The following is a 57,671-nucleotide window of genomic DNA, read 5'->3' as shown; positions in this document are numbered from 1 at the left end:
AACTAGTATAGAAAAATTGGACAACAAAATTGTAAGGAAAGATGACCAAGGGGAGTTTGTTCCGATGAAAAAAGGCACAGTTGTTTCTATGAATTTTTGGGGTTTCACTCCAAGGTTTCTTGAGGTTTTAGAGGAGGATTTTAAATCTTTTATGGAGGAACGATCAGAAGAACTAAAGAGTGAGTTTTTTATTCCTACTGTGGTTAGTAATGTGATCAACGCAAAAAGAGGAGTAGCAAAGGTGTTAACCACAGTTGCTCAATGGTATGGAGTCACTTATGCAGAAGACAAATCGGTTGTGACAGCAGCGATTAAAGAATTTAAGGAAAAAAAAGTGTATCCAAAAAAATTATGGTCTTAGTAGCAGAGCTCCTAGATTCAAATATTTCTAAGATTAGAAATTACCAATTAGGTCGATATCGTTTTCGTACTTCTGCATAGGTAGGCATTTCAATACCTGATTAATTATTACTTTTACAGAGAATAAACCAACACTTATGATAGAAAAAGTAAATAAGATAGCCGTGATGACTTCCGGAGGAGATTCTCCAGGAATGAATGCTGCGGTAAGAGCTGTTGTAAGAGCCTGTGTGTTCAATGGTATTGAGTGTATGGGAGTATTACAAGGTTATCAAGGGTTGATTGATAACGAATTGGTTCCTTTAGACTCTAGAAGTGTAAGTAATACGATCAATAGAGGAGGAACTTTTTTGCAAACAGCACGTTCTTTAGAGTTTATGACACCGGAGGGAAGAGCAAAAGCATATGAAAATTTCAAGAAAAATGCACTAGATGCGTTGATTGTTATTGGAGGAGATGGTTCTTTTACAGGTGGAATGATTTTTAATAGTGAATATAAAGTTCCTGTCATTGGAATCCCTGGGACCATTGATAATGATATCTACGGGACTCAGTTTACATTAGGATATGATACGGCACTAAATACTGTTGTAGAGGCTATAGATAAAATTAGAGATACTGCATCTTCTCATAACAGATTGTTTTTTGTTGAGGTAATGGGACGTGATGCAGGGTTTATTGCTTTGAATGCTGGTATTGGAGCTGGAGCTGAGGAGATTTTGATTCCTGAAGAGAATTTAGGGATTGAAAGGTTAGTTGAGTCTTTAGAAAAGAGTAAAAAATCTGGAAAAGGATCTAGTATTGTTGTAGTTGCAGAGGGAGATAAGACTGGAAAAGGAGTTTTTGAACTCAAAAGTTATGTAGAAGAAAATATGCCTGAATACGATGTGCGTGTCTCCGTTTTGGGGCATATGCAAAGAGGAGGTGCTCCTTCTTGTTTTGATAGAGTATTGGCTGGTAGATTAGGAGTGAAAGCGGTTGACTTACTACTATCAGGGCAGTCAAATTTAATGGTAGGAATCAATAATAATGAAATTACTTCTATCAATTTAGAAAAGGCAGTGAAATTACACCATGATATCAATATGAACTTGCTAAGAGTCGCAGATATCTTGAGTGTTTAAAATAAACAATAAACAAATTAAAATTAGTTAGATTATTATGGTAAAAATTGGAATTAACGGATTTGGAAGAATTGGAAGATTTGCTTTCAGATCTGCAGTAGCTAGAGAAAATGTTCAAGTTGTGGGGATTAATGACTTGTTAGATGTTGAGTATTTAGCATATATGTTAAAGTATGATTCTGTTCACGGTGAATTTAAAGGAACTGTTGAAGTGGTTGATGGTGCTTTGGTTGTTAACGGAAATACAATCAGAATTACAGCTGAGCGTAATCCAGCAGACCTAAAGTGGGATGAAGTTGGTGCTGATTATGTGATTGAATCTACTGGATTCTTCTTAACAAAAGAAAAAGCACAAGGTCACATTGAGGCTGGAGCTAAAAAAGTAGTTTTATCTGCACCTTCTCCAGATGCACCAATGTTTGTGATGGGAGTTAACAATAACGAATTAAAAGCTGATGAGACCATCTTCTCTAACGCTTCTTGTACAACAAACTGTTTGTCTCCAATAGCAAAAGTATTGAATGACAATTGGGGTATTTCTGAAGGGTTGATGACTACTGTTCATGCTGCGACAGCAACTCAAAAGACTGTAGATGGACCTTCTATGAAAGACTGGAGAGGTGGACGTTCTGCAATCCATAACATTATTCCTTCTTCTACAGGAGCTGCAAAAGCTGTTGGAAAAGTAATTCCAGCATTAAATGGAAAATTAACAGGTATGGCTTTTCGTGTTCCTACAATGGATGTCTCAGTTGTTGATTTAACTGTAAAACTTGATAAACCTGCAACTTACGAAGAGATATGTGCTGCAATGAAGTCAGCTTCTGAAGGAGCAATGGCTGGAGTTTTAGGATACACTGAAGATGCAGTAGTTTCTCAAGATTTTATCGGAGATACTCGTACTTCTGTTTTCGATGCTAAAGCAGGGATAGCCTTGAACGATAACTTTGTTAAAGTTGTGGCTTGGTATGACAACGAGATTGGATACTCAACAAAAATTGTTGATTTAATTGAATATTCAGCTTCATTATAAGCAATAAAAATTCAAAGTAAAAAACCTCGTTTCTTCATCGTTTCGAGGTTTTTTTGTTTGTCTTCGAGTTAGTTAAGATTTTAGTTTTCAGTAAATAAGTTTTTTATATAAGCAGTCATATGGAAATAGCAATAATTGCTCATGATGGAAAAAAAGCTGATATGGTTCAGTTTTTAATGGAGCACAAAGAATTGTTGAAAGCAAAAAATATAAGTTTGATTTCAACAGGGACAACAGGCTCTAAAGTAGAAGCAGCCAACTTAAAGGTCACTAAATATTTGTCAGGACCCTTGGGTGGTGATGCTCAAATTGCAGCAAGGGTAGCTGAAGGAAGAACAGGTATGGTCATTTTTTTTAGAGACCCCTTAGAAAAGCATCCTCACGAACCAGATATATTCATGTTGATGCGTTTGTGTGATGTTTACAATGTTCCGTTAGCTACAAATCCTGCTACAGCTGGTTTGTTGATAAAATCTATATAGAAAAAACCTTCCGTGGTAACACTGAAGGTTTTTTTTAAAATTAAAATTTATGAAATCCTACTTCTTCCGAATGTAGAACCGCTCTTGAGGCCTGGATTTATCTGATAAACTTTTTACTAACCATTCCTTTTGAGGTCCGAATTTTAGCGATATATAGACCTGTCGCTAGGTGAGATAGGTTTATGCTGTTACCTGTACATGAAGCAAGTCTTTGTCCGTTGATGTTCAATATATCAATACGTTTTTATAAATGGGCAATTGCTGAGATCTCTACTGTTGCGTGCTTGGGTAGTTTTGAGACTGCTGCACACTCTCTAGCTGGAGCAGTGTCCTCATCAAAGTATGTACCATATGCTTTATTGACCATTACAAAATCATCCATGTTTGTCAATAAAATACTAGTCTTCACTACGTTTTTAAAAGTAGTACCAGCTTCTCGTAATATGGCCTCTATATTTTTCATGACCCTTACGGTTTCTGTTTGGATATCCTTGTTTTCTAAGCGTCCAGTTTCGGGATGGATAGCAATTTGACCAGAAACATATAATACACCGTCTATGGCAATTCCTTGGTTGTAAGGGCCAAGAGGAGCTGGTGCTTTTGTTGTATGAATAATTTTTTTCATCAGGATATAGCTTGTTGTTTTGCGAATTGTTTATCGTATAAGTTTTTGTACACTCCACCTTTTGTACTGAGTAATTCTTTATGTGTTCCTATTTCTACAATACGCCCTTGTTCTAATACTATAATTCTGTCTGCATTTTTTATGGTAGCCAGTCGATGGGCAATCACAATACTTGTTCTACCTTGTGTTATTTTATTAATTGCAAATTGAATCATTTTTTCTGAGTGAGAATCAATAGAAGAAGTGGCTTCATCTAAAATTAAAATTTTTGGATTAGAAACATAAGCTCTTAAGAAAGCAATCAATTGTCTTTGACCAGAGGATAGCATAACGCCTCGTTCTTTTACATTGTAATCAAAGCCACCAGGTAAACTTTCTATAAAATCATCGATCCCAATTTGTTTTGCTGCTCTTTTGATTTCTTCAAGCGTGATTTCATCTTTTTGCAAACTAATGTTGTTCTTGATGCTATCTGAGAATAAAAAGACATCTTGTAGTACGATAGCTATTTCTTTTCTTAAGAAGTTCAGGTCATATTCTTTTATAGATGTACCGTCGATGGTAATTGTTCCACTGTCAACATCATAAAAACGGTTGATTAGATTGATAATGGTAGATTTACCGGCTCCAGTAGCACCAACAATAGCAATGGTTTCTCCTTGTTTTACCTCAAAGGTAATTCCATTTAAAACTTGCTCTTCTTTTAGATAGCTAAAGACAACATCTTTAAAACAAATATCTCCCATAAGATCTTTAGGTCTAAAGGTTCCGTGGCTATCAATATGGCTTTTTGTGTCCATGATTTCAAACACTCGGTCACCGGCAACCATTCCCATTTGTAATGTTGTAAATTTATCTGCGATTTGTCTTAAGGGTCTAAACAGCATTTCTGTCATCATGATAAATCCAATAATTTCTCCAGCTGTGACTTCATGGGTTAGGGCCAATTCTTTACCCCCAAACCAAACAATTAGTCCTATGGCAATGGAGGATAAAACTTCTGCAATTGGATAAAAGATAGAAAAATACCAGACCGTTTTTATATGAGCTGTTCTGTGTTTTTTGTTGATCTCTTGAAATTTTTTATATTCAATATTTTCTCTGTTGAAAAGTTGTACAATTTTCATCCCTGTAACCCTTTCCTGGACAAACCCATTGAGATTTGCGACCTGAATTCGTACTTCTTGAAAAGCTGTCTTTATAGCTCTCTGAAAAATCTTGGTTGCGTAAATTAGAATAGGTAGAACAACAAAGGCAATTAAGGCTAATTTCCAATTGATGATTAACATAAAAATGGCAATAATGAACATCTTTAGAATATCATTTACAATCATAAAAAGACCTTGGCTAAAAAACTGGGCTATGGTTTCCACATCTGATACGACACGGGTGACCATTTTACCTACAGAGGAATTGTTGAAGTAGGCCATGTTAAACTTTAAAATATGTTTGAAAAGTTTGATTCGGATGTCCTTGATAACACTTTGACCTAAGAGATTGGCTAAATAAATAAAACACAGTTGAAGGATAACTTCAGCAATTAGAGCTATCAAAATGAGGATAGCAAAGTTTAAAAATCCCTCCTCAGTCTTTGTATAAACATAGTTGTCTATTCCATTGATCATTAGGTAGGGTCTAAGCGTAGAAATTATAGCTAAGGATATAGAAAAGACACTTGTTGAAACAAACAGAGCCTTATAATCCATCGCATAGCTCATGATTCGACTAAAGATATTGAGGTCGAGAATTTTGTTCTTTTTAGAATTAGGCATTTTTGATGTTTTCTGGGTATGTTATTTCAGTTAAAAAAAGGCCATGGGCTGGAGCGGACATACCAGCACTAGATCTTTGTCCACTCTTGATGATGTCGATCATGTCTTCAGGAGGTATTTTACCCTGTCCAATAGCGTATAAAGTGCCTACTATCGCTCTAACCATATTTCGTAAAAATCGATTTGCAGAGATGTGAAAGACCAATTGACTACCCTGAACCATAAATTCTGCTTTGCTAATATCACAATTGTAAGTTTTTACATCAGTTTTGGATTTAGAAAAGCATTTAAAATTGGTGAATTCCAATAAATATGTAGCTGCATGGTTCATGGCGTCGATATTTAAAGTTTGGTTTATTTGCCATTCCGTTTCTGTTGTAAAAGGACTTTTACCTTGTAATATTTTATACTGATAGCTTCTCTTTATGGCATCAAATCGAGTATGTGCAGTATCTTTAACTTTGAAAATGTTTTTGAATACAATATCATCTGGCAACAAGGCATTTACTTTATAGCAATACACATCCGTATCAAGTTTTGATTTGGTGTCAAAATGGATAAACATCTGAGCTGCATGTACACCAGCATCTGTTCTTCCAGCTGCAACTACCTCTATTTGAGTTCTTAATATAGTGGATAAACAATTTTGTACCACTTCTTGCACGCTGATAGCATTGGGTTGTATTTGCCATCCATGATAATTTTTTCCTAAGTATGAAAGTTCTGCAAAGTACCTCAAAGCCTTTTTTTTAGAGGATAAAGATATTGAATTATGAGGTTACAATCAACAGAATCTACTGTGATTGTTAAACCCAAATAATGGTGAGGGTCAATTTTTATGGGTTTATTGATTAATGTTTGATTTAAGAACATTAGTTTTGAAGAGCATAACTTAATGCTATTATAACTCGAAATAACCTTTGTATTAAAATGTTTTAAAATGAAACTAAAGATTGTTAATCATTTCTTTTTCTTGTTTGTTTTTTTATTGTTTTCATGTACTTCATCTTCTGATCAAGAGATAGTAAAGAAAGATGAAATTGTAGAGGAAGAAGAGACGCCAGTGGAAGAAAACAATCCTCCTGAGGAACAAGTCCCAAATGAAGAAGAAAATTCTACTGAAAAAGAGGATAACATCAAATGGGAAAACTGGTACTTATCTGTCCCCATAAATTCAGGAGCGGGCAAAGCTACTTCTATTAGATACGAAGAAATTGTCAAGGAAAATCTTTCAGCAGAGGCCTCAAAATACTTCTTTAGAAATTCAGACGGTAGTTATACCCTATGGACTCAATTTACGGGGTACACTACTTCAGGGTTTTCCGCATTGGGGGGAAAGTATTGCAGGACCGAACTGAGAGAATTTTGGAAAGGAGTACAAGACACTAAAGACAACTGGTCTATGAAATCTGGGGTTCATGTTTTAGAGTCCACCATACAAGTTGATTTTGTTGAGGGTAATGGTAGAACAATTGTTGCGCAAATACATGGAAAAGAGTCAGAAGGTATTAGTGGCAATCCGGCAACAGTAAAAATAAGATGGAATAGTGGCATGATCCAAATAGATTATTACACAAAGCCTGAACATAGTGATCCGTGGACCAGTGCTTATGATGAAAAGCTTGATTTTGGAAGGGTTGACCATGAAATCTTTACCTTTAAGATAAAGATAGAAAAGGGTAAGTTATATTGTGGTTTGGTGTGTGAAGCCAAAGGAATCAATAAAGCGTATACTGAAATATATGATTATGTAGGTAATGGATATGTTCATGAAAACTATTTCAAGACAGGTAACTATTTTGGTTGGCATGATGATTTTGAAAAGTCTGCTCAAGTTGTTTTACATAAAGTAATTACAGAACACAAGCAATAGAAAAACATATTTAAAACCCTATAAAAAATGAAAATATTGTTGCTTTCAGATACACATAGCCACCTAGATGATGCTGTTTTAAGGCATGTAAAATGGGCTGATGAGGTGTGGCATGCTGGTGACATAGGTAAGATAGAAGTAGCTGATGCCATAAAGAAAATTAAGCCGTTACGAGCAGTGTATGGTAATATTGATAGCAGTGATGTAAGATCGGAGTTTCCGTTAGACCATAGATTTAGCATAGCAGGATTAGAGGTTTTGATGACTCATATTGGGGGATATCCAGGAAGATATAACAAAAGAATTAAAGAAGTAATTATAAAAAACCCACCAAAATTATTCATCAGTGGGCATTCGCATATTCTAAAAGTTCAATATGATCATAAGTTAGCTCTTCTGCATATGAATCCAGGAGCAGCTGGGATTTATGGATTTCATACGGTCAGAACGATGTTACGTTTTGAGATTCATAATGGCGAAATAGCTCATTTAGAGATCATAGAATTGGGAAAGAAATCTTAATTTTTTGGATATATTTTTGTAAACAAATCCTGATATAATTCTAGAATAACTTTACGTTTGACTTTCATAGTTGGAGTCAAGTGACCCCCGGCCAATGTCCATTCGTTAGGAGTGAGTTCAAATTTTTTGATTTGTTCCCAGTTTCCAAATTTTTGATTGTGAAAAGTAATTTCTTTGCGAATTCTATCTTTAACAAAACGGTTTTCTGCTAGTTTGTTGTTGGTATCCACCCCCGTGATGTTTTTAATTTCACACCATTTTCTAGTGTGCTCGAAATTGAGTTGTATGAGTGCAGCGGGCATTTTTTGAGATTCCCCAATGACCATTATTTGTTCAATAAATTTAGATTGTTTTAATTCGTTTTCTATGAGTGTGGGTGCTATGTATTTTCCTCCAGAAGTTTTAAAAATTTCTTTTTTACGGTCCGTAATTTTTAGAAAACCATCTTGGTCCAATTCACCAATATCACCTGTATGGAAGAAATCGTTAACAATTACTTCATCTGTTTTTTCAGGATCTTTATAGTAGCCCATCATGATATTGGGTCCCTTAGCTAAAATTTCCCCATCTTCAGCAATTTTAACCATCACGTTTGGTAGAGGTTTACCCACTGTACCAATTTTGAAAGCGTTGTTTTTCATATCGTTTACAGAAATAACAGGAGAGGTTTCGGTTAGCCCATAGCCCTCTAGGATCGTCATGCCTGCAGCAGAAAAAACCCTCACCAATCTCTCTTGTAGGGGAGCGCTACCAGAAACCAAATTACTGATGTTTCCTCCGAGAGCTTCTTTCCATTTGCTAAAAATAAGTTTTCTAGCTATTTTTAGTTTAAATTCATACCAAAAGCCATTTGCGCCATAAGGCTCAAATCTTAAGCCTAGATTAACGGCCCAGAAAAATAAAGCTTTCTTTACGCCTTTTAGCTGTTCTCCTTTTGCAATTATTTTGTCGTAAACTTTTTCATATAATCTCGGAACTCCAGACATGATGTCTGGCTGTATTACTTTAAGATTGTCACTAACTTTTTCGACAGATTCAGCAAAATAAATCTCAATACATTCATGCATGTACAGATATAGTATAATTCTTTCAAAAACATGGCATATCGGCAGGAAACTCAGAGCTTTAGATTTTCCTCTTTCAAGAGGAACTCGGGGAGCACTTGTAATGGTGTTTGAAACTAAGTTTTCATGACTTAGCATAACTCCTTTGGGGTTTCCGGTAGTTCCTGAAGTGTAAATAATTGTGGCCAGATCAGCGGGGACGATGCTTTTTTTTATATCTTCTAACATCTCATCTTTGTTAGATTTTTTTCCAGCCTCAAAAATTTCTATCCAGTTTTTCTCACCCTCAATTTTGTCGAAAGTATAGATATCTTTTAAAAAAGTTTTGTCTTTTACCGCTTTTACTTTTTTTAAAATCTCAGTATCTGAAACAAAGCAGTAAGTGGCACCAGAATGATTTAGAATCGCTTCGTATTCTTTTTCAGAGATTGTTGGGTATAAGGGCACATTTTGTGCACCAACTTGTAATATTGCCATGTCCAGAATATTCCATTCAGTTCTATTCGTGGAGGATATTACCGCAATTTTTTCATTTTTTTGTATCCCTAGTTCCAGCAGACCTTTAGAGGTAAAGTTGTATTGGTCAATAAATTCTTGTGTCGAAATAGAAACCCATTCCCCATTTTGTTTTGTGGTAAAAGCTTTTTTTAAGGGGTGGTTTTTAAGTTGATGTAATGGGAAATCAAATATCCTAGTTATAGATTGCATTGTTAGTGTTTTTTATAGGAATTGAAGATATAAAAATAATTATGAAATCCCAATAGTTAGCGAACCTCTCTTATTGGACTGACGATCTTTACCTCACTAAAAGAGATCAACCCTCTTATGACTCCAGATATTTCTTCTTTTAATGCATGTATGAGCTGAAGTTTTAGTTCTGATTTGTGGTAGATAAGACTCACTTCTCTTGCAGGATAAGGTTTCTGAAATTCTCGTATTAGTTTTTTGTCTTCATCCTCTAAGTCTAGCGTATGCAAATAAGGTAGCAATGTCATACCCATACCTTCTTTAGTCAATTTGATCAAAGTGTTGAAGCTACCACTCTGAAGAACAAATTTCTTTTTCAAATCTTGTTTTAATGAACTACAGATGTTAAGAGCACTTTCTTTGAAACAATGACCATCTTCAAGTAACAATAAATCTTCTATGTTTAAGTTTTCAGGGATGAGATGTTCGTCATGATATAGTCTGTGATTTTTATGAACTAGTCCAATAAAGGGCTCATAATAAAGAGGAGATTCTATGATGGTTTCATCTTTAAGGGGCGTTGCAGCTATTGCAGCATCTAAATTTCCATCTTTAAGTTTTTGAATGATTTCGGAGGTGGTCAATTCGTGTATAATTAACTCTACTTCTGGGTATTTGTTGTTAAAGTTTTTAAGAAATAAAGGCAGTAAACTAGGCATGATTGTGGGTATGATTCCGATTTTAAATTTGCCACCAACGTATCCCTTTTGTTGATCTACGATATCTGCAATTCTATTACTTTCGTTTACTATTGTTTTTGCTTGTTCAACTATTTTTTTACCAACACCAGTGAGTTCAATAGGCTTTTTATTTCGATTGAAAATTTGAATATCCAAAGACTCCTCTAATTTGTGTATCTGCATACTGAGTGTTGGTTGTGTCACATAACAATGCTCAGATGCAGTGGTGAAATTTTTATATTTAGCAACAGCTAATACATACCTCAATTGTGTAATGGTCATCTTTAAATTTTTTAGCATCAATAATTCTTATAAAGATATTAAAATTATCAATTGTACTTATAGTTTTTATCTGTTTGCAGATTAAAAAAACAAAACAAGGTTTTGGAGGCATAAGATTAGTGTATTTTTATTAATTTAGAATCTCATTTACAGAAGCAAACAAGAAACGATCTTGTACCCATCAAGGAGTTATTCATAATTAATTAGAGGATAGAAATGAAGGTAGTGTTAATTTTAATAAGTATTGTATTCATAACTTTTATTGCTATTCAAATTTATGCTTTGAAAACTCAAAGTTCTATAGAAACATACTCATATGAAGTCCATCAAAAGTATAAAACATTTGAAATTCGGACTTATGAAGAAACTTTGTTTACCTCTGTTAAACTTTCAACTAGTGGATACAAAGACTCCTCTAGTAAAGGATTTTCCATTTTGGCGGGATATATTTTTGGAGGAAATGAAAGAAACGAAAAAATTTCGATGACTTCTCCTGTCGCAATGACTTTAACAGATTCTATGACAATGATGTTTATGGTGCCAAAGGAGTTTTCAAAAGAAACGCTACCCAAACCCAATCAGTCAAGTATAACGTTTAAAAAAGAACCTAAAAAAATTGTTGCTGCATTGCATTTTAGTGGTTGGGCCAATGACAAAAAAATAGAAGATGCGAAGCAAAAATTAAAATCAGCTTTGGATCAAGAAGGCATTGCTTATTCAAATCGTTTTTGTTTTTTAGGATATAACGCCCCCTATGAAGTTTTTAATCGAAGAAATGAAATTATCGTTGAGTTAAAGTAAGGTATTTCGAATAAATACCTGACCAAAAATATACTCGCAATGGCTTGTCTATTTATTTCAGCAGTAGTGTTTTATTTTAAACTCGAAGTCAATTGTCTAATTAAAAAATAATGAAGATCTATATTTTCGCGTTACTAATATTTATTTTTATGGATTCAAATATAATATTTAAGTTCACTCAAACATCAAATACAGAAGACTGGGTAGTTGTTGATGATGTTGTAATGGGAGGTAAATCTAAAGGTTTTTTTAAAATTAGTGGTGAGGGATATGGCCTTTTTGAAGGTTCAATATCCTTAGATAATAATGGTGGTTTTTCCTCAGTGAGATATCAATTTAAAAGAAAATCAATTGGAAATTTCACCAAATTCATCTTAAAAGTAAAAGGTGATGGAAAAAAATATCAATTCAGAATAAAATCTCGTATTGGAGATTCACATTCCTATATATCTACTTTTGAAACCCATGGAGAATGGCAAGAAATAATAATTCCTCTTAAGGATATGTATCCTATGTTTAGGGGAAGAAAACTTGACAAACCAAATTTTTCAAATGACTTTATTGAACAGATTGTATTTTTAATTGGCAATAAGAGTGAGGAAAACTTTGAACTTATGTTAGATGAAATAAGATTGATTTAAATGAAAAGCATAAAAAAAGGCATCTAAATGATGCCTTTTTTTATGCTTTTCAAAGTATTTTAAGCTCTGTTGATCACCTTTTTTGAAGCTGTGACAATAGCTGCAGCATTTAAGTTGTATTTTTCCATCAATTGTGCAGGGGTACCAGATTCTCCAAAAGTATCTTTTGTTCCTACAAATTCTTGTGGTACGGGTTTGTTTGTGGCTAGTGCTCTGGCTACGCTTTCACCAAGTCCCCCAATAATATTGTGTTCTTCTGCGGTAACTACACAACCAGTCTTGCTTACAGACTTTATAATTAATTCTTCGTCTAGAGGTTTGATTGTGTGTATGTTGATTACTTCTGCAGTTATTCCTTGTTTTTCTAATTCTTCTGCAGCTTGAAGTGCTTCCCATACAAGATGTCCAGTAGCAACGATGGTAACATCATTTCCTTCGGTCATTTGAATTCCTTTACCTATAACAAATTTGTTATCATGATCATTGTCTGAGAATTTAGGCATGAAAATAGGAACTACGGGTCTACCAAAACGTAAATAAACAGGACCTTCATGTTCTGCAATTGCTATGGTAGCAGCTTCTGTTTGGTTGTAGTCACAAGTATTGATTACGGTCATCCCTGGAATCATTTTCATCAACCCCAAATCTTCTAATATTTGATGAGTTGCTCCATCTTCACCTAAGGTTAGACCTGCATGTGACGCACAAATTTTTACATTTTTGTCAGAATAGGCAATAGACTGTCTTATTTGATCATATACACGACCTGTTGAGAAAGCGGCAAAAGTTCCTGTAAAAGGAATTTTTCCACCGATAGTTAAACCTGCTGCAATTCCCATCATGTTAGCTTCTGCGATACCAATCTGGAAAAATCTTTCTGGATTCTCTTTAATAAATTCATTCATTTTTAATGAACCAATTAAATCAGCACATAGTGCCACTACATTTGGATTAGTTCTTCCTAAGTGAGCCAAACCAGCACCAAAACCAGAACGAGTATCTTTTTTCTCGGAGTATGTATATTTTTTCATTTTACAGTTCTAACATTGTTTGTCGGCAAAAGTAATAATTTTATGCGGTTAGAGGAATAATATTAAAAGTTTTTAAGTTCATTGTATAATTTCTCTGCAGGTAGTCCAACAACATTAGCATAACTTCCCTCAATCTTAGTAACTCCTATCAAGCCAATCCACTCTTGTATCCCGTAACCTCCGGCTTTGTCGTACGGCTTATAGTTTTCTATGTAATAGTTTATTTCTTCTGAGGTTAGTTGTTTAAAATACACTATCGTTTTGTCTGTGAATATTTTCTTTTTTTTAGTGGTAGCCAAACAAACTGATGTGATTACTTGATGGCTACTGCCAGATAATTCTGATAACATTTGATAAGCTTCAACATGATCTTTTGGCTTCTCCAAGGCTTTGTTTTTTGACCACACTATGGTGTCTGCTGTAATTAATAACTCTTGGGCTGTTAATTGTATGGCTTTGCATTTGAGATCAGCTAAGAACTCTGTAATTTCTTCTTCTTTGTATTTTTCAGGATAAACTTCCGGTGTGTCAATGGTTCTACTTTCAAAGGAGATGTTTAATTCTTTCAAAAATTGCTTTCTTCTGGGTGATTTTGACCCTAAGATCACATGATGTTTTCGTAAAATATTTTCTAGCATAGTTTATGATATTTTTATTAAGGCAATACTTAGAATTCCAAACACAACAATCAGCTTCAGTATCTTGCTAATTTTTGAAAAATGCTGCCTTTCAAAACATTTATGTAAACGGTTAAAAATGTAGCATAAAGGCAGTATTAAAGTGATGAAAATATAACATTTTAAGAGGGTGTTTACAGATAAATACATAATCACTATTAACACTGTTGTTGTTAGCAAAAGAATTCCCTGTATGATGTGTACAGTAGTTCTTGTCCCCATTGTTATTGGTGTAGTTTTTAAGTTTGCTTTCTTGTCTCCCTTGATGTCTTCAATGTCTTTGATCATTTCTCTGGCCCAATTGATTAAAAATGCTAAAAGTGAATAAATTAGGAGTGTTAGATTTTGGTCAGAGGAACTAGGAATGATTAGTAAAAAGAATAATAATGAAATGCTTGTGAATGAAGCAATCACTAAATTGCCAAGCATTGGAGTACCTTTTAGTGTACTGCTGTAAATATGAAGTAAGGCAATGACAAAAATACCATAGGCAGTAAAAGTGTAATTTTGAAGTAAGTAACTACCATAGATAGTCAATATCAATCCTATTGAATTCAATAAATAGTAAGTTTGGTGTGCTTTTTTGAAACTAATTATCTTTGGTATAAGAACCTTTTGTGGTTTGTTTGTTTTGTCTGGTATGATATCAAAAATATCATTGATGATGTTCCCGCTGGCAGCAAAACAAAAAGTACACACAATATAAATCAACACAGGAAACGTAAACTGATCTTTGGAGAATATACTCAAAACCATGAAGATTTGACTCAAAAAGATCAATACAAGGTTTTTCCATCTCATCAATTTAAGTAAGGAAAACATCTAGTAAGATTTTTTAATACGATCTAATGAAATTTTATGATCTCGATCTTTAATGGTTTGTCGTTTGTCATATAGTTTTTTTCCTCTACATAGCGCTATTTCTAATTTAGCTAATCCTTTATCATTAATAAACATTCTTAAAGGTACGATGGTCAGACCACCTGTTTGTACCTCCTTATTTAGTTTTTTTAACTCTTTTTTATTGAGCAATAATTTTCGAGCACTTTTAGGTTTGTGATTGTATGCGTTTCCATATAAATATTCTTCGATAAACATATTGATGGAGAATAATTCTCCTTGTTCGTTAAACTCACAAAAACTATCTGTTATTCTTGCTTTACTGAGTCGAATTGATTTTATTTCGGTTCCAGTTAACACCATTCCAGCTACATACTTGTCTAGAATTTCATACTCAAATCGAGCTCTTTTATTTTGAATGTTTATTTTCTTCTGCATGAGTATTTAATTATAATTCGTTGATCCTATAGCGAATGTTAATTCCAAAACTAAGGAGGTCGAGTGAAGTTTTGGTAATAATGTTTAATTGTGGACTCCAATCTAGACCCAAAGTGATGGGAGTTTCTTTAAAAAGATATTCAATACCGGTTTCTCCATTTAATCCTAATACAAAAGGACTACCTATGAATGTATTGACACCCACACCAAAATAATATTGAAAGTTAGATTGAATAGCATCTAGAGATTTTACTTTGAAGTCATAAATTAAGTTGGCTCCAATTCCATTTCCAAAAGTAATGTAACCATGTAACCGGGTTAGGTCTTCAAAGTTTACAATACCATCAATAGCAACACTATTGTTTCCAAAATCTCCAAACCTTATTCCTATCTCTTGGGCGAATGAATTACGCCAGGGAAAGAAAAGAAATAAGAAAATTAATTTTTTCATGATATTTTTTTACAAAAATACAAGATTACTTTTAGATTGTCATACAACAGCTAAAGTCTTTGCATAGGGTTCTGTTTCTCCAACAGTATTTAACCTGACTTATGCTAGTATAGCATTACTTGTCAGGGTATAAGTGAACGAAATAAAAAATAAACTAACAAAATCTTTAGTGTACAGTTGGGTTTCTTTTGTAGTTTTGTCCCTTCAATTTTTTAATATGATTTCTGTAGATAATTTAGCAGTTGAGTTTAGTGGGCATACCCTTTTTAGTGAAGTGTCTTTTGTGATTAATGAAAATGACAAAATTGCGTTGATGGGTAAAAATGGGGCAGGTAAGTCAACAATGATGAAGATTATTGCTGGGATGCAAACCCCAACAAGAGGTGGAGTTCGTTGTCCTAAAGATACCGTGATTGCTTATTTGCCACAGCACTTGTTAATGGAAGATGATTGTACAGTAGTTGAAGAGGCTTCTAAAGCCTTTGATGAGGTGTTTTCAATGAAGTCGGAAATGGATAGTTTGAACAAGCAGCTAGAGACCAGAACCGACTATGAATCTGATGAATACATGAGCATTATTGAACGTGTGTCAGACTTAGGTGAAAAATATTATGCTCTGGATGAGGTAAATTATGAGGCAGAAGTTGAGGTTGCTTTAAAAGGTTTAGGGTTTAAACAACAAGATTTCAATAGGCCGACTTCAGAGTTTAGCGGAGGGTGGAGGATGCGAATAGAATTGGCTAAGATTCTCTTAAAGAAACCAGACTTAATTTTGCTTGATGAACCTACCAACCATGTTGATATTGAATCTGTAATTTGGTTGGAAAATTTCTTATTAAACAAAGCAAAAGCGGTTATTGTGATCTCTCATGATAAAGCTTTTGTAGACAATATAACGAATAGAACTTTAGAAGTCTCTATGGGTAAAGTATATGATTATAAAGCAAATTATTCTCATTATTTAGAGTTAAGAAAAGAGCGTAGAGCCAATCAACAGAAAGCTTACGATGAACAGCAAAAAATGATAGCAGACAACAAGCTGTACATTGAACGTTTTAAAGGGACATATTCGAAAGCATCTTCTGTAGCCTCGAGAAAAAGAATGTTAGAGAAATTAGAAATAATAGAGGTTGACGAAGTAGATACCTCGTCTCTTAGATTGCGTTTTCCCCCATCTCCTCGTTCAGGGGATTATCCAGTTAAAGTAGAAAACATGACAAAATCTTATGGAGATCACATTGTGTTTAAAGAAGCTGATATGGCTATTGCTAGAGGTGAAAAAGTAAGTTTTGTAGGACAGAATGGACAAGGAAAATCTACTATGATTAAAGCGATTATGGGACAGATTGATTTTGAGGGATCTTGTGGGTTAGGACACAATGCAAAAGTAGGATACTTTGCTCAAAATGAGGCATCTTTGTTAGATAATGAATTAACTATTTTTGAGACCGTAGATAATGTAGCAGTAGGTGATATTCGTACACAAATTAAAAATATATTAGGAGCCTTCATGTTTAAAGGAGATGATATAGAGAAAAAAGTAGGGGTTTTGTCAGGAGGAGAAAAAACAAGATTGGCAATGGTAAAATTATTGCTAGAACCTGTGAATGTTCTAATTCTTGATGAACCAACAAATCACTTAGATTTACGTTCCAAAGATGTAATTAAAGAAGCGTTACAAAATTTTGATGGTACGATGATACTCGTTTCTCACGATAGAGATTTTTTGAAAGGACTTTCTGAAAAAGTATTTGAATTTAAAGATAGAAGAGTTATTGAGCATTTTGAAACTATTGATGCCTTTTTGGAGCGTAACCAAGTAGAAAATCTAAAAGAAATCAATTCTTAGGATAAACTTTCATCAAAGACAAAAAATAACCATTCTATGAATGGTTTTAAATTTTGTCATGTTGTTTCGTTTTCATTCCTTATTTTAGCTACTATGAAAAAAACAAAATCATTTTTTAAATTCAACGAAAAAAAAACTTCTATTTTTTTGGTTTTTGTTTTTGGGACTTTTGTTTTTTGGTTTCTTAATAAATTATCTAATGAGTACAGTCAGATCGTTTATTACCCCGTTCACTACACTGCTTTGTCAAATGAGTTTTTTTTTCAAGAGGATCCTCCTGAAGAGATTGGTTTTAGGATTGCTGCTGATGGTTTTTATTTTCTAGGTGTAGCATTTTTTAAACCTGATATTGCTGTTTCTGTTCAACGCTTGAAAAGGAAAAGTAAATATGAGTACTATTTGGTTAATGATGAATTAAAAAAGCAAGTAAGAAACTCGATAAAGAAGAATATTGAAGTTGTTGATGTCATTTCAGATACCTTATTTGTAAAGTTAGGAAAAAGGGGGAATAAGAAAATTCCTGTAATTCACGACGTAAAGATTGATTATCATCTAGGTTATAATTCTTTTTCAGGAATCAAATTGATGCCAGATTCTATAGAAATAACAGGCCCTGAAATGCAAATTTCAAAAATAGACCGAATAAAATTAAAACTTTTCCAAGATTCAAATGTGCAACAGTCTGTTAATGAAAATATAGCGATTGTTAAGCCGAATCTTCCAAAAATTGTTTACTCCAATGAAAAAGTTAATTTAAAAATTGAGGTAGAAAAGATAACAGAAAAGACACTAACACTTCCCCTTCATGTTATAAATAGTCCAGAAGGAGAGGAAGTTGTCGTTTATCCTAAAAATGTTCAAGTGACTTGTTTGGTTAGGCTTTCCCAATTTAATGAAATAAAACCTTCTGATTTTTATGTGGTTTGTGATTACAGCAAAAGAACCCAAAAGCATATCAAAACTCAAATTAAGGAAATGCCTTCGATGGTTTCTAAAGTTAAGTTAAACGTAGGTAAAGTTGAATATTTAATTCTAAAATAATGGTTGTGGGGTTAACAGGTGGGATAGGAGCAGGAAAAACAACTGTTTTGGATCTGTTTAGAAACATCGGAGTGCCTGTTTATCAAGCTGATGTTGAAGCTAAAAAAATAATGATGAGCTCGGAGGCAGTTAAGAAGGATATCATTCGTCTTCTAGGAGAGGATGCTTATGAAAATAATCTCCCAAATAGAGCGTATATAGCTGAAAAAGTGTTTGCTGATAAGGCGCTTCTTCAGAAATTAAATGAGATTGTTCATCCCATTGTTCATTTGCATTTGAAAGCGTTTATCCTCAAGCAAGATTCTCCGTATGTAGTTTACGAAAATGCTATATTATTTGAAAACAAAAGAGAGGAGTTCTGTGATAAAGTAATTGTAGTTGTCGCAGATTTGGAAGATAGAATTACAAGAGTTGTCAATAGAGATCAAGTGAATAGGGAAGATGTGATGAGGAGAATAAATAATCAGTGGAGTCAAGAAAAAAAAGTGAAAAGAGCAGATTATGTAATTAAAAACAATAATCGGAAGGATTTGAAGACTGAGGTCTTGACATTGCATCAAAATTTATTGGAGAGTTGTGATGTTTAGATTTCTCATAAAAATTAACCTCAGCCTCTTATATTTGTTTACAAGAAAAATTAGATAATGAAATATATTTTTTTTACACTTTTTGTATTTTTTTCCAGCGGTTTGTTTTCTCAAACTGGAGGCGAAACTTTATTTGCATTTTTAAACACACCTACTTCAGCAAAGCAAATAGCATTAGGAGGTGTGACACTAACTTCTAGAGATGATGTGTCACAAACCCTTTGGAATCCTTCTTCAGTAAATCCTAAAATGGATAATGATGTTTCTTTGAATTATGTAAATTATATTTCAGGAATCAATGTAGGTTCTTTTTCATATGCAAAAGCTATTGATCCAAAATATGGAGTTGCATTTTTAGGAATTCAATATTTCAATTATGGAGATTTTGAAAGAACAGAGGCAACTGGACCCACTGTTTTGGGAAGTTTTACTGCTCGAGATGTTTCCTTTAATTTCGGCTATGGTTATCATTTTGAGTCGGTTTCTATAGGAGCCTCAATAAAATATGTTTCTTCTATTATTGATACCTATACATCGACGGCATTATTATACGATATTGGGATTACTTACATCGATCCTTTGAAACCGTTTTTGATGTCTTTAGTCCTAAGAAATTCTGGAAGCCAACTGACAAGTTATATCAATCATGAAGAGTTGATTCGAAATAATGTTATTTTATCGGTTGAGTATAGATTAGAGCATGTGCCCATCAAAATATATGGGGCCATTGATGAATTGAATAATTGGGAAATTAGCACTTCAAACCCATCTAGGTCAGTGACAGATTTGGACAACACGGTAAAAGAAGAGTCTATCAATGACTTTCAGAATGCTTTAAGACATCTATCTCTTGGAGCAGAGTTATGGCCCAAGAGACTTATAAGTGTTAGATTAGGGTACAATCATCGTAAATCTCAAGAATATCAACTTAATGAAATTAGAACAAAAGCAGGTCTATCTTATGGTTTCGGGTTCAATACAAAGCATTTGAGATTTGATTACGCTTTTGCTAAGTTTCAAGAAGGAGCAAAATACAGCACATTTGGATTAACAGTACACTTATAATTTATGAAATTAAAAATCACCATTGCAATTGATGGCTTCTCGTCAACAGGAAAAAGTACCGTCGCAAAACAACTAGCAAAGCATTTAGGTTATATATATGTTGACACAGGTGCAATGTACAGGGCAGTAGCCTTGTTTGCTTTACAGCAGAATTTTTTGGTAAATGGCGAAATAAATAATCATGATTTAATTGAACATTTAGACGATGTTATCATTGATTTTAAGTACAATCCACAATTAGGCTTTTCGGAGGTATATTTAAATAGAGTTAACGTTGAGCATAAGATTAGAGGAATGGAAGTTTCTTCTTATGTAAGTAAGGTTGCCTCTATCTCAGAGGTGAGAAAAAAATTAGTTGCCTTACAACAAGAATTAGGGAAATCCAAAGGAGTCGTCATGGATGGTAGAGATATAGGGACTGTCGTTTTTCCTAATGCTGAATTAAAGTTGTTTATGACTGCAGATGCAGAAATAAGAGCCAAGAGAAGGTTTGATGAACTGAAATCTAAAGAGACCATTCAAGTTACTTATGAAGAAGTTTATAGGAATGTTGTAGAGCGAGACAGATTAGATAGAACAAGAGCCGATTCCCCACTTGTGAAGGCAAATGATGCTATAGAGATAGACAATTCAAATTTGTCTAGAGAGGATCAGTTTGAAAAGATTTTAAACTTGGTTAAAAAAATAGTTTAAGGGATGTTTAAATATTTATGAGTTTGTAAAGAAATTTTCCACTTAGGGTTCTTCATCACATATTCAACGATCATGGGAGTAATCATTTCTTTTTTGCTCCATTCAGGTTGTAAATATAAACCGCAATGGTCAGAAACTTTTGCGGCTTCTTGTTCCGCAAATTCAAAATCATTTTTATTATGAATAATCATTTTTAGTTCATGAGCTTCATGATAAATTTGATCTAAGGGCAATTTTGTTTTTTTTGGTGATAGGCAAATCCAGTTCCATTGTCCACTCAGTTCGTAGGCGCCTGATGTTTCAATATGGGTCTGTAGTCCTTCTTTTTGCAGTGAAGCGGTAAGATATTGCATGTTCCACATCAAAGGTTCACCTCCCGTGATGACAATAGTTTTTGCGTATTGTTTGGCGTTGTTTACGATCTCGTCAGATAGTGTAGGGGGGTGTAGTTTAGCATCCCAACTTTCTTTGACATCACACCAATGACATCCCACATCACAACCTCCTACTCTAATAAAATAAGCAGATGTTCCTGTGTGAGCTCCTTCTCCTTGTATGGTGTAGAATTCTTCCATCAAAGGAAGCATGATCCCTTTATTTACAAGTTCTTTAGTTTTGATGTCCATTGGTTTTGTTTTGGTGCGCAAAGATACAAGAAAATAAAGAATATAAATTTATTAGTTTATTAAAGGTTATATATTCATTAAAATTATCTATTTATGTAACTTAGTATCTTTAAAAGTAATAAACACATGAAAAAAATATTAGTAATTTTTACCATATCTATTATGATGGTTTCGTGTCAATCAAAGGACACAACCATTGCAATAGATAAAGTTGGTCCCATCACAAATAAGACCTCTATAAAAGATTTAAAAAACATATTTAAAAATGACTCTATAGTTTCTAGATTAACAGAAGGCGATTTTGGCAATATAAATGAATATGTTTCAGCCAATGATACTTATTTGGTTTATGAGAAAGGTGGAGCATTGTTGTTGTCTATTTCTCCTATAAATCCATTAGATAGCATTTCAAAAATAAAAAGCATCACAGTTTTTAGTGGTGCCTACAAGACAAAAGGTTCTGTTGGCATTACCTCTACGTTTAATGATTTAAATGTAAACCATAATATTGATAAGATAGAAGCTACTTTTTCATCTGTTACTGTTTTTGTAAAAGATATTAATGCAACGTTTACGATAAACAAAGAAGAAGTAGGGATTAAACCTTTTACTTTGGGTGATGTTGACAAAGTCCAAATTCCTGAGGGTTCTAAATTTACCTCATTTACGGTATGGCTCAACGACAAATAGAGTTCTATCAAATCATACATAAAAAAGGGCATCTTAAAATTAAGATGCCCTTTTTTATGTATGATCTATTTTATATTTGTTAAGATCTGTTTTCTCCAGCCAACAAAGTGTTTTTTAGAAGCATCGCTATGGTCATTGGTCCAACACCTCCAGGAACAGGAGTAATGAAGGAGGCCTTTTCTGCAACAGATTCAAAATGCACGTCTCCAGCCAAACGGAAACCATTCTTTTTGGATGGGTCATCCAGGCGAGTGATTCCAACATCAATGATCGTAACCCCTTGGCTAACCATATCACCAGTCAAAAATTCAGCAACCCCAAGGGCAACAACAATAATATCTGCTTTTAAGGTCAATTCTTTTAAGTTGTTTGTTCTCGAGTGTGCAACGACTACGGTAGCATCACCTGCGGCTCTTTTTTGAGACATCAAAATACTCATAGGTCTTCCGACAATATGAGAACGGCCAATGACAACAACATTTTTGCCGGAAGTAGGAACTTTATAGCGTTCTAATAATTCCATAACTCCGTAAGGTGTTGCAGGCAAAAAAGTAGGAAGTTCTAAAGCCATCCTACCAACATTAGTTGGGTGAAAACCATCTACGTCTTTAGTAGGGTCTACAGCTAATAAAACTTTGTGCTCGTTTATGTGTTTAGGTAAAGGCAATTGAACAATATAGCCATCAATAGCATCATTTTGATTGAGTTCGTTTATCTTAGCTAGAAGTTCAGTTTCGCTTGTTTCTTTAGGTAGTTCTATCAAAGTAGAATCAAACCCAACCAATTGGCAAGCTTTTACTTTGGCACCAACATAAGTTTTGCTTGCCCCGTCATTTCCGACAATTACAGCTGCAAGATGAGGTGTTTTTTTTCCTTGAGCTTTTATTTCTTTTACTCTTTCTGCGATTTCAGCTTTGATGTCTGAAGCAGTTTTTTTACCATCTAATATTGTCATCTGATTTTGTATTGATTTTTTTTTTTAAGTGGTGTAAGTGTAATTTTGTTGTAATTGGTTTTGATGTATTACATTCTAGGCATTCCACCTTTCATTCCCTGCATCATTTGCATCATCTTTTTTCCACCACCACCTTGCATCATCTTCATCATCTTACTCATTTGAAAGAATTGTTTGAGTAGTTGGTTGACTTCTGTAATATTAGTTCCTGATCCTTTTGCAATTCTTTTTTTTCTAGAGGCATTAATTGTTTTGGGTTCGGCTCGTTCTGAAGGTGTCATGGATTTTATGATTGCCTCAATACCCTTAAAAGCATCATCGTCAATATCAACATCTTTCATGGCTTTACCAGCACCAGGTATCATTCCAACCAGATCTTTCATGTTTCCCATTTTTTTTATTTGTTGTATCTGACTCAAGAAGTCGTCAAAGCCAAACTGGTCTTTCGCAATTTTCTTTTGTAGTTTTCTTGCCTCTTCTTCATTGTATTGTTCCTGAGCACGTTCTACTAAAGAAACGACATCACCCATACCTAAAATACGGTCTGCCATACGTTCTGGATAGAAAATATCAATAGCTTCCATCTTCTCTCCGGTACCAATAAATTTAATAGGCTTGTTGACTACAGATTTAATAGTCAAAGCAGCTCCACCTCTAGTGTCACCATCTAATTTTGTTAAAATAACTCCGTCAAAATTTAACAAGTCGTTAAAAGCTTTGGCAGTGTTTACAGCATCCTGCCCTGTCATAGCATCCACCACAAACAATGTCTCTTGTGGGGTTACGGCATTATGTATATTTGAGATCTCAGTCATCAAGGCCTCATCGATAGCCAAACGACCAGCGGTATCTATGATTACTGTGTTTTTACCGTTTGCCTTTGCATGAGCAATAGCATTTTGTGCAATGGCTACAGGGTTTTTATTGTCAATTTCTGCATATACTTCTACGCCAATTTGTTCTCCTACAACTTGTAACTGATTGATGGCTGCAGGTCGATAGACATCTGCACCCACTAGAAGGACTTCTTTTTTCTTTTTGTTTTTTAAAAAGTTTGCCAGTTTTCCGGAAAAAGTTGTTTTACCAGAACCTTGTAGACCGGCCATTAGAATTACCGCTGGAGCTCCTTTTAAATTTATGTCAACTGTTTCACCTCCCATCAACTCCGCCAATTCATCCTTTACGAGTTTAATCATTAACTGACTAGGATTCAGTGTTGTAAGTACGTTTTGGCCAATAGCTTTTTCTTTGACTCTTACAGTGAAATCTTTAGCAATCTTAAAGTTTACATCCGCATCTAGTAATGCTCTACGAACTTCTTTCAGTGTTTCTGCTACGTTTATTTCAGTTATTTTTCCATGTCCTTTTAGAACATGTAGGGCTTTGTCTAATTTATCGGATAAATTATTGAACATATACTTACTATTTGCTTTAATGAAATTGAGTCGCAAATATACAAGATTATCAGAACATTAAAAGGGTTTATCCAAAACAAAAAAAAACCTCCAAGCTCAGCTTGGAGGAAGTAATAATCTATAAAAAATATGAAAATTAATAAATGATAAAAAATCAAATACAATTTACACTAACCTTACCTCTAAGGTAGTCATTTTTTATTTAACAAATAGTTTATATTTCTTTATTTTTGAATATTATTAAATTTTAGAGATAAAGAATTGACACAATATCTTTTTCTGTATCTTTTTTTTAACTTATCCGTAAAGAAATGACCAAGATGACCATCACAAACATTACAGGTAATTTCTGTTCTGTTCATTTCATATCTATTGTCTTCATGAAAATGTACATTATTGCTAATGTGGTCTTTAAAAGAGGGCCAACCCGTACCAGAATCAAATTTACTTTCGGAGGTAAATAGTGGTGTATTACAGCCAGCACAATGGTAAATTCCTTCTTCGTAAAATTTGTTGTACTCTCCAGAAAAGGCATATTCTGTCCCTTTTTTTCTGAGTATTTCGTATTGTAATGGAGTCAATGCTATTTTCCATTCAGCATCTGTTTTTGTGATTTTTGTCTGCCCATTCATGTCGTTGATAAAAAGAGACAAAAAGGAGAAAAGAATAAGTAGAAATTTGATATTCATAATTGTTGTAAATTTCATAATGGTGTTGTGTGAAAAAACAGGAAAAGTATTGTTTTCGCTATGATGAGCTCTCTTGAGCGTAAAAGTTATGTTTTAAAATTTTAGTTGTAATAAAATAATATAACATCAGTAAATCCTTAGTTATTTATTGTTGAGTTTATACCAGATTTGATAGGGATTGATTTGTTAATAATCTTCAACCAAACATATAAGCAATAACAATCAGAACAAGTGTATAGTCTAATAAAAGAAAAGATTTTTAAAAAGTATTTTTTCTTTCTTCTATACTTCAAATTACTGTTGCAGATAGGACAGTTTTTCTTCTCCATTGTTTAAATCATTAGATTCATCAAATTTAATTTTTTTTTTGCGTGTCTCCAAATAAGACTTTTCTATTTCCCTGTGTTGCTTTTTTTAGAGATATAAAATATGCCTGTTCTAAAGCGTTCGTTTTGTTACAGAATCATCTAACAGAAAAGTAAAAAAAGTACAAATTTTAAGGAACTGATTTTAGGGAGATATATTATTGGTTTATTTGGTTATATATGTATAAATATTTATTATTTTTGTTGCTCATTCTAAACCTAAAACACCTAGAATATGAAACGTGATCAAGTCGTTTTTGATTTAATTCAAGATGAAAAAGAAAGACAATTAAAAGGAATAGAGCTAATTGCTTCTGAAAACTTTGTAAGTGAGCAAGTTATGCAAGCTCAAGGTTCTGTTTTAACCAATAAATATGCTGAAGGATATCCTGGAAAGAGATATTATGGAGGATGCGAGGTTGTGGATGTTGTTGAGCAACTAGCCATTGATAGAGCGAAAGAACTTTATGGAGCAGCTTATGTAAATGTACAACCACATTCAGGATCTCAAGCAAATGCTGCTGTGTTTTTTGCAGTATTAAAGCCAGGGGATACTATTTTAGGTTTTGATTTATCTCATGGTGGGCATTTGACTCACGGTTCTCCTGTAAATTTTTCAGGAAAAATTTACAGAGGAGTTCATTACGGTGTGGATAAAGAAACTGAAGTTTTAAATTATGAAAACATCTTAGAAATAGCAAAAGCGGAAAAGCCAAATATGATTGTGGCAGGTGCTTCTTCTTATTCTAGAGATATAGATTTTGCCAAATTCAGAGAAATTGCAAATGAGGTAGGCGCATACTTATTGGCTGATATTTCTCATCCTTCTGGAATGATTGCAAAAGGTATTTTGAATGATCCCATGCCACATTGTGATTTTGTAACGACAACTACTCATAAAACTTTAAGAGGTCCAAGAGGAGGAATGATTATGATGGGTCAAGATTTTGAGAATAGAGACGGACTTACTCTAAAGAACGGTTCGTTGAAGAAAATGTCTACCATTCTCAATAGTGCTGTATTTCCAGGAATGCAAGGTGGTCCTTTAGAGCATGTGATTGCTGCTAAGGCTATAGCTTTTGGAGAAGCTTTGACAGACGAGTATTTACAATACCAAGTTCAAGTAAAAAAGAATGCAGCTAGATTGGCAAAAGAATTAGTAAGCAAAGATTACAAAATTATTTCTGGTGGAACAGATAATCATTGTATGCTTATAGATTTAAGAAATAAAAACTTGTCTGGAAAAGATGCAGAGCAAGCATTGGTAAAAGCGGATATTACGGTAAATAAGAACATGGTTCCTTATGATACTCGTTCTCCATTCGTAACTTCTGGAATACGTTTAGGTGCTTCTGCGATTACTACCCGTGGTTTAAAAGAAGAGGATATGGCAACCATTGCTAATTTTATTGATGAAGTTATAAATAACTTTGAGAATCAAGAGCTATTGGAAGCTGTTGCTGCGAAAGTTAACGGATTTATGCAAGACAGACCTTTGTTCCAGTGGTAATCTTGTGAAAGTAATAAGATTAAAAAAAGTCGCTAATAGCGGCTTTTTTTATTTTGGTGAGAGCTTCTCAATCCTTTTTTGGTGGTATAGTTTTTCAGGCTCTTTGCTGTAGTCACACTCCTGAAAAATCCCACAAGAAGTATTTGTTCTCACCAAAGATTTAGTGTTTTGTAATTTGGATAAGGCTTCTATGTCTTTGCTTAAGTATTTCACGATATTTATATATTAAATTAGTAAACAAATCTAACTGGGATAAAGATAAATAAAACGAATCATCTCTAAACTGCCTTATAGCAGTTTGGATCATTTAATTAGAATGATAATAAACTTGTTTTTTTATTTGTAAATCAGGTTATTTAATACATTTGTTAAAGATACAATTATACATGCTGGCAGATTTACAACTACATTACGGACATATTTTTGAAAAAAAATTAATAGAGGAAATCAACAGGGTTGCGACTTTAAAAAAAGTATCCTCAGGAACTACTCTAATGGATATAGGTCAATATATCAAATCTATGCCCTTGTTGATTGAGGGTGCCATTAAAATTCTGAGAGAGGACGATGACGGTGATGAGTTACTATTATATTTTTTAGAAAAAGGAGATACTTGTGCAATGACCATGACTTGCTGTGTAGGAAATCACAAAAGTGAAATCAGAGCAGTAACAGAACTAGATACCATTCTGGTTATGATCCCCATCGAAAAAATGGAAGAATGGACAGGTAAATACAAAAGTTGGAGACAATTTGTGTTTGATAGTTATCATAATAGGTTGATGGAACTATTGGAAACGGTAGATAATATTGCCTTCAAAAAAATGGATGAAAGATTGTTAAAGTATTTGCAAGATAAAGTTGCAGTTACGGGAAGCTCTCAAATTAAAAACACACATCAAGAAATAGCTTATGAGTTACACACTTCAAGAGTTGTTATAAGCAGGTTGTTGAAAAAGTTGGAGCAGAAAGGAATTATAGAATTACGAAGAAACTCCTTAAATGTTTTATAAAAAAACACTCTGAAGAAATTTAGAGTGCTTTTTGAATACATATATTACATCAAATCAATGTGTCGATCTTGGTACCCTAATAAATAGAGAACCCCATCTAGACCAAGACTTGAAATAGAACTTTCAGCACTTTCTTTTACTTTTGGTTTTGCATGAAAAGCAATACCTAAACCGGCTAGATTTAGCATGGCCAAATCATTAGCACCATCACCAACTGCTATGGTTTGATTGATATGGATACCTTCTTTTTTGGCGATTGCTTTTAAGTATTCTGCCTTTTTATTTCCATCTACGATGTCTCCCAAGTAGCCACCTGTTAAGGCTCCATTCTTTATTTCTAATTGGTTGGCATGAACATAATCAATTCCTAATTCTTTTTGTAGATATTCGGCAAAGTAAGTGAAGCCTCCCGATAAAATAGCAGTTTTAAAACCATAGTATTTCAGCGCTTTAAACAAACGGTGGGCACCTTTCGTAATTGGTAGATTCACTGCAACTTCTCGAAGAACTTCTTCACTTAGTCCTTCTAACATGGCCATACGTTTTTTAAAGCTAGTATTGAAATCTATTTCACCACGCATTGCCGATTCTGTGATTGCAGAAACTTGTTCACCTACTCCCGCCAACTCTGCAAGTTTATCTATAACTTCAGCTTGAATCAGAGTGGAGTCCATATCAAAACAAACCAAGCGTCTATTTCTTCGGTAGATATTGTCTTCTTGAAAGGACAAGTCTACGTTTAAATCTTTTGAAATCTTCATAAACTTAGAAGTCATCTCTTCTTTATTTCTCAATTCCCCTCTAACAGAAAGTTGAATACAGGATCTTGGTTGCTCTTTGTTTTCAAGTTTGTCTACTAGAGAAGTTCGCCCAGTTAAACGTTTGATTGCATCAATATTTAGATTTTCTTCAGCCATTACTTGCGTTACGGAAGAAACTTGTGATGCTGCTAGGGTTTCACCGAGAATCGTTACAATGTATCGAGATTTACCTTGTGAGGTTACCCATTTTTCATAGTCCTCTACTGAGATGGGAATAAATTTAACTTTGATATCTAATTCATAGGCTTTGAACAATAAATCTTTTAAAACAGATCCAGAGTCTTTGCCAGTTGGAACTTCGAATAACATACCTAAAGATAAGGTGTCGTGAATGTCAGCCTGTCCAATATCTAAAATATTAGCATTGTATTGCGCTAAGACAGAAGTTAAACCTGAGGTTACTCCGGGTTTATCGTGGCCTGAAACCTTTAGTAATATGATTTCTTTTTGTGACTTTTCCATTTGGAAGTTTATAAGTATGCGTTAGAAAGTGTAAAAATGCCCAATATTGATGATATAAACAAAGTAATCGATTAGATTTTTTTAGTGTAACTTTTGTTACTGTAAATAGTTGGGGATCTTGTTAGTTTTGACAACAATTAATTCTACTAATATGAAACAATATTTTCCAATCCTAAGTTGGTTGCCTAATTATAAGAAAACCTTTCTTTATGGAGATGTTATGGCTGGTATTACGGTAGGAATCTTACTTATACCGCAGGGTATGGCCTATGCTATGATTGCAGGGTTGCCTCCAGTTTTTGGATTGTATGCGGCATTAATGCCACAAGTTATATATACGATTTTGGGAACTTCAAGACAATTATCTGTTGGTCCAGTAGCTATGGATTCTTTATTGGTAGCTGCAAGTTTAGGAGCTTTGGGAATTACGGGTATTGACAATTACATTGCAATGGCTATTTTTCTTTCTTTGTTTATGGGAGTGTTTCAATTACTTCTTGGCCTTTTTCGTTTGGGTTTTTTAGTTAATTTTTTGTCGAAACCTGTAATTAGTGGATTCACTTCTGCTGCAGCTATTGTTATTGGGTTAAGTCAGTTGAAACACTTTTTAGGAATTTCAATCCAAGGAAGTTCGAAGTTACATGAACTACTAAAACAGGTCTACTTAGAAAGTTCAGAAATTCACATATATACGTTACTAATCAGTTTTTTGGGTATCGTATTAATTGTTCTACTAAAAAAATATTCACCAAAAATACCTTCGGCTTTAGTAGTTGTTTTACTTGGTACATTAGTGGTTTATTATTTCAATTTAGAGAATTTAGGTGTGAAGATTGTTGGAGATATTCCACAAGGTTTACCAAGTTTTGAAGTTCCTGATTTTCAAAGTATACCATTATCAAAGTTAACTCCTTTGGCATTGACATTAGCTCTAGTTGCTTATATGGAGGCGATTTCTGTTTCTAAATCATTGGAAGAAAGTCAAGAGAACTATCAAGTAGATGCAAATCAAGAATTAGTCGCCCTAGGGATGTCAAATATTGTAGGCTCTTTTTTTAGGTCTTATCCAACAACAGGGGGGTTTTCTAGAACAGCTGTGAATAATCAGGCTGGTGCTTTCACGGGAGTTTCTAGTGTTGTAAGTGCTTTTGTTATAGGTTTGACACTGTTGTTTCTGACCCCTTTATTTTACTATTTACCAAACGCGGTGTTGGCTTCAATGATTATGGTTGCCGTGTATAATTTAATAGATTTTAAATTACCTATTGTCTTATGGGAGCAAAACCGAGATGAGTTTTTCTTGTTGATAACAACTTTTTTGATTACTCTATTTGTGGGAATTACTCAAGGGATTTTAATTGGAATGATGTCTTCCTTAGTACTGATGATCTACAGAACTTCTCAACCTCATATTGCTGTTTTGGCAAGAATAGAGGGGAGTGATTATTTCAAAAATATTGAAAGATTTCACGAGCAAGTAAAAGAAAGAGATGATTTGTTAATCATACGTTTTGATGCTCAATTATTTTTTGGAAATAAAGATTTTTTTAAGAAAAAGTTAGACTCGTTGGTAGCGAAGAAAAAAGAAACCCTGAGGTTAGTTGTTTTAAATGCCGAATCAATAAGTTATATAGATAGTAGTGCAAATGCCATGCTATTGCAATACATACAAACATTAAAACAACATAACATACAGTTTTTTATATCTGGTGCCATAGGCCCTACAAGAGATGTTCTTTTTAATAATGGAATCATAGACGAATTAGGGAAAGACAATCTATTTGTAAGAACTTATGAAGCTGTGGATTGTTATGACGGAGTGGTTTGTAAGGATGATTTACAGAATAAAATTTGCCAGCAGACTGTTCGTTAGACTGTAACTATTGTTACTGTGTTCGTAGGTAAACAATATTATTTTTGAATAAAATTAAAATTTATAAAAATGAAAATACAACAAATTTATACAGGGTGTTTGGCACAAGGAGCGTACTACATCGAAAGCCATGGGGAAGTAGCGATTATTGATCCACTTAGAGAAGTGCAACCTTACATTGATATGGCAACAAAGAGCGGAGCTCAAATTAAGTATATATTTGAAACTCATTTTCATGCTGATTTTGTTAGTGGGCATGTTACCTTGTCAAAAAAAACAGGAGCTCCAATCGTTTATGGACCTAATGCAAGTACTACTTTTGATGCTATTATAGCAGAAGATCATCAGGAGTTTATGATAGGGGAAATAACAATTGTTGCCCTGCATACTCCTGGGCATACGATGGAATCTACAACTTATTTACTGAAAGATGAAGATGGGAAACACCATGCTTTGTTTACAGGGGACACATTGTTTCTAGGAGATGTTGGTAGACCTGATTTGGCTCAAAAATCGGCAAGTATGACTCAAGAGGATTTAGCAGGTACGTTATATCATAGTTTGCGTAACAAGATAATGCCTTTGTCTGATGAATTAATCATTTATCCTGGTCATGGTGCAGGATCTGCATGTGGTAAAAATTTAAGCAAGGAGACTACCGGAACTTTGGGTGATCAAAAAGAAAATAATTATGCTTTAAGAGCAGATATGACAAAAGAGGAATTTGTAAAGGAGGTCACGAGTGGTTTGATGCCTCCTCCAAAATATTTTCCATTAAATGTAAAAATGAATAAAGAAGGGTATGACGATATTTCTGATGTTATTACCCAAGGAACTCATGAGTTAAATCCTCAAGAGTTAGAGTTGTTGGCCAATGAGACAGGTGCTTTAGTATTAGACGTTAGGTCTCAGGAAGAATTTGCGAAAGGCCACATTCCTCAATCCATATTTATTGGAATAGATGGTGGATTTGCGCCTTGGGTTGGAGCATTAATAGGAGATGTAAAACAACCTATAGTATTGATTATTCCTGAGGGTCGAGAAGAAGAAACCATTACACGTTTGTCCAGAGTTGGTTTTGATAATACTTTAGGTTATTTAAAAGGAGGTTTCGAGTCATGGGTTAATGCAGGGAGAGAGTATGATACTGTAAATCAGATAGAACCGACTGACTTAAAGAGAATAATTTTGGATGAAACAGAAATTTTTGATGTAAGAAAGCCAACAGAGTTTATTTCTGAAAGATTACCTCAAGCAAAGAATGCTTCTTTAGAAGAAATTAATGAGCATTTAAATGCCTTTCCATCAGAAGGTAATTTTTACCTACATTGTGCGGGGGGATACAGGAGTATGATTGCTGCTTCTATTCTGAAAAGTAGAGGTATTCACAATTTTATTGATGTTGTAGGAGGGTTTGCTAAAATAAAATCAACAGGTTTTAATGTAACGGATTATGTTTGTCCATCAACACTATAAAAATGAATAAAATGTTATACATATCAATCTTCATAGTTTTAATCGCATTTTTAATTCTTCAGCAACTAAATGCTAGAAAAATAAAGGATAATAGGATAGAACTTACAGAATTCAAAAAAGGTATCCTTCAAAAAGATGTACAATTAATTGATGTAAGAACGGCATCAGAATTTAAAAGTGGACACATCAACGGGGCAAAAAATATTGATGTATTATCTGCTCAATTTAAAGAGAGAATTAAAAACTTAGAGACTTCGAAGCCAACCTACTTATATTGCAGATCAGGAAAAAGAAGTCAAAAAGCTTTAAAAATAATGCTTAATCAAGGATTCGTTGATGTATATGATCTGGTAGGAGGCTATACCATTTGGAGGTCTGATAAGTAGTTTAAGTAGTGATTTTAGTTTTAAACCACCCCAATCTATATTGGGGTGGTTTTTTGTGAATGATAATTAATTGGTTTGGTAGAGGTATAAATTTTTAATGAATGGCAATAGGTTATTCATTTGTATTATTATATTATTTTTGTAAAAAGAAATGAAACATGAGTAAAGCTATTTATATTGCAGCATCACATTCGAATAGTGGAAAATCAATTGCAACCCTTGGGTTGATGAGGTTACTTTTAGGAAAAACAACCAAGGTTGGGTATTTAAAACCTATAATTACAGTAAATGAAAACAAGAAAGATTTTCATATTGAAACCATACTTTCCCATTTTGATTTAGATATAGATTATCAAGATGCTTTTGTATTAAAAAGCAAAGAGGTCATCGCCAAAAGGAATCAAGGTAAAATAGGAGAAGTTATAGACACCATCATTAAGCAGTACAAAAAAATGGAGTCAATTTATGATTTTGTATTGGTAGAGGGTACTGATTTTGAGGGAGATACTACTTCAATGGAAGCTGAGCTTAATGTTCAAATTGCGAAAAACTTAGGGATTCCCGTAATAATAATTAGTAAGGCCTCTAAAGGTTCGGTTGACAATACTATAGAAAACACCAAATTGATTTATGACACATTTATTGATGGTGATGTTGAAGTTTTATCAATTCTGGTAAACAAAGTTCTTGAAGAAAATTTAACACAGATAAAAACTCGTCTTTCCGCCTTAGTATCAAAAACGGTCCTGACGAGCACGATTCCTTTTTCAAATAAATTGTCAAGTCCTACAGTAGCTGAAATTACAAGAGAGTTAAATGCAGAGTTGATGTTTGGCGCCTCTGGATTGAACAATCCAATTCACGCTTATGGGGTAGGAGCGATGCAGTTAAGAAATCATCTCGAGCATTATGTAGATCATTATCTGGTCGTCACTCCAGGAGACAGAGCTGATATTATTTTAGGGGCATTACAAGCAAATATTTCTAAAAATTATCCAAAGGTAGCAGGAATAGTTTTAACAGGAGGGCTAAAACCAGAGGGGACCATTCTGAAATTAATAGATGGTTTGTCCGATGTTGTTCCTATTGTGTCTGTGAATACGGGAACCTTTGAAACAGCAACCAATTTGGCGAATGTAAAAGCAAAGATATACCCAGAGAATACAGATAAAATATTGGAGACCTTAAGAATTTTTGATAAATATGTACCTACTGAAGAACTAACAAATAAGCTTATTAATTTTGAAGTAAAAGGCATGACCCCTAAGATGTTTCAGTACAATATGATAGACAGAGCACAGAAACAGAAAAAAAGAGTGGTGTTGCCCGAAGGGAGTGATATTAGAGTTCTCGAAGCTGCTGCAATGTTGGCCACTTTAGATATTGTGAGTCTAACTCTACTGGGTGATATCGAAGAGATAAAGGCAAAAGCTAAAAAAACGGGTCTTGTGATTAATTTTGACAACATAAAAATTATTGATCCTGTCAAGTCTGTTTATTTTGATGAATTTGTGAATACTTTTTATGCGCTCAGAAAACACAAAGGAGTCAATCTAGACACTGCAAGAGATATCATGACAGATGTGTCCTACTTTGGAACCATGATGGTTCATAAAGGTATTGTAGATGGAATGGTTTCGGGTGCGGTCAATACCACGCAGCATACGATTAGGCCTGCCTTGCAGTTTGTCAAAACAAAACCAGGTGTTTCTGTAGTATCCTCTATTTTCTTTATGTGTATGGATAGTAGAGTTGCTATTTTTGGTGATTGTGCCATCAACCCAGATCCTACTGCGGAGCAGTTGGCAGAAATCGCCATTTCATCTGCAGACTCTGCATCTAATTTCGGAATAGAACCTAGAATTGCGATGCTTTCTTATTCATCAGGCTCTTCAGGGAAAGGAGCTCAAGTAGATAAAGTTAGAATGGCTACAGAAATAGTAAAGAAGATACGTCCAGATTTGAAAATTGAAGGGCCCATTCAGTATGATGCAGCTGTAGATGCAGGAGTAGCAAAAAGTAAACTCCCAAATTCTCAAGTAGCCGGAAAAGCTTCTGTATTAGTGTTTCCTGACTTAAACACAGGAAATAATACTTATAAAGCTATCCAAAGAGAAACTGGGGCTTTGGCTATTGGCCCAATGTTGCAGGGATTAAATAAACCCGTAAATGATTTGAGTAGAGGCTGCACTGTCGATGACATTTTTAATACTGTAATTATAACTGCGATCCAAGCGCAAGAATTATCATAACTATGAAGATATTAATTATCAATTCAGGAAGTTCATCTTTAAAATATAAAGTCATTGAAATGCCTTCAGAACGTTTAGTTTGTAGAGGTATAATTGAGCGTATAGGTCAAGAAAATTCTGTGTTTGAATATATACCGACCGAGGGAGAAAAGGTTCAGACAACATTACCAATTCTAGACCATAAGCAAGGTTTGTCTAAATTGGTTTCCTGTTTGTTAGATCAAGAAATTGGAATCTTAAAAGAAGCAAGTGATCTCAAAATGATTGGTCATAGAATAGTTCATGGAGGTAGTACATTTTCTAAAACTCGAATCATAACTCCTGAAGTGAAAATTAAAATAAAAGAATTGTTTTCATTAGCCCCTTTACACAATCCCGCTAATTTATTAGGTGTTGAGGTTTGTGAAGAATTATTCCCTGAGGCACAACAAATAGCTGTTTTTGATACTGCATTTCATCAAACAATACCCTCAATGGCCTATAAGTATGCATTGCCAAAAGAGCTAACTAATGAAAATAAGATTCGTCTCTATGGCTTCCATGGGACCAGTCATAAATATGTTTCAGAAAAAGCCATTGCTTTTTTGGGGGCCACACAAAGTAAAGTGATTGTTCTTCACATAGGAAATGGCGCCTCAGTTTCTGCCGTCCAAAACGGAAAATGTATAGACCATTCTATGGGTTTCTCACCTACAGCAGGGCTGCCTATGGGAACACGTACAGGGGACATAGATCCTTCAGTTATATTGCATTTGATAGATAATTTAGGGTATACGACTAGTGAAGTTAGTCACATGTTAAACAAGCAAAGTGGTATGCTAGGAATGACAGGGTTTTCAGACTTTAGAGATTTAGTCAGTCAATCAGAGCAAGGAAATGAAGAATGTAAAGAGGCTTTGTCTTTATATGCTTATCGAATAAAGAAATATATAGGAGCCTATACAGCTGTGATGAATGGATTAGATGCAATTGTTTTTACCGCTGGAGCCGGGGAGAACTGTAAAGAGATAAGAGCTTTGGCTTGTGAGGGTCTTGACTATATTGGAGTTGATTTAGATGAGAAGCTAAATGATGTTAAACCAAAAGAATTAACCGAACTCCAAACTAAAACTTCAAAAGTTAAAATATTAATCATACCAACAAATGAAGAGTTAGAAATTGCAAAGCAGGCATTTGAATTGATTTAGAAAACATTAAAAATAAAACCCTCTAACCAAAAAGTTAGAGGGTTTAAATATAAGCAAGATGTTGTTTTAAATTATTTTACTTTTTCGACGATGGCCTTAAAAGCTTCTGGGTTGTTCATTGCTAAGTCGGCTAAAACCTTACGGTTCAATTCGATGTTGTTAGCTTTTACTTTTCCCATAAACTGAGAATAAGACAATCCATGAATGCGAGCACCCGCATTGATACGTGTGATCCACAATCCGCGGAAAGTTCTTTTCTTGTTTTTTCTGTCACGGTAAGAGTAAGACATCGCTTTCTCAACCGCATTTTTTGCTACTGTGTAAACGTTTTTACGTCTTCCAAAATAACCTTTTGCTTGCTTCAAGATTTTTTTTCTTCTATTTCTTGAAGCTACTGAATTTACTGATCTAGGCATAATTTCAATGTTTTTTTGTAGTGAGGCGGTAACATTAATGTTACGCTTTTAAGTGGCCCACTCCATGGTTAATAATTTAATATTCCCGATTAGACTTAAATTACTTTAAGTTTAATTGATTTTTGATGTTTGCTTCATCACTCTTGTGAACCAACCCATCGTGGGTTAATTTCAATTTACGCTTTTTAGACTTCTTTGTTAAGATGTGACTTTTAAATGCGTGCTTTCTTTTTAATTTTCCAGTTCCAGTTACTTTGAATCTCTTCTTAGCACTTGATTTAGTTTTTAATTTAGGCATCTCTCTTTAAGTTTATTATTCTTGCTTATTTTGTGTTGGTTGTTAAAACAAAGACCATCAGGGTTTAAATTTTGATGATTTTTTAGCTTAACAACACTTATTTATTTTTTGACTTTGGGAGCAATAAACATAATCATACGTTTACCTTCTAACTTTGGCATCTGTTCTACCTTTCCGTATTCTTCTAGTTCTTGAGCTAATTTTAATAACAAAATTTGGCCTTGATCCTTGAAAATAATAGAACGTCCTTTGAAGAATACGTAAGCTTTAAGTTTTGCACCATCTTGTAAAAATTTGATAGCGTGTTTCTTTTTAAACTCGTAATCATGTTCATCTGTTTGAGGTCCAAAACGGATTTCCTTTACAGTAACTTTAGAAGCTTTCGCCTTCATTACTTTTTCGCGTTTCTTTTGCTCGTACAGAAACTTTTTGTAATCTATAACTTTACAAACAGGAGGAACCGCTTTTGGAGAGATTTCAACTAAATCTAACTCTTGTTCTCTGGCTATCTGTTTTGCTTTGGATATAGGATATACACCGATTTCGATGTTTTCACCTACCAAGCGTACTTCATCCACATAACGAATATGTTCGTTTATTCTGTGTGGATTTTCTTTGATAATTCTCGCAGGTCCCTTAGACCTTCTTCTTTTAATTGCTATGACTCTATCTGTTTGTTCTCATATTGCTATGAGATGTTAATCTCTATTTGAATGGTACTATGGTATTTTCTATTTCGTTAGCTACATGTTTTATGAAGTTGTCTACTGAGTATGTCCCTAAGTCTCCTTCTCCATGTTTTCTAACAGATACGCTTTCTTCGCCTTCTTCTTTTTCTCCTACAATGATCATGTAGGGAATCTTACTCACTTCAGCATCTCTAATTTTTCGACCTGTCTTTTCGTTTCTGTCGTCAATGAGCGTGCGAATTTCGGAATTTTCTAGCAATTCTGAAACTTTTTCAGCATATTTCTGATATTTCTCACTGATCGGTAGGATGATAACTTGCTCCGGCATTAACCAAAGTGGAAAATTACCTCCAGTGTGCTCTAATAATACTGCTATAAAGCGTTCCATGGAACCAAAAGGTGCACGGTGAATCATTATAGGTCTGTGTTGAGCATTATCAGAACCTTTATAGGTCAAATCAAATCTTTCAGGTAAGTTATAGTCCACCTGAATCGTTCCAAGTTGCCAACTTCTTCCAAGTGCATCTTTGACCATAAAATCAAGTTTTGGTCCATAAAAAGCTGCTTCACCTGTTTCAACAACATAGTTTAGTCCTTTTTCTCTCGCGGCATTGATTATTGCATTTTCTGCTTTGTTCCAGTTTTCATCAGAACCTATATATTTTGTTGGATTTTCAGGGTCTCTGAGAGATACTTGTGCGGTAAAGTCTTCAAAACCTAGAGAACCAAAAACATACAATACCAAATCAATTACTTCTTTAAATTCTTGATCTAGTTGATCAGGTGTACAGAAAATATGTGCGTCATCTTGAGTAAAACATCTAACACGAGTCATTCCATGAAGCTCTCCGCTTTGTTCATATCTGTAAACAGTACCAAATTCAGCATAACGTTTAGGGAGTTCTTTATATGACCATGGTTTGTAATTATAAACTTCACAATGATGTGGACAGTTCATGGGTTTCAATAAAAATTCTTCGTCCATTTTTGGAGTTTTGATAGGTTGAAAACTATCTTCTCCATATTTTTCGTAATGACCTGAAGTTACATACAACTCTTTTTGACCGATATGTGGCGTCATAACCATTTCATATCCCGCTTTTTTTTGTGCTTTTTTTAAGAAATCCTCTAGCCTACTTCTTAATGCTGCTCCCTTCGGAAGCCATAACGGCAGTCCTTGTCCTACTTTTTGAGAAAAAGTAAACAGTTCTAGTTCTTTACCCAATTTTCGATGGTCTCGTTGTTTGGCTAGCTCTAATAATTCTAAATATTCAGTTAGCAGTTTTGCTTTGGGAAAAGTTATTCCGTAAATGCGCGTCAATTGTGGTTTTTTTTCATCACCTCTCCAATATGCACCTGCAGCACTCATAACCTTTACGGCTTTTAAAATTCCAGTATTTGGAACGTGTCCTCCACGACATAAGTCTGTAAAGTCGTCATGATCACAGAAAGTAATTTCACCATCAGTTAGGTTTTCAATCAACTCAACTTTGAAAGGGTTGTTTTCTTTTTTATATTTTTCTAGAGCATCTGCTTTAGAAACTTCACGCAATATAAATTCATGTTTTCCTCTGGCTAATTCTAAGAATTTTTGCTCGATTTTTGTAAAATCGTTTTCTGAAATTTTGTGGTTTCCAAAGTCAATGTCGTAATAAAAACCATTTTCTATCGCAGGACCAATCGTTAATTTTATTCCAGGATATAATTTTTGTATTGCTTGAGCCAAAACGTGCGCAGAAGAGTGCCAAAAAGCTTTTTTTCCTTCTGGTTGATCAAATGTAAATAAGGTTAGGTTACCGTCAGTTGTTAAGGGGGTTTTGGTTTCAACGGTATCACCATTAAAGCTTGCTGAAATTACATTTCTAGCCAAACCATGGCTAATGCTCATGGCTACATCCATTGGGGTACTGTTTTTATCGTACGCTCTTATACTTCCATCGGGTAAAGTAATGTTGATCATCATATGTTTTTTTGCATCGCAAAGATAGGGGTTTAATTGAAAGATAAAAACATTCAATTTTAAAGTTTTAGCCCCCTTTTTTTGAAGGTTTATCTTTGTTAAATTCTTTAATAAACAAATTAGTTAAAAATGTGTGATATTCTTTGACTTCTAAATTTTTAAATCTTTGAAGAAAAAGTTACTTTTGCGCATGCAACAAAAAGTACTTATACTAGATTTCGGGTCTCAAGTAACGCAGCTGATAGCTCGTCGAGTGAGAGAATTAAACATTTATTGTGAAATTCACCCATACAACAGTGAAAAATTTAATTTTGCTGATTACAAAGCAGTCATTTTATCGGGTTCACCACACTCCGTAAGGGGAGAGGAAGCCCCTACTATAGACTTGTCAGAGGTAAAAGGCAAGAAACCATTACTTGGTATTTGCTACGGAGCACAATACTTAGCTCACTTTTTTGGAGGAGAGGTAGGTGCGTCAAACACTAGAGAGTATGGAAGGGCTAATTTATCTTTTGTAGATCAGAAGTCTCCTTTGTTTCAAGGTATAGATATAGGGAGTCAAGTTTGGATGAGTCATTCAGATACGATTTTAAATTTACCAAAAAACTACAAATGCATTGCGAGTACTCATGATGTTGAAAATGCAGCATACTGTATAGAAAATGAAGATACTTTTGCCATACAATTCCACCCAGAAGTTTATCATTCAAAGGATGGAACACAAATATTGAAAAACTTTTTAGTTGATGTAGCAGAGGTGTCACAAGATTGGACACCAGATAATTTTGTTGATGCAACAGTAGCTGAAATCAAAGAGAAAGTCGGTAATGACAAAGTCGTATTGGGGCTTTCTGGGGGTGTAGATTCTACTGTAGCTGCTGTTTTATTAAATAAGGCAATAGGTAAAAATCTATATTGCGTTTTTGTAAACAACGGTTTACTTCGTAAAAATGAATTTGAAGGTGTATTAAAGCAATACGAAGGTATGGGCTTAAATGTGAAAGGAGTAGATGCCACAGATCGGTTCATGACCGCTTTAGCCGGTTTGTCTGATCCTGAAGCGAAACGTAAGGCCATAGGGAAAGCATTTATAGAAGTTTTTGATGTAGAAGCTACAGCTATTGAAGATGTAAAATGGTTGGCACAAGGGACGATTTATCCGGATGTAATTGAATCCGTTTCGGCAGACGGGGGACCCTCTGCAACCATAAAATCTCATCACAATGTTGGGGGATTACCAGACTTTATGAAACTAAAAATTGTAGAGCCTTTGCGTATGATTTTTAAAGATGAAGTTCGTAGAGCAGGGAAATCTATGGGGATAGACCCAGAGTTGTTGGGACGCCATCCTTTTCCTGGGCCTGGTTTAGCCATTAGAATCTTAGGTGATATAACTGCTGAAAAAGTAGCTATGTTACAGGAGGTTGATGCTATTTTCATCAATGGCTTGAAGGAACATGGGTTGTATAATTCTGTTTGGCAAGCTGGAGCTATTCTACTTCCTGTACAATCAGTTGGGGTAATGGGAGACGAAAGAACTTACGAAAAAGCAGTCGCATTACGTGCTGTTGAGTCAACCGATGGAATGACTGCTGATTGGGTAGATTTACCTTATGAATTTTTACAGGAGATCTCGAATAAAATCATCAATCATGTCAAAGGTGTCAACAGAGTTGTTTATGATATTAGCTCTAAACCACCAGCAACGATTGAATGGGAGTAGTCGTTTGAGCCTCGTTGTAAAATATTTGATTTTTCTAGATATTAATTTTAACTTCACAAAATATGAAAGCTACAAAAAAACAAAGTTTCCGATTGTTTGTCTTTTTATTGTTTTTCTTTTCTTTTTCTTCTTTTTCTCAAGAGGTTAGCTCAGAGTCAATAGCAAGTGAAAAAGCAAAAGAAATGAAAGTTTTGATGACCATTGCTAGATCAAATAATATTGATTACGATGATTTGTTAGGGGCGAATCTAAATACTTCAAAATGGCTGCAAGAAAATACGATTGATAGTTCGTTTGTAAGTGATTTGAATCAAGATGTACCTTTGGAGAAAAAAATGACGGTTTCTATCAATAGTAAAAAAGAATCCAAAACTCATTTAGTCAAAAAGAATGAGACTTTATATGCTTTATCAAAATTTTATAAGGTTGATATAAAATCAATAATAGAGGCAAACCCCGCACTATCAAAAAAAGTATTGCGCGAAGGTTATCTTTTAAAAATACCTAACAAAAGAAAGTCTAACGCTTTGTTATTGACTTACAATCATAAAGTCAAGGCCAAGGAAACTTGGTATGGTTTGTCTAAAAAATACAAAGTAACAATTGATCGCTTGAGAGCGCTAAATCCAAAAATCGCGAAACGTGGATTAAGAACGGGCGATGTTTTGGTTCTTAAAAATTAAAATAAATAAAAAATCAGATGACCTTTCTTTAGATTTGATTGAAGGTAATATTTTAAGTGATATATGTTGAATAATTTTCTTTTGTTTGGTTTGAGGTTTTGTATGATTTGTTTGTTTTTGAATGTTTCATTTTCAAACGCACAACACATAAAAGAATACAAAACAGAAGATGGAGAATCACTTCGTGATGTTGCTAAAAAGTTAGATGTCAATTACAGAGCTTTGTTAAAAGCAAATCCAAAACTTTCCAGATGGCCAAAAGAAAACACTGTCGTCAAAATTCCAGATTATCTTTACGAGTTAAAGTATAGAAGAAAAAGGAGTAAAGACCCTTTGAAGGATCGTAAATCTGATTTGGTTAAGCCTACACAAGATTCTCTACAAATCCATATCGTAAAACCTAAAGAGACCATTTATGGTTTGTCTAGGCAATACGGTATATCCATGATTGATCTGATCAATAAAAATAAGGTTTTATCTGTCGAAGGTTTGATCATCGGTCAGGAATTAAATATTCCTTACCAGAAGAAACTAGGACAAGAAACTCCAAGTGACAGTCATATCGTTCAAACGATGGAAACTTGGTATAGTCTCTCTAAGCTATACGGTGTAACGATTGAAAACTTAAAAGCTACCAACTTAGAAGTAAGCTTGGGAGGCTTGAAAATAGGATCCACGATAGAAATTCCAAAGAATAAGAAAATTTCGTTAAAATCACCAGAAGAAAATACACATGTGATTGCAAAAGGTGAAACATTGTACAGTGTTTCTAGGTTTTATGGTATTAATGTAGATGAATTATTAGCAGTAAATGATACTGTTGTTGTAGATAGTTTAATGATTGGGACGGTCTTAAGTCTACCAAAAAAAGTTATCGAAAGTGTTACTGTAAGTACTGTAATGCCTGTCTATAAAAGCGCTCCAGTATTTTATGATTTTAAGAGTGATGTTGATTCATTAGATGTCATCTTAAAAGAATATAAAGTTTCTAAGGACTCTATCCGATCCTTAAATCCATCTATAGATAGTCTGATGACAAATGGAGGGAAAATTTTGATGGGTTTTAAAAAGTCACATCAGTTGTTTGGGAATCGTCAGTGGTTCAAGGATTCTATTATTATAGATAAGCCTATCAGTGCCATGATCATGCTTCCTTTCGATTTAAAAAAGAATGACACTCTTAGTAAGGAAATATTATTTGCCAATAATTCTAGTCTACCCTCAATTGTTTCAGACTTTTACATGGGAGCAGAAATTGCAATTGATTCCTTAAAGAAACAAGGAGTTCAGCTGAATATCAATGTTTTTGATACTGAAAAATCAATAGATTCTATCAATAAAAACATCACGAAATTAAAGACATCTAAACCTGATGTTATCATTGGACCATTGTATAGTTCGAATGCTATTTATGTGGCTACACAATTTCCAAAGATTCCTGTATACTATCCTATTTATTCCAAAAAGCAATCGAGTTTTTTGAATGATAATATAATCAAAACAGCTTCAGATCAAGCACTATTTAAAAGAGAGATTTTAGCTTTTGTCAAAGAAAATAGGAAAGGAGAACATTTGTTGATTGTTGGTTTAGAAAAAAACAATTTACGATTAGAAAATCTAAAAAGACAATTGTGTAAAAAAGATACTTTGGGCAATCCTTTTGTAAATGATGTTTCTTTAATCACTTTATCAAATGGTTACATTGCTAAAGAAGCTTTCTTAGAAAAAATTAAGTTGGATAAGCCCAATTGGATTCTAATCGCCGATAACAATAATGTTGCTGTTTCTGATGTGTTTAATAACGTTTTAAACTTACCGAAGGAAAATCAAAACACAACTCCCATAAGGATTTTATCGTTTGAAAAGTCAAGCTACATTCAGAAGTTGCCATATGAGGTGCTTTGTAGGTATCATTACACTTATGCGACAGACAAGGTAGAATATAGACAACTTATGAATAAAGATTTTGAACAGTCTTATTTAAGAAAGAATTATCAATATCCAAGTCATCATGCTGAACGTGGTTTTGATGTAACTTATGATGCGATATTACGTGTTTTAAAAAGTAAAAATGGAGGTAAAGATGTGTTTGCTCCTTCACACAGGGTTAAAACAGCTTTTATTTATAAAAAAGCAGAGAAGCCAGTTCAAGTGAATCAAGCTGTTTTTGTAAATACTGTTGAAGATAGAAAAGGTGAAGGGTTTAAAATAATCAGGTTAAGATAGTTTAGAGGCTATTTCTTCAATTGTTTTATCAAATGGAGTATATCTAAACTCAGTATCCCTTGTGATTTTACTTCCATCGTAGACTCTTTTTTTCTGTGCGGATTTCGCACTATATTTATCTATCTTCATTTGAAATTTGCCAAAAGTCAGAACAGACAAGACATTGTTGATTCTCCACATGATTTCAGTAACAGTTTTTCCTATCTTAAACTTTGGAGGTTTTACACCAGTTTTGTTAGCAATAAGTGTGAAGATGTCTTTAAAACTGAGGTTTTCACTGACGATTACAAATCGCTCGTTTTTAATACTTCCATTCATTAGTAGGATCATCGCCTCGGTCACATCTAATACATCTACAACACCAGTACTCCCTTTGGTGTAAAATTGGAGTCCTTTTTTAATCTGGTTAAATAATTTCCCAGTGTTTATGTTCCAAGCTCCAAATCCAAAAATCACCCCTGGATTCACAATTACAACATCCAAGCCTTCTTGAGAACCTCTCCAGACTTCAGTTTCACCACCAAATTTAGATAAGCTATAGTCGCTATGATCTTCCTCGGGATTCCACTCACAATTTTCATCCATTAAAGGTTTTCCTGGGTTTTGTGATAGCGTTGCAATTGAACTCACATAGCATAACTTTTTGAGGTTTCTGCTGATACAAAGGTTTACAATGTTTGCGGTTCCTTCGATATTTGTTTTTCGCATTTGTTCTTGATCTTTTTGAGAAAAAGAGACCATTGCAGCAGCATGATATACATGTGTGATTTCATCGAAAGCTATTTCTAAAGCTGGTAGATCTGTGACATCAGCCTTTTTCCAAATAATTTTATCAAATAGCGATGCGGCGTTATGCAATTCAAATATTTCTTGAGTCGTTTTTTTTTTGTTTTCGTTCCTGTACAAGGCGACCAAACGATCGTTTGTTTTACTTAGTTTATAAAGTAAGTGCGCTCCCACCAAACCTGTTCCTCCTGTTACTAAAATCATACTTCAAAATTAATCAAATTTAGGAGAAATTAATTGTTAATTTTACTTTTCAAAGTTTTATCAAATGAAAAAAAATGAACTGAGAAAAAAATACAAGTCCCTAAGGCAAGACTTAAGCCTTGAAGAGGTTGAATTAAAAAGTATGTCTGTAGCAAATCAACTTTTAAATTTACCTATTTGGAATCAAACCTATTATCATCTTTTTCTGTCTATTCAGGTAAAAAAGGAGATAGATACAGAACAAATTTTACATGTACTATTTGCTAAAAACAAAGAGGTTGTTGTTTCGAAGTCTGATTTTGAAACCAATACTATGAATCATTTTCTTTTGACAGAAAATACCAGGTTGAAAGTGAATGATTATGGAATACCAGAGCCTAAAAATGGTTTACCTGTTCCTGAAGCCATGATTGAAGTCGTATTTGTACCGTTGTTAGCTTTTGATCAAAAAGGGAATAGGGTTGGTTATGGCAAAGGTTTTTATGATAAGTTCTTGCAGAAATGTGATTCAAACGTGATTAAAATAGGTTTGTCTTTTTTTGAACCTGTAGTTCCGGAAATCACCGATATTCATCATGATGATGTGCCCTTAAACTATTGTGTTACCCCAAATAAAATATACTGTTTTGATGGATAGAATTATAAGAAAGACTGTTGCTTTTGTCAAAGAAAAATTAAAATTTAATGAGGGAGGTCATGATTGGTTTCACACAGAACGAGTCTATAATAACGCTTTATTTATCGCACATACTGAAAGTTGTGATTTGCTAGTCGTTTCTTTGTCTGCTTTGTTGCACGATATAGCAGATGCTAAATTCCATGGGGGAGATGAACAATTGGGACCAAAAGTTGCACGAGATTTTTTAATTTCTGAAAATGTCAACAAAAAGATCATTGACCATGTTGTAAACATTATTGAAAATATATCTTTCAAAGGTGGTCACGAAATACAAAGGTTTAGATCTAAAGAGTTGGATATAGTTCAAGATGCAGACCGATTAGAAGCTATTGGAGCTATTGGAATAGCCAGAACATTTAATTATGGTGGATTTAAAAATAGACCAATTTATGATCCAGAGATTTTGCCTAATCTGAAGATGAGTAAAGAGGAGTATAAGCATACTAAAGCTCCTACAATTAATCATTTTTATGAAAAATTGTTATTGCTTAAAGACAGAATGAATACGACTAGAGGAAGTGAGATGGCAGATAAAAGACATCGTTTTATGGAGCTCTTTTTAAGTCAGTTTTATGATGAATGCAACGGTGTTTTGTGACCCATAGGAAGAAAGTGTTTCATCTAAGAGAAATAATGAAAGGGAGTTGGTCTTTTAATATTCCTCCTTTTGCAGTAGCTGAATGTCTCTAGTGAGTTGTTCTATTTCTTTTTGATCGGTTCCATCATAAAAGCCTCTAATTCTTTTTTTTGTATCAATTAAAATAAATTGTTCTGTATGGATAAAATCTTGGACACCACCATCACCCTCGTCTAGCACAGCAAAATAACTTTTTCTAGCAAGGTCGTAAATCATTTTTTTACTACCTGTGGTAATGTGCCACTTGTTGCTAATCGCTCCGTGTGCTTTGGCATATTTATTTAGTACTGGGACACTGTCCATTACAGGTGTTACCGAGTGAGATAAAAATTTAATATGACTATTATTTATGAATTTTTGTTGCAGAGTATACATATGATCCGTCATTATGGGGCATATTGTTCCACAACGAGTAAAAAAGAAGTCAGCCACATAAATTTTATCTTTAAAATCTAAAGGCGTTATTTTTTTTCCATTTTGATCTGTTAAGGAAAATTCACCAATAGTATGGTTTTTTGAAATGTTTAAAAGACTGTAATCTACCAGTTTTGGATTTACATCTATGGGATTGTAAATTGGCAAAGATTTTGATTTGATATTGAGTGAGTATAGAGCAATAATGATTGAGATTGATATTACACTCATCGCAATAATGGTGTATTTGGATTTTGTAAAAAAGTGATTGCTCATGTTTAAATTTTTATCAAAGTTACAAACCCTTAAGAAACTTTGCACAAAAAATATGAACACATAATTAAAATTGTACATTTGTTTGTCTAAAAAAAGAATTACAAATTATCTATGGAGAATTTAATTATCGCGGGGCAGTTTCTATTAAGCTTGTCGCTTTTAATCGTATTACATGAATTAGGACATTTTATTCCTGCAAAAATTTTCAAAACAAGAGTAGAGAAGTTCTATTTGTTTTTTGATTATAAATTTTCAATCATAAAGAAAAAAATTGGAGGAACTGTTTATGGAATTGGTTGGATTCCACTCGGTGGATATGTTAAAATTGCTGGAATGATTGATGAAAGTATGGATACTGAGCAAATGAAGCAGCCTGCTCAGCCCTGGGAGTTTCGTTCTAAACCCGCATGGCAACGCTTGATTATAATGTTAGGAGGTGTCATCGTAAACTTTGTTTTAGGTCTTCTTATTTACATCATGATTTTTTCTGTTTGGGGCCAAGAAGTCATTCAACCAACAGACGTTAAGAATGGTTTTTCCATAAGTAATACCATGAAAAAATATGGATTTAGAGATGGTGATACTTTCTTGAAAGTTGATGGAAATCCTGTCGAGAATGTTTTAGACGTCAATAAGCAGTTGTTTCTGAGAGATATTAAAACTATTCAAGTTTTGCATGCTGATGGAAGTAAAGAGGTTTTAAGTATTCCATCAGACATAGGGAAAGAAATGTGGCAGTTGAATGATCTTCAACCTTTTGCACTTCGTCATTACGCGATTATAGATTCAGTGATACCAGGTAACCCTGCTTCTTTGTCTGGCTTTATGAAGTCTGATAAAATTGTTTCCGTCAATGGAGAAAAATCTATTTATTGGAGTGATTTCACTTCTAAAATCCAAGAATCAAAAGGTGAAGCTATTGAAGTTGTAGTTAATAGAGGAGAAGTATTGATTACCTTGACAGTAACACCAGGAGAAGACAAAAAAATAGGAGTAACCCCAATGTTTAGTCCGGATGATAACTTTATCATTACGCACAAGAAATACAATATTTTTCAAAGTGTTGACAAGGGCGCTGCAGCTGCTTATTGGACATTAAAAGATTACATGTCACAATTTAAGTATGTGTTTACTAAAAAAGGAGCTAGTAGTATGGGAGGATTTATTTCAATAGCAAAGATTTTTAAACCTGTTTGGCATTGGGAAATATTTTGGGCTAATACTGCATTTTTATCTATTATGCTTGGGTTCATGAATTTACTACCCATACCTGCTTTAGACGGAGGTCACGTTGTTTTTACTATTTATGAGATGATTTCTGGAAAAAAACCGGGAGATAAGTTTTTAGAATATTCCCAAATAGCCGGTTTTATCTTGCTATTATCTCTTCTAGCTTTTGCTAATGGAAATGATATTTACAAACTTGTGTTTGGTTAGTAAATAGAATAAGACATAGATTTAAAATAAGGAAGCGTTCTTGTGTTACAAGAATGCTTTTTTGTTTTTTGTTTAGAAAAGGTGTATTTTAAGAGTCTAAAACAAACAGCTTATGATAGAATTGGCAGGGATTATTATTTTAGGGATTTTAGCACAGTTATTAGCTTGGAAGTTTAAATTACCAGCCATTTTACCATTGATTTTGGTAGGTATAGTTGTGGGACCCATTTCAACTTTAATTACAGCTGACGGCTCTAAGTGGATAGAGCCAGTTTGGAATGGATCCAAAGGTTTATTTGCAGGGGAAAGCTTGTTTTACTTTGTTTCCCTAGCCATAAGTATTATTCTTTTTGAAGGAGGTCTAACCCTAAAGAAAAAAGAGATATATAATGTTGGGCCTTCGATAGTTAAATTAATAACTATTGGAGCTGTTGTTACTTTTTTTGGAGCGGGTATCGCTGTTCATTATCTGTTAGGGTTAAGTTGGTCAATTTCATTTTTGTTTTCTTCTTTAATTATTGTAACTGGTCCAACTGTTATTACTCCGATCCTAAGAAATATACGATTGAAAAGGGATGTTTCAGCATTGTTGAAGTGGGAGGGTATTTTGATAGATCCCATTGGTGCGCTAGTTGCTGTTTTGGTTTTTGAATTTATTAGTATTGAAAATACAAGTGATTTTACCCAAGCAGCTATGGTTGAGTTTGGTAAAATAGTATTGTTTGGTTTTACATTTGGTTTTACGTTTGCTCATGCCTTTAATCTTATTTTAAAGCAGAAAATGGTTCCTAAATATTTGTTGAATGTTTTTACGCTAGCTTATGTTTTAGGGGTATTTGTTTTGTCTGATTCTTTTGCTCACGAGTCCGGTTTGTTGTCTGTTGTCGTGATGGGAATGGTACTAGGTAATATTGATATGCCTTATTTAAAGGAAATCTTAGATTTTAAAGAATCCTTAAGTGTGCTCTTGATTTCCATTCTTTTTATTTTGTTATCGGCAAATATGAATGTAATTGATATTGATTTGATTAACAATTGGCAAACTTTAATTCTTTTTGTAATCATCATTTTAGTTGTTCGCCCTTTAGGTGTTTTTTTGAGTACTAGAAATTCTGGTTTAAAGTTTACAGAAAAAATATTCGTGAGTTGGGTAGGACCAAGAGGTATAGTAGCTGCAGGGATTGCTTCTCTTTTTGGATTAAAATTAGTAGCAATAGGTGAAGAAGGAGCAGAATACATCACACCATTAGTTTTTTTCATCGTTTTGGGTACTGTGTTGTTAAATGCAACTACAGCTAGATTTGTAGCAAGAGTATTAGGGGTTTATTTGCATGCTTCCAAAGGAATTGTTATTGTTGGCGCTTCTGAAGTCTCTAGGGTCATTGCTAAATATTTAGAGGGTAAAAATAGGCATGTAGTCTTGATAGACAACAATGCGGATAAAGTTGATTTGGCCAGGAGGGGAGGTTTGAACGCAGAGGTCATTGATGTGTTTTCAGATCAGGTATTGGACGACATAACGTTTGATGAGATAGGTTATTTGTTGGCATTAACGGGAAGTAAAAAGGTAAATAAACATGCGATTCAAGTCTTTAGTAGCAGAGTAGATAACGCTTCTGCTTTTAGATTTGTTTCTGAAACAGAATTAAGCGAAAATAAAAGAGAAAAGGAAACCAATTTTCTGTCTTTAGAGGACGATTTTATCAAATTTAGTGAATTGGTCCGTGAATTTCCCTATGTAAATGAAGTAGAAATTAAATCACAGCAAGAATTCATTGATATGTCAAATCAGTTGATAGCAAAACCAGATACGATTCCTCTATTTGTCTCTGATCAAAAAGGTGAGTTTTTCGTTGTTAATACCCTTTGCGAGCCGATAATTTTTGGTAAAGATTCTATATTGGTTTATTTGGGTAAACCCTTGTAGGTTAATTATAAAGTTAAAAAATAATAGCCTTTTCAAATTATTTTTTTTAATTTTTTTACTTATATTTGCATCCTCAAAAATTAATAACGTAGGTCGTGAACCTACACAATTTTAAATTATGTCAGTAAAAATTAGATTACAAAGACACGGAAAAAAAGGAAAACCTTTTTATTATGTAGTAGCAGCAGATGCTCGCTCAAAAAGAGATGGTAAATACTTAGAGAAATTAGGTACTTATAACCCTAACGTAAATCCTGTTATCATTGAGTTAGATGTTGATGCATCAGTAAAATGGTTAAACAACGGAGCTCAGCCAACAGATACTGCGAAAACAATTTTATCTACCAAAGGTGTTTTGTTGAAGAAACATTTACAAGGAGGTGTAATAAAGGGAGCCTTAACTGAAGAGCAAGCAGAAGCTAAGTTTACTGCATGGATTCAGGCAAAAGAAGCAGCTATTCAAGCAAAGAAAGATGGTTTGTCTCAGTCTCAGGCCGATGAAAGAGCAAAAGCACTAGAAGCTGAAAAAGCAGTAAGTGATGCTCGTATTGCAGCTGTTAAAGAGGCAGAAGCAGCATTGATTGCAGAAGCAGAAGCAGCTGAAGCTGCCAAGCAAGCAGAAGCAGAAGCAGCTACTGAATCAGAAGAGACTACTGAGGTAGAAGAAGCTACAGAGTAATTTTTGAATACGATTAGATGCGTAAAGAAGATTGTTTTTATTTAGGCAAAATCGTAAGAAAACACAGTTTTAGAGGTGAGGTTGTTATAAAGTTAGACACTGATGAACCTCAGTTATATAAAGATATGGAATCAGTTTTTGTCGAACAAGGCAAAGATTTGATTCCATTTTTTATTGAAGAAAGATTGCTCCAAAAAGGAAATCAATTGCGAGTACGTTTTGAAACGATTGATTCTGAACAAGATGCAGATGCTATTATGAATTCAGGAATATATTTGCCTCTATCCTTTTTACCTAAATTGACGGGTAACAAGTTTTATTTTCATGAAATTATTAATTTTAAGGCCGTTGATACAGTTTATGGAGAGGTTGGTGTGGTTAAAGGAATTAATGACACCACAGCACAGCCGTTATTTGTAATTATGAAAGACGGTCAAGAAATTTTAATTCCTATGATTGATGAATTTATCAAAGAGATTGATCGTAAAGGAAAGCGTGTTGTTTTGTGCACACCCCCAGGTCTAATTGAGATGTATTTGTCTTAAACTCTATCTGTTGAGTAGATATTTGTGTTTTTAAGCTTCTTTAGGTTTTACAATGTTTCAATTTAAACAATTTTCTGTTTTGCAAGAGCGTTCAGCAATGAAAGTTGGAACAGATGCTGTTCTGTTAGGATCATGGGCTCCTGTTGGTAAAGCAAAGAACATTTTAGACATTGGAACTGGTACTGGTTTGATTGCTTTGATGTTGGCTCAAAGAAATGCCACAGCTAAAGTTCATGCTGTTGAAATAGAAGAAAATGCTTGTTTAGAAGCTTCAATAAACTTTAAGAAAGCTCCTTGGTCAGACAGATTAAAAGTATATAATGACTCTTTACAGCATTTTGAAACAATCATAAAATATGATCTCATAGTCTCCAATCCTCCCTATTATCAAGATACTTTCAAGGGACTCAATTCAAATAGAACGTTGGCTAGGCATGTTGACAACTTATCCTTTCAAGATTTACTCTTTTATACCTCCTCAATGTTGCATGATGAAGGAACTTGTGCTTTTATAATTCCGTTCAGTGAAGAGGATTATTTTATTAAATTAGCAAAAAAAAATGGTCTCAATATATGTAAATTGACAAGAGTGAGGGGTAGGGTAGATTTACCTTTCAAGCGAAGTTTGCTTTGTTTTAAGAAAAAGTTTTGTGATTGTGAAGAGACAGAGCTTGTTATAGAAGTGAAAAGACATGTATATACCTCAGATTATATTGAATTGACTAAATCTTTTTATTTAAAAATGTAAACTAATGAAGAAATATTTTGTTTTGGCAAGTTTCAGTGGTGCATTGGCAGTGCTTTTGGGTGCTTTTGGTGCTCATTCTTTAAAAAATATACTTTCTGACTCACAGATGTATCGTTTCGAAACAGCAGTAAGGTACCAAATCATTCATAGTTTGTTGGCCTTGATAGTTCTGCTAATTCCATTTTTGACAGTGAGACAAATGAAAATAATTATAAAGACTCTATTTGTTGGGGTTTTTTGTTTCTGTGGTTCAATCTACATACTTGTCACAGGGTTTGTCAGTGCTGGTTATATTTGGTTTGTTACTCCATTAGGAGGTCTTTTAATAATCATCTCGTGGATGTTGATAGGGTACTATGCTTTGAAACAAAAATCAGTATAATTATCTTATTTATATTTCTTTCTTTCAAGCTCTCTCATCTTTCGTAGCGTTTCATCTTTATTTTCTTTTTGAATAGCTTCTATTTTTAAGTCAACTTGTTTTTGATACTTGCTGTTTTTCTTTTCTATTTCGTATTTGATCATACTATTTTTTATCTCTAGAATACTATCAATATCATTTTGAAGTGATTGCTTATAGGCTTCTATATGAGCAAAAGACTTTATCCTTAAAGTGTCCTTTAATCTATTTTGAATGTCTTTTGTTTGTTTTTCAAACAACTTATCGTTACCATTTTTAATAGAATCTGTTATTCTTATTAAAATTATCTCTTTAGTATCTTTAAGTGATTTTATTTCTTGGTTAATTAAATTTTGTTGACTTTTTTTTAGTGAGTCTATTTTTCTTGTAAATATAACTTCCTTCTTGTTTTTTAATTGATTTAGTTTATTATCGACTAAAGTTTTAACAAGTTTCATTATTTCTTCATTTAAATTAATATTAGACGTGTAATATTTTAAACTTTTATTAAATGTAGTGGAGTCAGTTTCTTGGTTTATATATACGAGGCTAAGGTAATTTATGTTTCTTTCGTTGTTTTTATTTTTAATATTTTTTGCATTTTTTGCAATGTAAATTTCTGCAAGCACCGAGGCCATCTTTTGTTTTGACAGTAGGTTGTCTGGTTTCTTAGGGATGGTGTTGCTGTTACATGAGATCAAAGCACAAATGCAGAAGAAATAAAAAATAGTGTTTTTCATTATCTATTAAATGTAATTCTTTTTCCTTTGATTTCGTCATTAAATTCTCCATTCTCATAGACAAGGTTTCCGTTGACAAATGTGTGTGTGATAGAGCTACTAAATTGTTTACCCTCAAACGGAGACCACCCACATTTATATAGAATATTTTCTCGAGTAACCGTCCATTTCTTTTCTGGATCTATCAAGACCAGGTCAGCGTAATATCCTTCTTTGACAAATCCTCTTTTTTCAATATCAAAAAGGATAGCTGGGTTGTGGCACATTTTTTCAACAACTTTTTCAAGTGTAATTTTACCTTGATCAACAAAATTTATCATCGCAGGTATGGCATGTTGCACAAGTGGTCCACCACTTGGAGCCTTAGTGTAGTTGTTTTGTTTTTCTTCTAAAGTGTGTGGGGCATGGTCTGTAGCAATCACATCAATCCTATCGTCTAATAACGCCTTCCAAAGAGCACTTTGGTCCTTTTTAGTTTTTACTGCTGGGTTCCATTTGATATATGTGCCTTTTTCAGCATAATCATCACTATTGAAAGTCAAATGGTGGATGCAAACTTCAGCGGTTATCTTTTTGTCTTTTAAAGCAATATCATTTCTAAACAATTCTGTTTCAATTGCAGTTGACAAATGAAATATATGCAATCTAGCTCCAGTCTTTTTTGCCAACTCAATCGCTTTAGAAGATGACAAATAGCAAGCTTCCTCACTTCGTATGATAGGGTGTTGGGCCATTGGAATGTTTTCACCGTATTTGTTAAGAGCTTTCTGGAAGTTATCTCTAATTGTTTGTTCATCTTCGCAGTGAACTGAAATTAGCATATTAGTAGAGGAAAATATATTTTCTAGAACTTCAGGATTGTCTACTAGCATGTTTCCTGTAGATGACCCCAAAAATAACTTGATACCCGCAACTTTTTTTGGGTCGGTTTTTAAAAGTTCTTCTAAGTTGTCATTCGTTCCACCAAACATAAAAGAATAATTTGCATAGGAGGTTTTTTTGGCAATTTCAAACTTGTCCTCTAGTAATTCTTGAGTAGTAGCTTGTGGAACGGTGTTGGGCATTTCAATGAAAGACGTTATTCCACCTGCAATTGCAGCTCTACTTTCAGTGGCAATATTCGCTTTGTGGGTTAGGCCAGGTTCTCTGAAATGCACTTGGTCATCTATGGCTCCTGGGATCATATATTTTCCTTTGGCATTGATCACTGTAGCGCTTTTAGGTACTTTTATATCCTTTGCAATGGTTTTTATAATTTCATTCTCAATAAGTAGGTCACGCTTAAAAACTTTACCTTCATTTATAATTTTAGCTCCCTTTATTACTGTGCATCCCATGATTTATCGTTTTTTTTAATCCTTTAATTTTCATTTTTATAACTCCAAAAATAGCTTCACTTATTATTGAACTGTCTAATTTTGATTCCCCTTTCGTTCTATCTGTAAAAACAATAGCTACTTCTTTGATTTTAAATAGGCGTAACCAAGCTTTGAATTTCATTTCAATTTGAAAAGCATATCCTGTAAATCTTATTTCGCTGTAATCTATGGTTTCTAATACTTTTCTACGGTAACAAATAAACCCTGCGGTAGTATCAAATACGGGGATTCCTGTGATCAATTTTACGTACTTAGAGGCTAAGTAAGACAAAATTAACCTTTTAAAGTCCCAGTTGATCACATTGATTTTATTGTTGATGTATCTTGATCCAATTGCCAAATCATAGCCCTCTTTTTCGCAGGCATGGATTAGTCTCGGTATGTCTTTTGGGTTATGCGAAAAATCAGCATCCATTTCTAAGATGTACTCATACTCTTTTTGGATGGCCCATTTAAACCCAAAAATATATGCTTTACCCAGTCCTCTACTGTTGGTTCTAACTTGTAAGTATAAGTTTTTTTTGATTTCTTGTAGTTTTTTTACGACTTCTATTGTACCGTCTGTAGAACTGTCATCAACCACTAGGATATGATAGTCAGAGTTTACCTCCAACACTGCCTCAATGATGTTGTTAATATTCTCAACTTCATTAAGAGTTGGGATGATAATAAGTACCGGATACATACGATTGGTTTGTTTTACAAATTTACGTTTTTTTATTGCTAATTTTACAGCAATATTAATTAGATATTTACAGCAAAACTAATGAATCCAGATCTTCTAGATAATTCTTATTACAACAACGTTAATTTGTTGTTGTTGATCCCTTTGCTCTTGCTTTTTTTTATTTTTTCTATCAATCCAGATAAGACTAAAAAAATGTTCAAATGTTTTTTTTCGAATGCTTACTTTTATACCTATCAAAATGATACATTCAGTAAGTTGTCTATCTATCAAGTTTTGGTCTTTATGTTCTCTTCTTTTGTTTTTACTTTCTTTTTAGTGATCGTAAAATATGATAAACACGTCACCTTTCATTATTTTTCAGAATGTTTCAATACAATTATTTATTTTAATATTATTTATTTTTCACTCAAATACATTTTTTCCGAATGCTTATATAGATTCTCTGGCAAAAAAGTATTTTTCAAGCAAATTTTGCTGGTAGAGAGCTGCTACTTGGTTACCATTCTTTTGTTTCTTTTTTTTGTGTTGGCCCATGCTTTTTTATATTTGAATCATTATGATTTTGTGAGGCACTATATTTTGTTGTTGTTTTTTGTATTGTACTCAATTAGAGTTGTTTATCTTTTGGTAAACAATAAAAACTTGCTGTTTGGTAAAGTTTTGCATATAATTTTGTATCTTTGCACGCTAGAAATAATTCCATTTATTTATTTATTCAAAAGCTATATAGAGTAAGAAAAAGATGAAAGTCAAAACAATATTAGTATCCCAGCCAGAACCAAAAGCTGACCAGCTATCTCCATTCTCGATACTATCTACCAAACAAAAAGTGAAGGTAGATTTTAGATCATTTATTCATGTTGAAGGTTTGACGGTAAGAGAGGTTCGTAATCAGAAAATTGATTTAGGTAAATATTCGGCTATCATTTTGACCAGTAGAAATGCAGTAGATCATTTTTTTAGAATCGCTGAAGAGATGCGTTTTAAAGTCCCAAACGAATTGAAGTATTTCTGTCAGTCTGAAGCTGTTGCTTATTATTTACAAAAGTATGTTGTTTATAGAAAACGAAAGATTTACGTAGGAAAAAGAACTTTTCCAGATCTTTGTGAAATCATTAAGAAACACAAAACCGAAAGGTTTTTATTACCGTCATCAGATAAATTAAAGGATCTTATCCCTGAATCTTTAGACGCCATGGGATTGGATTGGAAAAGAGCAGACCTCTACAGAACCGTAACGAGTGATTTGTCCGACTTAGAAAAGGTTACTTATGATGTGTTGGTGTTTTTCAGTCCTTCTGGAATCCAGTCTTTGTTTAAAAACTTTCCGGAGTTTAAGCAAAACAATACTAGGATAGCAGTATATGGAAATTCTACAGTTAAAGCTGCAACAGAAGCAGGCTTGCAAGTAGATGTTTCTGCACCTTCGCCAGAGAGCCCCTCTATGACAATGGCTTTAGAGAAGTATATTAAAGAAGTAAACAAAAAGTAATTTTTATTTTTTGCAAAATATATAAAGAGCCTATTTTGATATAGGCTCTTTTTTTTATCATAAATAATATTGTAATGTTTCAAATAGGAAAAACAATTGTTTCAGAGGAAGTGTTAGAAAAAGATTTTGTTTGCAACATATCGGCTTGTAAAGGAGAGTGTTGTGTTTCCGGAGATGCTGGAGCTCCTGTGTTAGAAGAAGAGACAAAAAATCTTAACGAAGTTTACCCAAAGATCAAGCATCTATT

At 33.8% G+C, this 57,671-nt stretch carries 59 protein-coding genes (1 of these 59 running past the window's edge); 34 read left to right on the top strand and 25 right to left on the bottom strand.

Annotated elements, in window-relative coordinates; translation table 11 throughout:
• The 4 genes from ABF281_RS01545 to ABF281_RS01530 form a co-directional block, all read left to right on the top strand.
• Positions 1-361, top strand: partial view of a sugar phosphate nucleotidyltransferase gene (locus ABF281_RS01545; protein ID WP_347179939.1) — the 3' portion only. It extends 548 nt beyond the left edge of the window; 361 of the gene's 909 nt are visible here — the last part of the coding sequence; the start codon falls outside the window, past its left edge; it ends in the stop codon at positions 359-361.
• Between the two features lie 136 nt (positions 362-497).
• The gene (gene pfkA / locus ABF281_RS01540; protein ID WP_347179938.1) at positions 498-1,484 is read left to right on the top strand and encodes a 6-phosphofructokinase; all 987 of its coding nucleotides are present in this window, start codon (positions 498-500) and stop codon (positions 1,482-1,484) included.
• A 37-nt stretch (positions 1,485-1,521) separates the two neighbouring features.
• On the top strand, positions 1,522-2,517 hold the full coding sequence (gene gap / locus ABF281_RS01535) for a type I glyceraldehyde-3-phosphate dehydrogenase (RefSeq protein WP_347179937.1): 996 nt from the start codon (positions 1,522-1,524) through the stop codon (positions 2,515-2,517).
• A gap of 119 nt (positions 2,518-2,636) precedes the next feature.
• Entirely contained in the window at positions 2,637-2,999 is a 363-nt protein-coding gene (locus tag ABF281_RS01530) for a methylglyoxal synthase (RefSeq protein WP_347179936.1), read from the top strand.
• Between the two features lie 244 nt (positions 3,000-3,243).
• On the opposite strand, the gene ABF281_RS01525 is transcribed toward ABF281_RS01530, so the two are convergent.
• Genes ABF281_RS01525 through truA form a run of 3 tightly spaced genes read right to left on the bottom strand, consistent with a single transcriptional unit; the run spans position 3,244 to position 6,135 of the window.
• Positions 3,244-3,624: a Rid family detoxifying hydrolase gene (locus ABF281_RS01525; protein ID WP_347179935.1), complete on the bottom strand. Its 381-nt coding sequence runs from the start codon at positions 3,622-3,624 to the stop codon at positions 3,244-3,246.
• A complete protein-coding gene (locus ABF281_RS01520) occupies positions 3,624-5,396 on the bottom strand; it encodes an ABC transporter ATP-binding protein (RefSeq protein WP_347179934.1) in 1,773 nt (590 codons plus the stop codon). Before ABF281_RS01520 ends, ABF281_RS01525 begins: the two co-directional genes overlap by 1 nt.
• Positions 5,389-6,135 carry a tRNA pseudouridine(38-40) synthase TruA gene (gene truA / locus ABF281_RS01515; protein ID WP_347179933.1) on the bottom strand — a complete coding sequence of 249 codons (747 nt, stop codon included), beginning with the start codon at positions 6,133-6,135 and terminating at the stop codon, positions 5,389-5,391. Before truA ends, ABF281_RS01520 begins: the two co-directional genes overlap by 8 nt.
• A 201-nt stretch (positions 6,136-6,336) precedes the next feature.
• Here truA and ABF281_RS01510 point away from each other — a divergent pair, with 201 nt between their 5' ends.
• Both ABF281_RS01510 and ABF281_RS01505 read left to right on the top strand, forming a co-directional pair.
• Positions 6,337-7,269 (top strand): polysaccharide lyase family 7 protein, encoded by a 933-nt coding sequence (locus ABF281_RS01510; RefSeq protein WP_347179932.1) that lies wholly within the window; start codon positions 6,337-6,339, stop codon positions 7,267-7,269.
• 27 nt (positions 7,270-7,296) lie between these two features.
• Positions 7,297-7,791 (top strand): metallophosphoesterase family protein, encoded by a 495-nt coding sequence (locus ABF281_RS01505; protein WP_347179931.1) that lies wholly within the window; start codon positions 7,297-7,299, stop codon positions 7,789-7,791.
• On the opposite strand, the gene ABF281_RS01500 is transcribed toward ABF281_RS01505, so the two are convergent.
• Both ABF281_RS01500 and ABF281_RS01495 read right to left on the bottom strand, forming a co-directional pair.
• Entirely contained in the window at positions 7,788-9,563 is a 1,776-nt protein-coding gene (locus ABF281_RS01500) for a long-chain fatty acid--CoA ligase (RefSeq protein ID WP_347179930.1), read from the bottom strand. The genes ABF281_RS01505 and ABF281_RS01500 overlap by 4 nt on opposite strands.
• Before the next feature lie 56 nt (positions 9,564-9,619).
• The gene (locus tag ABF281_RS01495) at positions 9,620-10,564 is read right to left on the bottom strand and encodes a LysR substrate-binding domain-containing protein (RefSeq protein WP_347179929.1); all 945 of its coding nucleotides are present in this window, start codon (positions 10,562-10,564) and stop codon (positions 9,620-9,622) included.
• A 216-nt stretch (positions 10,565-10,780) separates the two neighbouring features.
• Here ABF281_RS01495 and ABF281_RS01490 point away from each other — a divergent pair, with 216 nt between their 5' ends.
• Together ABF281_RS01490 and ABF281_RS01485 are read left to right on the top strand one after the other, a co-directional pair.
• Positions 10,781-11,365, top strand: a complete 585-nt coding sequence (locus tag ABF281_RS01490; RefSeq protein WP_347179928.1) for a heme-binding protein — start codon at positions 10,781-10,783, stop codon at positions 11,363-11,365.
• 149 nt (positions 11,366-11,514) lie between these two features.
• Entirely contained in the window at positions 11,515-12,006 is a 492-nt protein-coding gene (locus tag ABF281_RS01485) for a CIA30 family protein (RefSeq protein ID WP_347179927.1), read from the top strand.
• Between the two features lie 59 nt (positions 12,007-12,065).
• On the opposite strand, the gene ABF281_RS01480 is transcribed toward ABF281_RS01485, so the two are convergent.
• The 5 genes from ABF281_RS01480 to ABF281_RS01460 form a co-directional block, all read right to left on the bottom strand.
• Positions 12,066-13,037 carry a transketolase C-terminal domain-containing protein gene (locus ABF281_RS01480; protein WP_347179926.1) on the bottom strand — a complete coding sequence of 324 codons (972 nt, stop codon included), beginning with the start codon at positions 13,035-13,037 and terminating at the stop codon, positions 12,066-12,068.
• A gap of 62 nt (positions 13,038-13,099) precedes the next feature.
• Positions 13,100-13,675, bottom strand: a complete 576-nt coding sequence (locus tag ABF281_RS01475; RefSeq protein ID WP_347179925.1) for a Maf family nucleotide pyrophosphatase — start codon at positions 13,673-13,675, stop codon at positions 13,100-13,102.
• 3 nt (positions 13,676-13,678) lie between these two features.
• Positions 13,679-14,536, bottom strand: a complete 858-nt coding sequence (locus ABF281_RS01470; protein WP_347179924.1) for a geranylgeranylglycerol-phosphate geranylgeranyltransferase — start codon at positions 14,534-14,536, stop codon at positions 13,679-13,681.
• Entirely contained in the window at positions 14,537-14,992 is a 456-nt protein-coding gene (gene smpB, locus ABF281_RS01465) for an SsrA-binding protein SmpB (protein WP_347179923.1), read from the bottom strand.
• 10 nt (positions 14,993-15,002) lie between these two features.
• Complete coding sequence (locus tag ABF281_RS01460; RefSeq protein WP_347179922.1) at positions 15,003-15,443, bottom strand: hypothetical protein; 441 nt, start codon at positions 15,441-15,443, stop codon at positions 15,003-15,005.
• Between the two features lie 217 nt (positions 15,444-15,660).
• Between ABF281_RS01460 and ABF281_RS01455 the strand changes: the two genes are divergently transcribed.
• The 5 genes from ABF281_RS01455 (at position 15,661) to cmk (ending at position 20,678) form a co-directional block, all read left to right on the top strand.
• Positions 15,661-17,292: an ABC-F family ATP-binding cassette domain-containing protein gene (locus tag ABF281_RS01455; RefSeq protein WP_347179921.1), complete on the top strand. Its 1,632-nt coding sequence runs from the start codon at positions 15,661-15,663 to the stop codon at positions 17,290-17,292.
• Between the two features lie 93 nt (positions 17,293-17,385).
• Positions 17,386-18,333, top strand: a complete 948-nt coding sequence (locus ABF281_RS01450; RefSeq protein ID WP_347179920.1) for a CdaR family protein — start codon at positions 17,386-17,388, stop codon at positions 18,331-18,333.
• Positions 18,333-18,920: a dephospho-CoA kinase gene (gene coaE, locus ABF281_RS01445; RefSeq protein WP_347179919.1), complete on the top strand. Its 588-nt coding sequence runs from the start codon at positions 18,333-18,335 to the stop codon at positions 18,918-18,920. Before ABF281_RS01450 ends, coaE begins: the two co-directional genes overlap by 1 nt.
• Positions 18,921-18,977: 57 nt before the next feature.
• The gene (gene porQ / locus ABF281_RS01440) at positions 18,978-19,985 is read left to right on the top strand and encodes a type IX secretion system protein PorQ (protein ID WP_347179918.1); all 1,008 of its coding nucleotides are present in this window, start codon (positions 18,978-18,980) and stop codon (positions 19,983-19,985) included.
• A 3-nt stretch (positions 19,986-19,988) separates the two neighbouring features.
• Positions 19,989-20,678, top strand: coding sequence for a (d)CMP kinase (gene cmk, locus ABF281_RS01435; protein ID WP_347179917.1), 690 nt, complete (start codon positions 19,989-19,991; stop codon positions 20,676-20,678).
• On the opposite strand, the gene ABF281_RS01430 is transcribed toward cmk, so the two are convergent.
• Positions 20,675-21,304: a 7-carboxy-7-deazaguanine synthase QueE gene (locus ABF281_RS01430; RefSeq protein WP_347179916.1), complete on the bottom strand. Its 630-nt coding sequence runs from the start codon at positions 21,302-21,304 to the stop codon at positions 20,675-20,677. The genes cmk and ABF281_RS01430 overlap by 4 nt on opposite strands.
• 126 nt (positions 21,305-21,430) lie before the next feature.
• Here ABF281_RS01430 and ABF281_RS01425 point away from each other — a divergent pair, with 126 nt between their 5' ends.
• A complete protein-coding gene (locus ABF281_RS01425; RefSeq protein ID WP_347179915.1) occupies positions 21,431-21,994 on the top strand; it encodes a hypothetical protein in 564 nt (187 codons plus the stop codon).
• A gap of 79 nt (positions 21,995-22,073) precedes the next feature.
• Here the strand turns inward: ABF281_RS01425 and ABF281_RS01420 are convergent, their stop codons facing one another.
• The 3 genes from ABF281_RS01420 to msrB all read right to left on the bottom strand — a co-directional run bounded on the left by ABF281_RS01420 (position 22,074) and on the right by msrB (position 25,071).
• Entirely contained in the window at positions 22,074-22,949 is an 876-nt protein-coding gene (locus ABF281_RS01420) for a tetrahydrofolate dehydrogenase/cyclohydrolase catalytic domain-containing protein (RefSeq protein ID WP_347179914.1), read from the bottom strand.
• A gap of 68 nt (positions 22,950-23,017) precedes the next feature.
• A complete protein-coding gene (gene ffh / locus ABF281_RS01415) occupies positions 23,018-24,364 on the bottom strand; it encodes a signal recognition particle protein (protein ID WP_347179913.1) in 1,347 nt (448 codons plus the stop codon).
• A 224-nt stretch (positions 24,365-24,588) separates the two neighbouring features.
• A complete protein-coding gene (gene msrB / locus ABF281_RS01410; RefSeq protein WP_347179912.1) occupies positions 24,589-25,071 on the bottom strand; it encodes a peptide-methionine (R)-S-oxide reductase MsrB in 483 nt (160 codons plus the stop codon).
• A 582-nt stretch (positions 25,072-25,653) separates the two neighbouring features.
• Here msrB and glyA point away from each other — a divergent pair.
• Entirely contained in the window at positions 25,654-26,928 is a 1,275-nt protein-coding gene (glyA, locus tag ABF281_RS01405; protein WP_347179911.1) for a serine hydroxymethyltransferase, read from the top strand.
• Between the two features lie 48 nt (positions 26,929-26,976).
• Here the strand turns inward: glyA and ABF281_RS01400 are convergent, their stop codons facing one another.
• The gene (locus ABF281_RS01400) at positions 26,977-27,141 is read right to left on the bottom strand and encodes a hypothetical protein (protein ID WP_347179910.1); all 165 of its coding nucleotides are present in this window, start codon (positions 27,139-27,141) and stop codon (positions 26,977-26,979) included.
• A 173-nt stretch (positions 27,142-27,314) separates the two neighbouring features.
• Between ABF281_RS01400 and ABF281_RS01395 the strand changes: the two genes are divergently transcribed.
• Positions 27,315-27,941, top strand: a complete 627-nt coding sequence (locus tag ABF281_RS01395; protein ID WP_347179909.1) for a Crp/Fnr family transcriptional regulator — start codon at positions 27,315-27,317, stop codon at positions 27,939-27,941.
• Positions 27,942-27,985: 44 nt separating this feature from the next.
• Here the strand turns inward: ABF281_RS01395 and serB are convergent, their stop codons facing one another.
• Positions 27,986-29,224 carry a phosphoserine phosphatase SerB gene (serB, locus tag ABF281_RS01390; protein ID WP_347179908.1) on the bottom strand — a complete coding sequence of 413 codons (1,239 nt, stop codon included), beginning with the start codon at positions 29,222-29,224 and terminating at the stop codon, positions 27,986-27,988.
• A 151-nt stretch (positions 29,225-29,375) separates the two neighbouring features.
• Here serB and sulP point away from each other — a divergent pair, with 151 nt between their 5' ends.
• The 5 genes from sulP (at position 29,376) to ABF281_RS01365 (ending at position 36,398) form a co-directional block, all read left to right on the top strand.
• The gene (sulP, locus tag ABF281_RS01385) at positions 29,376-31,097 is read left to right on the top strand and encodes a sulfate permease (protein WP_347179907.1); all 1,722 of its coding nucleotides are present in this window, start codon (positions 29,376-29,378) and stop codon (positions 31,095-31,097) included.
• 69 nt (positions 31,098-31,166) lie between these two features.
• A complete protein-coding gene (locus ABF281_RS01380) occupies positions 31,167-32,573 on the top strand; it encodes an MBL fold metallo-hydrolase (protein WP_347179906.1) in 1,407 nt (468 codons plus the stop codon).
• Between the two features lie 11 nt (positions 32,574-32,584).
• Positions 32,585-32,959 carry a rhodanese-like domain-containing protein gene (locus tag ABF281_RS01375; protein ID WP_347179905.1) on the top strand — a complete coding sequence of 125 codons (375 nt, stop codon included), beginning with the start codon at positions 32,585-32,587 and terminating at the stop codon, positions 32,957-32,959.
• A 158-nt stretch (positions 32,960-33,117) separates the two neighbouring features.
• On the top strand, positions 33,118-35,211 hold the full coding sequence (gene pta, locus ABF281_RS01370; protein WP_347179904.1) for a phosphate acetyltransferase: 2,094 nt from the start codon (positions 33,118-33,120) through the stop codon (positions 35,209-35,211).
• A gap of 2 nt (positions 35,212-35,213) precedes the next feature.
• Positions 35,214-36,398 (top strand): acetate kinase, encoded by a 1,185-nt coding sequence (locus tag ABF281_RS01365; RefSeq protein WP_347179903.1) that lies wholly within the window; start codon positions 35,214-35,216, stop codon positions 36,396-36,398.
• Between the two features lie 71 nt (positions 36,399-36,469).
• Here the strand turns inward: ABF281_RS01365 and rplT are convergent, their stop codons facing one another.
• The 4 genes from rplT to thrS all read right to left on the bottom strand — a co-directional run bounded on the left by rplT (position 36,470) and on the right by thrS (position 39,761).
• Entirely contained in the window at positions 36,470-36,814 is a 345-nt protein-coding gene (gene rplT, locus ABF281_RS01360; protein WP_347179902.1) for a 50S ribosomal protein L20, read from the bottom strand.
• A 100-nt stretch (positions 36,815-36,914) separates the two neighbouring features.
• Entirely contained in the window at positions 36,915-37,112 is a 198-nt protein-coding gene (gene rpmI, locus ABF281_RS01355; RefSeq protein ID WP_010134986.1) for a 50S ribosomal protein L35, read from the bottom strand.
• A gap of 101 nt (positions 37,113-37,213) precedes the next feature.
• Entirely contained in the window at positions 37,214-37,732 is a 519-nt protein-coding gene (gene infC, locus ABF281_RS01350) for a translation initiation factor IF-3 (RefSeq protein WP_347179952.1), read from the bottom strand.
• A gap of 85 nt (positions 37,733-37,817) precedes the next feature.
• Positions 37,818-39,761 (bottom strand): threonine--tRNA ligase, encoded by a 1,944-nt coding sequence (gene thrS, locus ABF281_RS01345; RefSeq protein WP_347179951.1) that lies wholly within the window; start codon positions 39,759-39,761, stop codon positions 37,818-37,820.
• A gap of 190 nt (positions 39,762-39,951) precedes the next feature.
• On the opposite strand from thrS, the gene guaA reads away from it, so the two are divergent.
• The 3 genes from guaA to ABF281_RS01330 all read left to right on the top strand — a co-directional run bounded on the left by guaA (position 39,952) and on the right by ABF281_RS01330 (position 44,393).
• Positions 39,952-41,484, top strand: a complete 1,533-nt coding sequence (gene guaA, locus ABF281_RS01340; protein WP_347179901.1) for a glutamine-hydrolyzing GMP synthase — start codon at positions 39,952-39,954, stop codon at positions 41,482-41,484.
• Positions 41,485-41,546: 62 nt separating this feature from the next.
• Positions 41,547-42,167 (top strand): LysM domain-containing protein, encoded by a 621-nt coding sequence (locus ABF281_RS01335; protein WP_347179900.1) that lies wholly within the window; start codon positions 41,547-41,549, stop codon positions 42,165-42,167.
• Between the two features lie 117 nt (positions 42,168-42,284).
• Positions 42,285-44,393 (top strand): LysM peptidoglycan-binding domain-containing protein, encoded by a 2,109-nt coding sequence (locus tag ABF281_RS01330; RefSeq protein ID WP_347179899.1) that lies wholly within the window; start codon positions 42,285-42,287, stop codon positions 44,391-44,393.
• On the opposite strand, the gene ABF281_RS01325 is transcribed toward ABF281_RS01330, so the two are convergent.
• Positions 44,385-45,383: an NAD-dependent epimerase/dehydratase family protein gene (locus tag ABF281_RS01325; RefSeq protein WP_347179898.1), complete on the bottom strand. Its 999-nt coding sequence runs from the start codon at positions 45,381-45,383 to the stop codon at positions 44,385-44,387. The genes ABF281_RS01330 and ABF281_RS01325 overlap by 9 nt on opposite strands.
• A gap of 64 nt (positions 45,384-45,447) precedes the next feature.
• Here ABF281_RS01325 and ABF281_RS01320 point away from each other — a divergent pair, with 64 nt between their 5' ends.
• Complete coding sequence (locus ABF281_RS01320) at positions 45,448-46,020, top strand: 5-formyltetrahydrofolate cyclo-ligase (protein WP_347179897.1); 573 nt, start codon at positions 45,448-45,450, stop codon at positions 46,018-46,020.
• Complete coding sequence (locus ABF281_RS01315; RefSeq protein WP_347179896.1) at positions 46,013-46,660, top strand: HD domain-containing protein; 648 nt, start codon at positions 46,013-46,015, stop codon at positions 46,658-46,660. Before ABF281_RS01320 ends, ABF281_RS01315 begins: the two co-directional genes overlap by 8 nt.
• Before the next feature lie 54 nt (positions 46,661-46,714).
• Here the strand turns inward: ABF281_RS01315 and ABF281_RS01310 are convergent, their stop codons facing one another.
• Positions 46,715-47,389, bottom strand: coding sequence for an SCO family protein (locus ABF281_RS01310; protein WP_347179895.1), 675 nt, complete (start codon positions 47,387-47,389; stop codon positions 46,715-46,717).
• 111 nt (positions 47,390-47,500) lie between these two features.
• On the opposite strand from ABF281_RS01310, the gene rseP reads away from it, so the two are divergent.
• The 6 genes from rseP (at position 47,501) to ABF281_RS01280 (ending at position 53,107) form a co-directional block, all read left to right on the top strand.
• A complete protein-coding gene (gene rseP, locus ABF281_RS01305; RefSeq protein ID WP_347179894.1) occupies positions 47,501-48,826 on the top strand; it encodes an RIP metalloprotease RseP in 1,326 nt (441 codons plus the stop codon).
• A 112-nt stretch (positions 48,827-48,938) separates the two neighbouring features.
• On the top strand, positions 48,939-50,753 hold the full coding sequence (locus ABF281_RS01300; protein ID WP_347179893.1) for a sodium:proton antiporter: 1,815 nt from the start codon (positions 48,939-48,941) through the stop codon (positions 50,751-50,753).
• Between the two features lie 118 nt (positions 50,754-50,871).
• Positions 50,872-51,432: a 30S ribosomal protein S16 gene (locus ABF281_RS01295; protein ID WP_347179892.1), complete on the top strand. Its 561-nt coding sequence runs from the start codon at positions 50,872-50,874 to the stop codon at positions 51,430-51,432.
• A gap of 17 nt (positions 51,433-51,449) precedes the next feature.
• Positions 51,450-51,977 carry a ribosome maturation factor RimM gene (gene rimM / locus ABF281_RS01290; RefSeq protein ID WP_347179891.1) on the top strand — a complete coding sequence of 176 codons (528 nt, stop codon included), beginning with the start codon at positions 51,450-51,452 and terminating at the stop codon, positions 51,975-51,977.
• Positions 51,978-52,029: 52 nt separating this feature from the next.
• Entirely contained in the window at positions 52,030-52,725 is a 696-nt protein-coding gene (locus ABF281_RS01285; RefSeq protein WP_347179890.1) for a methyltransferase, read from the top strand.
• A gap of 4 nt (positions 52,726-52,729) precedes the next feature.
• Positions 52,730-53,107: a DUF423 domain-containing protein gene (locus tag ABF281_RS01280; protein WP_347179889.1), complete on the top strand. Its 378-nt coding sequence runs from the start codon at positions 52,730-52,732 to the stop codon at positions 53,105-53,107.
• Between the two features lie 5 nt (positions 53,108-53,112).
• Here ABF281_RS01280 and ABF281_RS01275 read toward each other — a convergent pair whose 3' ends face one another.
• The 3 genes from ABF281_RS01275 to ABF281_RS01265 are packed head-to-tail and all read right to left on the bottom strand — an operon-like array spanning position 53,113 to position 55,929.
• The gene (locus tag ABF281_RS01275; RefSeq protein ID WP_347179888.1) at positions 53,113-53,865 is read right to left on the bottom strand and encodes a DUF4296 domain-containing protein; all 753 of its coding nucleotides are present in this window, start codon (positions 53,863-53,865) and stop codon (positions 53,113-53,115) included.
• Complete coding sequence (locus ABF281_RS01270; protein ID WP_347179887.1) at positions 53,865-55,202, bottom strand: dihydroorotase; 1,338 nt, start codon at positions 55,200-55,202, stop codon at positions 53,865-53,867. Before ABF281_RS01270 ends, ABF281_RS01275 begins: the two co-directional genes overlap by 1 nt.
• A complete protein-coding gene (locus ABF281_RS01265; RefSeq protein WP_347179886.1) occupies positions 55,174-55,929 on the bottom strand; it encodes a polyprenol monophosphomannose synthase in 756 nt (251 codons plus the stop codon). The genes ABF281_RS01270 and ABF281_RS01265 overlap by 29 nt, the downstream gene beginning before the upstream one ends.
• Before the next feature lie 745 nt (positions 55,930-56,674).
• Here ABF281_RS01265 and ABF281_RS01260 point away from each other — a divergent pair.
• Both ABF281_RS01260 and ABF281_RS01255 read left to right on the top strand, forming a co-directional pair.
• Positions 56,675-57,424 (top strand): uroporphyrinogen-III synthase, encoded by a 750-nt coding sequence (locus ABF281_RS01260; RefSeq protein WP_347179885.1) that lies wholly within the window; start codon positions 56,675-56,677, stop codon positions 57,422-57,424.
• Positions 57,425-57,498: 74 nt separating this feature from the next.
• On the top strand, positions 57,499-57,671 hold a 173-nt coding region (locus ABF281_RS01255), incomplete at its 3' end, for a DUF3109 family protein (protein WP_347179950.1).

Origin of the sequence: Wenyingzhuangia sp., from assembly GCF_039768515.1 — a bacterium.
In the GTDB taxonomy this organism is placed as follows: Bacteria; Bacteroidota; Bacteroidia; order Flavobacteriales; family Flavobacteriaceae; genus Wenyingzhuangia.
Note: the sequence above shows the minus strand (reverse complement) of the source record. Positions and strands in the feature narration are given on the sequence as shown.

Coding starts and splice junctions, on each gene's coding strand:
- ABF281_RS01285 (WP_347179890.1), top strand. CDS start 52,030: ATGTTTCAATTTAAACAATTTTCTGTTTTGCAAGAGCGTTCAGCAATG.
- guaA (WP_347179901.1), top strand. CDS start 39,952: ATGCAACAAAAAGTACTTATACTAGATTTCGGGTCTCAAGTAACGCAG.
- ABF281_RS01275 (WP_347179888.1), bottom strand. CDS start 53,865: ATGAAAAACACTATTTTTTATTTCTTCTGCATTTGTGCTTTGATCTCA.
- thrS (WP_347179951.1), bottom strand. CDS start 39,761: ATGATCAACATTACTTTACCCGATGGAAGTATAAGAGCGTACGATAAA.
- ABF281_RS01490 (WP_347179928.1), top strand. CDS start 10,781: ATGAAGGTAGTGTTAATTTTAATAAGTATTGTATTCATAACTTTTATT.
- ABF281_RS01335 (WP_347179900.1), top strand. CDS start 41,547: ATGAAAGCTACAAAAAAACAAAGTTTCCGATTGTTTGTCTTTTTATTG.
- ABF281_RS01380 (WP_347179906.1), top strand. CDS start 31,167: ATGAAAATACAACAAATTTATACAGGGTGTTTGGCACAAGGAGCGTAC.
- ABF281_RS01320 (WP_347179897.1), top strand. CDS start 45,448: ATGAAAAAAAATGAACTGAGAAAAAAATACAAGTCCCTAAGGCAAGAC.
- ABF281_RS01495 (WP_347179929.1), bottom strand. CDS start 10,564: ATGACCATTACACAATTGAGGTATGTATTAGCTGTTGCTAAATATAAA.
- smpB (WP_347179923.1), bottom strand. CDS start 14,992: ATGCAGAAGAAAATAAACATTCAAAATAAAAGAGCTCGATTTGAGTAT.
- pta (WP_347179904.1), top strand. CDS start 33,118: ATGAGTAAAGCTATTTATATTGCAGCATCACATTCGAATAGTGGAAAA.
- ABF281_RS01280 (WP_347179889.1), top strand. CDS start 52,730: ATGAAGAAATATTTTGTTTTGGCAAGTTTCAGTGGTGCATTGGCAGTG.
- ABF281_RS01260 (WP_347179885.1), top strand. CDS start 56,675: ATGAAAGTCAAAACAATATTAGTATCCCAGCCAGAACCAAAAGCTGAC.
- ABF281_RS01295 (WP_347179892.1), top strand. CDS start 50,872: ATGTCAGTAAAAATTAGATTACAAAGACACGGAAAAAAAGGAAAACCT.
- serB (WP_347179908.1), bottom strand. CDS start 29,224: ATGGAAAAGTCACAAAAAGAAATCATATTACTAAAGGTTTCAGGCCAC.
- ABF281_RS01375 (WP_347179905.1), top strand. CDS start 32,585: ATGTTATACATATCAATCTTCATAGTTTTAATCGCATTTTTAATTCTT.
- glyA (WP_347179911.1), top strand. CDS start 25,654: ATGAAACGTGATCAAGTCGTTTTTGATTTAATTCAAGATGAAAAAGAA.
- sulP (WP_347179907.1), top strand. CDS start 29,376: ATGAAACAATATTTTCCAATCCTAAGTTGGTTGCCTAATTATAAGAAA.
- ABF281_RS01480 (WP_347179926.1), bottom strand. CDS start 13,037: ATGAAAAAATATACATACTCCGAGAAAAAAGATACTCGTTCTGGTTTT.
- rplT (WP_347179902.1), bottom strand. CDS start 36,814: ATGCCTAGATCAGTAAATTCAGTAGCTTCAAGAAATAGAAGAAAAAAA.
- porQ (WP_347179918.1), top strand. CDS start 18,978: ATGAAATATATTTTTTTTACACTTTTTGTATTTTTTTCCAGCGGTTTG.
- gap (WP_347179937.1), top strand. CDS start 1,522: ATGGTAAAAATTGGAATTAACGGATTTGGAAGAATTGGAAGATTTGCT.
- ABF281_RS01500 (WP_347179930.1), bottom strand. CDS start 9,563: ATGCAATCTATAACTAGGATATTTGATTTCCCATTACATCAACTTAAA.
- pfkA (WP_347179938.1), top strand. CDS start 498: ATGATAGAAAAAGTAAATAAGATAGCCGTGATGACTTCCGGAGGAGAT.
- ABF281_RS01520 (WP_347179934.1), bottom strand. CDS start 5,396: ATGCCTAATTCTAAAAAGAACAAAATTCTCGACCTCAATATCTTTAGT.
- ABF281_RS01265 (WP_347179886.1), bottom strand. CDS start 55,929: ATGTATCCGGTACTTATTATCATCCCAACTCTTAATGAAGTTGAGAAT.
- ABF281_RS01325 (WP_347179898.1), bottom strand. CDS start 45,383: ATGATTTTAGTAACAGGAGGAACAGGTTTGGTGGGAGCGCACTTACTT.
- ABF281_RS01475 (WP_347179925.1), bottom strand. CDS start 13,675: ATGCTAGAAAATATTTTACGAAAACATCATGTGATCTTAGGGTCAAAA.
- ABF281_RS01485 (WP_347179927.1), top strand. CDS start 11,515: ATGGATTCAAATATAATATTTAAGTTCACTCAAACATCAAATACAGAA.
- ABF281_RS01365 (WP_347179903.1), top strand. CDS start 35,214: ATGAAGATATTAATTATCAATTCAGGAAGTTCATCTTTAAAATATAAA.
- coaE (WP_347179919.1), top strand. CDS start 18,333: ATGGTTGTGGGGTTAACAGGTGGGATAGGAGCAGGAAAAACAACTGTT.
- ABF281_RS01300 (WP_347179893.1), top strand. CDS start 48,939: ATGATAGAATTGGCAGGGATTATTATTTTAGGGATTTTAGCACAGTTA.
- rimM (WP_347179891.1), top strand. CDS start 51,450: ATGCGTAAAGAAGATTGTTTTTATTTAGGCAAAATCGTAAGAAAACAC.
- rpmI (WP_010134986.1), bottom strand. CDS start 37,112: ATGCCTAAATTAAAAACTAAATCAAGTGCTAAGAAGAGATTCAAAGTA.
- ABF281_RS01510 (WP_347179932.1), top strand. CDS start 6,337: ATGAAACTAAAGATTGTTAATCATTTCTTTTTCTTGTTTGTTTTTTTA.
- ABF281_RS01430 (WP_347179916.1), bottom strand. CDS start 21,304: ATGGACATCAAAACTAAAGAACTTGTAAATAAAGGGATCATGCTTCCT.
- ABF281_RS01425 (WP_347179915.1), top strand. CDS start 21,431: ATGAAAAAAATATTAGTAATTTTTACCATATCTATTATGATGGTTTCG.
- ABF281_RS01460 (WP_347179922.1), bottom strand. CDS start 15,443: ATGAAAAAATTAATTTTCTTATTTCTTTTCTTTCCCTGGCGTAATTCA.
- cmk (WP_347179917.1), top strand. CDS start 19,989: ATGAAATTAAAAATCACCATTGCAATTGATGGCTTCTCGTCAACAGGA.
- ABF281_RS01450 (WP_347179920.1), top strand. CDS start 17,386: ATGAAAAAAACAAAATCATTTTTTAAATTCAACGAAAAAAAAACTTCT.
- ABF281_RS01395 (WP_347179909.1), top strand. CDS start 27,315: ATGCTGGCAGATTTACAACTACATTACGGACATATTTTTGAAAAAAAA.
- msrB (WP_347179912.1), bottom strand. CDS start 25,071: ATGAAATTTACAACAATTATGAATATCAAATTTCTACTTATTCTTTTC.
- ABF281_RS01530 (WP_347179936.1), top strand. CDS start 2,637: ATGGAAATAGCAATAATTGCTCATGATGGAAAAAAAGCTGATATGGTT.
- ABF281_RS01270 (WP_347179887.1), bottom strand. CDS start 55,202: ATGGGATGCACAGTAATAAAGGGAGCTAAAATTATAAATGAAGGTAAA.
- ffh (WP_347179913.1), bottom strand. CDS start 24,364: ATGTTCAATAATTTATCCGATAAATTAGACAAAGCCCTACATGTTCTA.
- ABF281_RS01310 (WP_347179895.1), bottom strand. CDS start 47,389: ATGAGCAATCACTTTTTTACAAAATCCAAATACACCATTATTGCGATG.
- ABF281_RS01505 (WP_347179931.1), top strand. CDS start 7,297: ATGAAAATATTGTTGCTTTCAGATACACATAGCCACCTAGATGATGCT.
- ABF281_RS01315 (WP_347179896.1), top strand. CDS start 46,013: ATGGATAGAATTATAAGAAAGACTGTTGCTTTTGTCAAAGAAAAATTA.
- ABF281_RS01470 (WP_347179924.1), bottom strand. CDS start 14,536: ATGTTTTCCTTACTTAAATTGATGAGATGGAAAAACCTTGTATTGATC.
- ABF281_RS01455 (WP_347179921.1), top strand. CDS start 15,661: ATGATTTCTGTAGATAATTTAGCAGTTGAGTTTAGTGGGCATACCCTT.
- rseP (WP_347179894.1), top strand. CDS start 47,501: ATGGAGAATTTAATTATCGCGGGGCAGTTTCTATTAAGCTTGTCGCTT.
- ABF281_RS01525 (WP_347179935.1), bottom strand. CDS start 3,624: ATGAAAAAAATTATTCATACAACAAAAGCACCAGCTCCTCTTGGCCCT.
- ABF281_RS01420 (WP_347179914.1), bottom strand. CDS start 22,949: ATGACAATATTAGATGGTAAAAAAACTGCTTCAGACATCAAAGCTGAA.